This is a genomic window from Blastococcus sp. SYSU D01042, assembly GCF_054050515.1.
The window spans coordinates 113,648-168,673 of the sequence record NZ_JBJGZM010000008.1; the positions used below are offsets into that span (position 1 = coordinate 113,648).

Sequence of the window (55,026 nt, forward strand, 5' to 3'; positions counted from 1 at the left end):
CCGGCCCTGCCCGCGGAGTTCACGGCGGTAGCCGAAGGCGCCGGACGCGTTGCCGGCGATCAGGCCGAGGGAGTTGCTGATGGTGGCCGGCACCGGAGGGATGCCGACGGCGAGCAGGACGGGGAAGGACACCAGCGTCCCCGACCCGACGACGGCGTTGATCCCGCCGGCCGTCAGCCCCGCCGCGAGGACCGCGACCATCTCCCACCCGCTCATCCGCGCATCGCGGCGAGCCTTCCACGGGCGCTGTCATCCCGGCCGCCGACGGGGGAGTCGAACCGCTCACATCCGCCGAAGTGGCCACTTCGGTCATCGGGCGTCGGGTCGGGAGCTCAGTCGTTGCAGCGCGAGAGCAGCACGTACGAAGGTTCGCCCGCCACGCCGACGGCCCCGAGGTCGCCTCCGCCGGCCGCCGACGCGCTCACGAACGCCTGCTCCTCGTCCACCACCAGCCCCTCGGTCGTGAAGGCCCGCATGGCGTCGATCTGCTCCGCGTAGCCGCGCATGACCGGCAGGAGGTCGCCGGTCACCCGGAGCAGAGCGATCCAGCCGCCGGTGGCGCACTCGGAGGGGAGCGGGTCGAAGAGCAGTTCGCTCCCCTCCACGATGCGGAGGGGCGGCCTGTCCTCGTGGACGGCCAGGTCGGGAGCGATCTCGGCGTCCGTGAGCGGGGCGACGGGTCCGTCCTCGACGGGCGGGCGGGACGACGGCGTCCCCGAGTACCGGCCGCCGGAGATCTCCAGGTAGCCCGAGCCGTCCGGCTCGGCGAGACCGCGCAACCGCATCGACCGGTAGTCGGCGTCGTCCTGCTCGAACCAGGACGCGGAGCACTCGACCTCGAAGGGGGTGTCCTCACCCTGGAACGAGCTCCACTTGTCGGGGTTGTCGCTGCACCACTGGCCGTCCGCCCACCGTGCGATCACCGGGAAGCCGAGCTCCGCCGCCTGCTCGACGTAGCCCTCGAAGACCCTCTCCAGGTCGCTGTCGACCCGGAGGAGCACGTGCAGGCCGTCGTCGCCGAACGGGAACGCGTCGCCGAGCAGGGCTGACCCCGGTTCGATCTCGAACCCGGCGGCGAGCGGGCCGCTGGTGCGCACGACGTCGTCGGGCGCGCCCGTGCACGCCACGAGCGCCAGGACGCCGGCCGTGGCGGTGAGCAACCGCGACGCGCGATTCACTCGGCCGGCCGACGGGCCCGGCGGAGGGGGACCAGCACCGCGGCCGTGACGACGGCGGCGACCCCCAGCCACGGCAGCAGGACGCCGAGGACGACGAGGGCCGCGCTGCCTGCCGAGCCCAGGGCCCGCCAGCCGGTGCCGAGGGCGTCCACGAACCCGTCGGGGCCGCCGGGCGGTGCGACGACGCCCGTCCGCAGGTGGACGCCCAGGGTGGACAGCTCGACCTGGTCGGCCAGCAGCGCGCGCTGCGACTGCAGCGACTCGAGCTGCTCCTGCCGTCCGGAGAGCGCACCCTCCGCGGCCAGCAGCGCCTCCGTGCTCGGCGCCTCGTCCAGCAGCGTCTGCAGCCGGGCGACCGACGTCTGCAGGGCGGAGATCCGGGCGTCCAGGTCGACCGCCTGCCCGGTCACGTCCGAGCGGGACACCGACACGTCGGCCACCTCGCCCAGCTCCTCGAGGTCGGCGAGGACGCCGGTCAGCTCGGCCGCCGGGACGCGCACGGTCAGCTCTGCGGACGCGCCTTCCCCTTCGCCGTCCCCGGATGCCGCCCGCTCGGTCCGCTGCTCGACGCGGCCACCGGCGGCCTCCACCAGCTCGCTGATCCGCTGGGCGGTGTCCGCGGGGTCGTCCACGACGAGCGAGGCGTCGGCGGTCGTGACCACCTGGCGGTCGGCGTCGGCCGCCGGCGCGGCCTCATCGGCGACGGCGCCCGCGCTCCCGCCCGTGTCGGCGCCGCTCGACTCGGGACCCGAGGAGCCCGAGCAGCCCACCACGAGTCCCACCGCGAGGAGGGCGCACGCCGTGCCCAGGAGGCTCCGCATGGCCGGACCGTAGGGCTACCGGTACGCCCCCGACCAGCATCGATGCCCGATCGTGACGTGCACGGACGGATGGCGGGAAGGGGGAGGTCAGTCGCGGCGGCCGGCGTCGACGAGGCGGAGGACGGCGGCGCCCTCCTCGTCGGAGGCCTCCAGGTCCACCTCGACGTCGAAGCCCCAGTCGTGGTCCCCGGCGGGGTCGTCGACGATCTGCCGCACCCGCCAGACGCCGGGCTCCGACCGGTCCCAGATCAGCATCGCCGGGCCGCGGGCGTCGCCGCCGGTGCGCACCTCGTCGTGCTCGGCGAAGTACCCCCGCACGACGGTCTCCCAGCGCTCGGCGTCCCAGCCCGAGCCGGCGTCCAGCTCGCCCAGGTCGTACCAGCGGCGGCGGGCCCACAGCTCCACCCGGCGGAACAGCGCGTTGCGCACCATCGCGGTGAACGCCCGCTCGTTGCCGGTGAGCGGCCGCGGCCGGGCGGGGACGGCGACCTCGGCGACGGGGCCGTCGTCGTCGGGGTTGGTCAGCGACTCCCACTCGTCCAGCAGCGAGGAGTCCACCTGGCGCACCAGCTCGCCGAGCCACTCGACCAGGTCGGTCACCTCCTCGGTGCGCGCCGCCGCGGGCACGCCCGACCGCAGCGCCTTGAACGCGTCGGACAGGTAGCGCAGCACCGCGCCCTCGGAACGGGTCAGGCCGTAGGTGTTCACCAGCTCGCGGAAGGTGAACGCCCGCTCCCACATCTCCCGCACGATCGACTTCGGCGACAGGTGCGCGTCCGCGGCCCACGGGTTCGTGCGCACGTACACCTCGAACGCCGCGCCGAGCAGCTCCTCCAGCGGCTTCGGGTAGCTGACCTCCTCGAGCAGCTCGATCCGCTCGTCGTACTCGATGCCCTCGGCCTTCATCTGCGCCACGGCCTCGCCGCGCGCCTTGTTCAGCTGCGCGGCCAGGATCTGCCGCGGGTCGTCCAGCGTCGCCTCGATGACGCTGACCACGTCCAGCACGTAGGTGTCGGATCCCGGGTTCAGCAGGTCGATCGCGGCCAGCGCGAAGGTGGACAGCGGCTGGTTGAGCGCGAAGTCCGGCGGCAGGTCCAGGGTCAGGTCGTAGCGCCGGCCGTCGGCCTCGGGCTCCGGCAGCCGTTCCAGCACGCCGGCCTGCAGCAGCGAGCGGGCGATGCCGATCGCCTCGCGGATCAGCCGCAGCTGCTTCTTGCGCGGCTCGTGGTTGTCGGTGAGCAGCCGGCGCATCGCCGCGAACGGGTCGCCCGGCCGGTCGACGACGTCGAGCACCATCGCCGTCGACACGCGCATGTTGCTGGTCAGCGGCTCGGGCGCGGCCTCGATCAGCCGGTTCATCGTCGACTCGCTCCACGGCACCATGCCGTCGGGCACCTTCTTGCGGACCAGCTTGCGGCGCTTCTTCGGGTCGTCGGCGACCTTCGCGAACTGCTTGAGGTTCTCCACCTCGTGCTCCGGCGCCTGGACGACGACGGTGCCGGCGGTGTCGTAACCGGCCCGCCCCGCCCGCCCGGCGATCTGGTGGAACTCCCGCGCCGTGAGCAGCCGGGTGCGGGTGCCGTCGTACTTGGACAGCGCGGAGAACACGACGGTGCGGATCGGCACGTTGATGCCGACGCCGAGGGTGTCGGTGCCGCAGATGACCTTGAGCAGCCCGGCCTGCGCCAGCTGCTCGATCAGCCGCCGGTACTTGGGCAGCATCCCGGCGTGGTGCACGCCGATGCCGTGCCGCACCAGCCGCGACAGCGTCGTCCCGAAGGCGGAGGTGAAGCGGAAGCCGCCGATCATGTCGGCGATCGCGGCCTTCTCCTCCTTGGTCGACACGTTCACGCTCATCAGCGCCTGCGCGCGCTCCAGCGCCGAGGCCTGCGTGAAGTGGACGACGTAGACGGGCGCCTGCTTCGTGTCGAGCAGCTCCTGGATGGTCTCGTGCATCGGCGTCGTCGCGTAGTAGTGGTGCAGCGGCACCGGGCGCTCGGCGTTGGCGACCAGCGCGGTGGGCCGGCCGGTCCGGCGGGTGAGGTCCTCGCGCAGCGTCGTGACGTCGCCGAGGGTGGCGCTCATCAGCAGGAACTGCGCCTTCGGCAGTTCGAGCAGCGGCACCTGCCAGGCCCAGCCGCGGTCGGGGTCGCCGTAGAAGTGGAACTCGTCCATCACGATCAGCGCGTCGGCGAGCTGCTCCGATCCGGGGCCCTCGCGCAGCGCGATGTTGGCCAGCACCTCGGCGGTGCAGGCGATGATCGGCGCCCCGGGGTTCACCGAGGCGTCGCCGGTGAGCATCCCGACGTTCGCTGCGCCGAAGACCCCGCAGAGCGCGAAGAACTTCTCGCTGACCAGCGCCTTGATGGGGGCGGTGTAGTAGCTGCGCCGCCCGGCGGCCAGCGCCGCGTACTGCGCGCCGGTGGCGACCAGCGACTTGCCCGACCCCGTCGGCGTCGCCAGGACGACGTTCGCGCCGCTGACCAGCTCGATCAGCGCCTCCTCCTGCGCCGGGTAGAGCGTCGTCCCGCCCGACTCGGCCCAGGCGGCGAAGTCGGCGAACAGCTCGTCCGGGTCGGCGCCCTTCGCGCGCAGGGCGGTGAGGTCGTCGACGTCGTCGAGCAGGGGAGGGGCGGTGGTCGTGGTCATCAGACCCACCAGCGTGCCCGACGCCGGATCGCTTCCCCCGACCGGCGCGGTGGACGCGGTGGGCGACCGCCTCCGGTAACGATCCGGTAACGAGAAGGCCGGGGAGTGTGACGTGGACAGCAGGAGGGCAGAAGGTGAACAACAGGTGAACGGAAGGTGGCTGGACACATGCGAGACCGATTCTGCCCGGAGTGCCGGTGGACCGTCGTGGTCGACCCCGGCGGGCGTCGTCGCCTGGAGATGCGCTGGGTGCCGCTGAACGCGGCGACCGAGCACGCCCCGGTGGCCCGCGCCGCCTGAGACGCAGGTTCCGCGTGGCGATCCGCGGGTAGCGCGTCCGGGTCGGCCCCGGGTGAACAGACATGCCGGACCGGCCCGCGCAGCGCACCGGAGGAGAACCATGTCGTCGCCCCGTCCCGAGTCCCAGCCCGCCCAGCAGCAGACCCCGCCCGGCACGCTGGGGGAGATGGACCCGAAGCCGGACCACGGCGAGGAGAGCTACACCGGCTCCGGCCGGCTGGCCGGCAAGAAGGCCGTCATCACCGGCGCAGACAGCGGCATCGGCCGCGCGGTCGCCATCGCCTTCGCCCGCGAGGGCGCCGACGTCCTGATCTCGTACCTGAACGAGCACGAGGACGCCCAGGACACCGCCCGGTACGTCGAGCAGGCAGGCCAGAAGTGCGTGCTGGTGCCCGGCGACCTCGCCGACCGGGCGCACGCCAAGACGATCATCCCGAAGGCGGTCGAGGAGTTCGGCCGGGTCGACATCCTGGTCAACAACGCCGCCTACCAGATGAGCCACGACTCGCTCGACGAGATCAGCGACGAGGAGTGGGACCACACCGTCGCGCTCAACCTCTCGGCGATGTTCACCCTGTGCAAGGACGTGCTCCCGCACATGCCCTCGGGCGGCTCGATCATCAACTCCTCGTCGGTCAACTCCGACATGCCCAGCCCGAACCTCGCCGCCTACGCGATGACGAAGGCCGGCATCGCCAACTTCACCGCCTCCCTGGCCCAGATGCTCGCCGAGAAGGGCATCCGGGCCAACAGCGTCGCCCCGGGCCCCATCTGGACGCCGCTGATCCCGGCGACCATGCCGGAGGAGAAGGTGGAGAGCTTCGGTCAGCAGGTGCCGCTGGGCCGGCCGGGCCAGCCCGCCGAGCTCGCACCGGTGTACGTGCTGCTGGCCAGCGACGAGGCGTCCTACGTGTCCGGGGCCCGCGTCGCGGTCACCGGCGGCAAGCCCATCCTCTGACGTGGTCTTCATCTGGAGCAGCGGCTGGGGTCCGCGGCGCCGTCGTCCCCGGCGCGGGTACGGCGGCTACGGCCCGGGCTACGGGCGGGGTTACGGGCCACCGCCGGGCTACGGCTACGGCCCGGGGTACGGACGGCGCAACGACTCCTGCCTGCGCGACCTGCTCTTCCTCAACACCGGGTGCTGCCTGGCCAACGCCCTCGGCTGCGGGATGGACGGGTTGCTGCTGGCCCCGACCACGGCGCGGCGGGTCCGCTCGGCCGGGACGGGGGAGCGGGGCACCCGGCTCGCGGACCGGATGGTCGCCGCGGTGCGCGTGTACCAGCGGGAGATCAGCCCGAAGCGGCCGCCGTGCTGCTCGTTCGAGCCGACCTGCTCGGCCTACGCCGTCCAGGCGCTCGAGCGCCACGGCGCCCGGCGGGGCGGCTGGCTGACGCTGCGGCGCCTGGTGCGCTGCCGGCCCGGCGCGGCCGGCGGCCCGGATGCGGTGCCCGACGCGGCCTGAGGCCGGGCGGTGACCACCGGCCGGACGACGACCGGGCTCGCGACCTGGCGGGACCCCGCGTGGCGGGCCGACGTCCTGGGCTGGGCCGAGGAGCAGTTGGCCGCCGCCGGGCTCGAACCGGACGGCGAGCCCGAGCAGCCGCACGTGCGGGTCTGGTCCACCGCGTTCCGCTTCCCGCTGCGCGGCGGCGGTGCGGCGTGGCTCAAGGTGCCGGGCGCGGGGTCGGCGCACGAGCCGGCGCTGTCGGCGGCGGTGGGCCGCTGGGCGCCCGGGTCGGTGCTGGTCCCGCTGGCGGTCGACCCCGCCCGCCGGCTCCTGCTGCTCCCGGACGGCGGGGACCGGGTGCGGACGACGGAGAGCGACACCGCGGTCTGGGCCGCGCTGCTCACCGCCTACGCGGCGCTGCAGGTCGAGCTGGTCGGCCGCGTGGACGAGGTGCTCGCCCTCGGGGTGCCCGACCTGCGACCCGCGGCGCTGCCCGACCTGGTCGCCGACCTGCTGGACGACGACGCGCAGGACGTCGGGCAGCCGGACGGGCTGGACCCCGCCGTGCGCGACCGGGTCCGAGCGGACCTGCCCGCCTACGCCGCCGTGTGCCGGGAGCTGGCGGACGGCGTGCCCGCGACCGTCCAGCACGACGACCTGCACGACGGCAACGTCTTCGCCGCCGACGGCCGGTACCGGTTCTTCGACTGGGGCGACGCCTCGCTCGCCCATCCCTTCCTCAGCCTGCTCGTGGCGCTGCGCTCGGCCTCCGACGTGCTGGCCGTGCCCGCCGGGTCCCCGGCGCTGCGGCGGCTGCGCGACGCCTACCTCGAGCCATGGTCGGCGTACGGGAGCCGGCGCGAGCTCCGGGAGCAGTGCGACCTGGCGCTGCGCGTGGCACCGCTGGCCCGGGCGCTGAGCTGGCGGCGGATCCTCGACGGCGTCCACCCCGAGGAGCGCGGGGAGTGGCAGGCGGCCGTCGCGGGCTGGACGGCGGAGCACCTCGCCCCGGGGCCGCTGTCGGCTCCCGTGCCGTCGTGAGCATCGGCCAGACTGTGCGGGTGCCTGCCGTCGACGACGCCTCCGGTGACCTGCCGGTCACCTCGTCGGTGGTCGTGCCCGCGGCCGCGCTGTCGTGGCGGTTCTCCCGCTCCTCCGGCCCCGGCGGGCAGGGCGTGAACACCGCCGACTCCCGGGTCGAGCTGTCGGTCGCCCCGCTGGAGCTGCCCGGCCTCACCGACCCCCAGCGGGCGCGGCTGGCGCAGCGGCTGGCGGGCCGGCTCGTCGACGGCGTCCTCACCATCGCGGCGAGCGAGCACCGCCAGCAGCTGCGCAACCGGCAGGCCGCCCGCGAGCGGCTGGCCGCGGTGCTGCGGGCGGCGCTCGCCCCGCCGGCGCCGGCCCGGCGGCGGACCAGGCCGACCCGCGGCTCGCAGGAGCGGCGGATCGAGGCGAAGAAGCAGCGCGGTCAGCTCAAGAAGCAGCGCCGTACCTGGGACTGAGGTCCAGGGCGGGCGGGGTGCTCATGCCCCACTCGACCGCGGCGACGGCGACAACTCATCGGCGCGCCGCCGGAGGAACGCGCGCTCCCGCTCGTTGCCGGCCAGCGCCCGCGCCTCGGCGTAGGACCCGAGGGCCTCGTCGGTGCGGCCCAGCCGGCGCAGGAAGTCGGCGCGGACGGCCGGGAGCAGGTGGTGGCGCGGCAGGTCGAGGCCGTCGAGCAGGGCCAGCCCGGCCGCCGGCCCGGACACCTCGGCGACGGCGACGGCGCGGTGCAGCGCGACCACCGGGCTCGGCGTAAGGACCAGCAGCTGGTCGTAGAGCGCCACGACCTGCCGCCAGTCGGTGCCGGCCGCGCTCGGGGCGTCGCTGTGCACGGCGGCGATCGCGGCCTGCAGCTGGTAGGGGCCCGGGCGGTTGCGCCGCAGGCAGGCGCGGACCAGCTCGTGCCCCTCCGCGACCAGGGCGGCGTCCCAGCGGGTGCGGTCCTGGTCGGCGAGCAGCACCAGCTCGCCGTCGGCCGCCGTCCGGGCGGGGCGGCGCGCCTCGGTGAGCAGCATCAGCGCCAGCAAACCGGTGACCTCAGGCTCGTCGGGCATGAGCTGGTGCAGCAGCCGGCCCAACCGGATCGCCTCGGCGCACAGCTCCGCGCGCACCAGCTGCTGCCCGGACGTCGCCGAGTGCCCCTCGTGAAGATCAGGTAGACCACGGCGAGCACGGCCGGGAGCCGGTCGGGGAGCTCGGCCTCCGTCGGGACCCGGTAGGGGATGCGGGCGGCCCGGATCTTCCCCTTGGCCCGGACCAGCCGCTGGGCCATCGTCGCCTCAGGGACCAGGAAGGCGGCGGCGGCCTCGGCGGTGGTGAGGCCGCCGAGCAGGCGCAGGGTCAGGGCGACCTGCGCCGGCACCGCCAGCGCCGGGTGGCAGCAGGTGAACAGCAGCCGCAGCCGGTCGTCGGTCACCGGGCCCTCCTCGCGGGGCGGTGGGGGAGCGGACAGCAGCGCCGCCTCGACGTGGCGCGCGGTCCGCGTGCTCTCGCGCCGCAGCCGGTCGATGGCCCGGTTGCGGGCGGTCGTGACGATCCAGCCCTCCGGCCCCGGGGGGACGCCGTCGACCGGCCAGCGGGCGACGGCGGTGAGGAAGGCGTCCTGGACCGCCTCCTCGGCGGCGTCGATGTCGCCGAGGAGGCGGGTGAGGACGGCGACCGCCTTGCCGTGATGGGCACGGAAGACGCGGTTGATCGCGTCGGTGGTTGCCGGGTCCATCCGGGTCAGAAGGACTCCGCGACCGGGCGCACCTCGACCGGCAGCCCGCCCAGGACGCGCGCCAGCCGACCGGCCCAGCCGAGCGCCTCGTCGAGGTCGGCCACCTGGATCAGGTCGAAGCCGCCGACGAACTCGGTGCCCTCGGCGAAGGGGCCGTCGGTGGTGAGCAGGGCCTCGCCCTGCGCCCGGACGACCGTCGAGGCCTCCGGCTGGTGGAGAGCGGCGGAGAACACCCAGACCCCGGCGGCCTTCATGTCCGCGTTGAGGACGGCGAGCTCGCGCATGACGGGCTCGAGGTCTTCCGGCGGCGGAACCTCTCCGACGGGCTGGACGATGTTGAGCAGGTACTGGGGCATCGTGTTCCTCCTCGGGAGCAGCCGGCCGGTTGCCGGCTCGCACCCCCTGTACGAACCGATCCTGCCGGGATCGACACCTCGGCCGAACCTTTCTCAGCCCGCGAGCACCTCGCCGAGGATCCGTGCCCCGTCGGGGAAGCGGCCGGGGTCGGGCCCGGCGAAGCTCAGCCGCAGGTACGGCGCCGTCGGCTCGGCGGGGAACCACTCCGTGCCCGGCGCCAGGACGACGCCGGCGGCGGCGCAGTCCCGCACCACCCGCGGCAGGTCGGTGCCGTCGGGCAGCCGCGACCAGAGGTGCAGCCCGCCCGCCGGCACGTGCGCGACGTGCGCCTGCGGGGCGTGCTCGGCCAGGCTCGTGACCAGCAGGTCGCGCCGGGCGCGCAGCTGCTGGCGCAGGGCCCGCAGATGGCGGGCCCACCCCGGCTGCGTGACGACGTCGAGTGCTGCCGCCTGGAGCAGCCCGCTGACGTACATCGACTCGGCGGCCCGGTCGGCCAGCAGCCGGTCGCGGGCGGCACCGCGCGCGACCACCGCGGCCACCCGGATCGCGGGGGACACGCTCTTGGTGAGCGAGCGCAGGTGCACGACGTGCCCGGCGTCGTCCTGGGCGGCGAGCGGGCGCGGCTCGCTGGTGATGCCGAAGTCGTGCGCCCAGTCGTCCTCCAGCAGGAAGGCCCCGTGCGCCCGGACCACGTCGAGCACCTGCCGGCCGCGATCCGCCGACCACTGCGCGCCGGTCGGGTTGGCGTAGCTGGGCTGCGCGTAGAACAGCCGCGCGCGGGTCTCCTCGAACGCCCGGGCGACGTCGCCGGGGTCCGGACCCTCCGGACCCGACGGCACCGGGACCATCTGCACACCGGCGCGGACCGCGGCCTGGATCGCCCCCCAGTACGTCGGGGACTCCACCAGCACCGGCCGGCCGGCGCCGGCCAGCGCGCGGAAGGCGGCGCTCAGCCCGCTCTGGCTGCCCGGGATGACGATGACGTCCCGCGGCGTGGGCGCGGCGACGTCCGCGGGCGCCGCGGCCGCGAGCTCGGCGGCGAACCAGGCCTGCAGCTCCGGCAGGCCGGCGGCCGGCGGGCGCGACAGCGCCGCGTCGCCGCGCGCGGCGCGGGTGAGCGCCGCGCGGACGAGGCGCTCGGGCAGCAGCTCGCGGTCGGGGAAGCCGGAGTGGAAGGCGATCACGTCGTTGGGCGCGGTGCGGAGGGCGGCGGGGAGCTCCGGCGAGGGGACGGCGGGGCCCCGCAGGGCCGCTGTCTGCCACCCCTAGTCGGCCGGCCGGGCGGCGCGGACGGCGCGGACGAACGCGCCGACGCCGGGCCGGGTCTCGATCAGCCCCTGTCCCGCGAGGGTGCGCAGCGCCTTCTGCACGGTGACCGGGCCGGCCTGGTGCCGGGCTGCCAGCACCCTCGTGGAGGGGAGCTGGGCGCCGGGCGGGCTGGCGGCGATCCAGGCCCGGAGCTCGGAGGCGATGCGGCTCCCGCTATCGTCGACCATGACGACGCACGATAGCGCTACCCGTCCGCTCACCGTCCCGCTATCCGCGCCGGCTGCCGGCCTGGCATGGGGCCTGCTCGGGGTGCTGGCCTTCTCCTTCACGGTCCCCTTCACCCGGGTGGCGGTCGAGCGGATGGACCCGCTGTTCATCGGTGCCGGGCGGGCCGCCGTCGCCGCCGTCCTGGCCGCGCTGGCGCTGGCGCTCACCCGGCAGCGCCTGCCGCGCCGGGTCCAGTGGCGCCGCCTGGCCGTCGTCGCCGCGGGCGTGTGCGCCGGCTTCCCGCTGCTGACGTCGTTCGCGCTGACGACCACGCCGGCCAGCCACGGCGCCGTCGTCATCGCGCTGCTGCCCGCCGCCACCGCGGTGGTGGCGGTGCTCCGCACCGGTGAGCGGCCGCCGGTGGCGTTCTGGATCGCCTCCGCCGTCGGCGCGCTGGCCGCCGTGGGCTTCGCCTCGGCGCAGGCGGGGAGCTTCGGCCGGCTGCACTGGGCGGACCTGCTGCTCTTCGGCGCCGTCCTCGCGGCCGCGGCCGGCTACGCCGAGGGCGGGCTGCTGGCCCGGGAGCTGGGCGCCTGGCAGACGATCTCGTGGGCGCTCGTGCTCGCCGCGCCGGTCACCGGGACGCTGACCGTGCTGGCGCTGGCGCAGCACCCGGCTGACGGTGGCGCGCAGCACTGGGCCGCCTTCGGCTACCTCGCGGTCGTCAGCATGTTCCTGGGATTCTTCGCCTGGTACCGGGGCCTGGGCATCGGCCCCATGGCGCAGGTCAGCCAGATGCAGCTGGTGCAGCCCGTCCTGAGCATCGCCTGGGCGGGGTTGCTGCTGGGGGAGCAGGTGTCGGCGGGCACCGTCGTCGGCGGGCTGGCGGTGATCCTGTGCGCAGGCCTGGCCGTCCGGGTGCGGCAGGCCCCGTCCGGCTAAGGGCGGGCGATCGCCGTGCCGCTCACCTTCGCGAGTTCGGCGGCGACGACCGCCATGTTGGCGCGCCACACCTCCACCTCGGTCGGCGGGAGGATCTGCGCCCACATCGGCAGGCAGAACCCGAGCATCTGGCTGGCGCCGCGCGGGCGGCCGTAGAACCACATGTGGAAGTGCGAGCCGCCGTCGCCCCAGCGCGCGACGTGGACCCGGCCGATGCCACCGACGGCCTGGATCGCCCGGTCCAGCCGCACGGTCATCCGCCCGAGCTCGCCGGCCATCTCGTCGTCGAGGTCGTCCAAGTCGAGGTGCTCGCGGGTCTCGAGGAACACCTGAACCGGCACCCCCGACGGCCTGGCCGCGAGGACCCGCCAGCGCTCGTCCGCCCAGATGTACTCGGCATCGTCGGCCGCGCACGCGGGGCAGGGTGCCCCGCCCGGCTCGCCCGCACGGGGGCGGTCCGACGGGAACGGCGGCTTGGGCTGCCGCACCCGAAGGTCACCCTCGAACGGGAAGATCGACCAGTCCACGAAGTCCGGCAGCGGCAGCGAGGAGGTCTCAGGATCAGGGGACATCGCTGGATGATGCCGCATCCCGGCGCTGCGGCAGCGGCTGCCGCTCGACCACCCACACGGGCAGCTCGTCGTCGGAGGTCCGCAGCTCCTCGGTGACCTCGAAGCCGAAGCCGCGCAGGAAGCGGGCGTTCGCCCACGAGTACACCGCGGCGGCGGCGACCTGCTGCTCGGCGTCGCAGCTCACGATCACCGGTGCCAGCACGGCCGCCGCGAGGCCGCGGCGACGGGACGAGGGCCGTACCCCGAGGTGGGCCAGCCACCAGTGCGGGGCGGATGGCCGCGCCGCGGAGATCAGCGCGCCGGTCTCGGCCACGACCCGGGCGCGGGCACCGGCGATGTAGGGCAGCTCGCGCGCCAGCGCCTCGGCGACGTCGGCGGGCAGGGGAGCGTTGCCCGTGGGCGGCTCCCAGCTGGCGACGGCGTCCACGTCGTCGCTCACCCACGCGCTGCGGGTCGCGACGCCGCGGTGGCCGGCGTCGAGCTCGTGCAGCCGGGTCAGCCGCTGCATCCGGCCGTCGTCGGGCAGCGCCCAGCGGGTCCAGCGGGACTCGGCCAGCGCGATGGTCAGCGTCGCCGCGATGCGCGGCACGTCGCGGGTCTCGGCGAGCCGGACGTCGGGGCCCTCCTCGTCCGGGTCGTCGATGCGCCGGATGGTGGGGCCTGGGGTCATCCGGGCATCAGACCACGCCCCGGACGCGGCGACGGGGGCCGCCCCCGGGAGGGACGGCCCCCGTCGGGGTCCTCGGTCAGACGTCGAAGCCCACCCGGTCCACCTTGCGGTGGTAGCGGTCGCCGAGCTTGCCGCCCAGGATCGCGCCGACCAGCGTGACCACCAGGACGGCGACCAGGGCGATGATGCCGCCGGTCGTCGCGGTGCCCTCGTCGATCGGGATGCGCGGCAGGTCGAGCTGCTGCAGCACGTTGTACTCCGAGCCGAACACCAGCCCGGCCACGGCGAGCGCCAGCACGACGAGCAGGCCGATGACCCACACGGCGATGCCCTGCCGGGCGCCGTCGAAGCGGGCCATGCGACCGGCGACGTAGCCACCGGCCAGGTAGGCGAGGAACAGCACCACGAGCAGCACGATGCCGCCGGCGATGCCGATGGTGTCCGCCTGCTCCGCGGCCTCGTCGGCGGAGTCGAGCCCCTCGGTCAGGCCGATGGCGACGCCGCCGGCGCTGAGCAACGCCACCAGCAGGACGGCGAGACCGTTGGCGGACAGCCACCCGAAGAAGGCCGCTCCCCACTTGATGCCGCCGTAGCGGGACTGCTGCGCGTCCACGGCGTCGCGGGCTGCGCCCTTTGTGGCCGAGGCGCCCGGCGACCGGGCGCCGGCGGGATCGGGTGTGCTCATGGTGTGAGTGGCTCCAGGGGAGGGGGCTGGGGGACGAGCGGCGGCGGCGCGGACCGGGGTCCGCGCCGCCGCGGACGATCAGCTGCGACGGGTGGTGGTCTCGTCGTCGAGCTCGATCTGCTCCTTGCGGACCGTCTCGTTGACGGTCTCCTGCTCGGTCACCGTCTGGGTGTCCAGGCGCACGCGCTCGACCGGCACGGCCTCCTTGGCGACGACGGGGCGCTCGGCGTGGAGGGTGACCTCGTGCTCCTCCTCGGAGATGGCCGGCCCGTCCAGGGCGCTGCCGACGTTGGCGTCGGTGATCGGCTCGCGCTCGACCCGGATCTCCTCGTGCGAGACCGGCACGGTCTGCGTCACGTTCTCGCTGACGACGTACTTGCGCAGGCGGGCGCGACCGGCCTCGACGCGCTCGGTGCCGACGCGCAGGTGCTCCTCGGAGCGGGTCATGGCGTCGTCCGTGGTCGGACCCGAGGTGTCGTGGCCGACGGTGCCGTGGTCGTTCGTCCGGCCGGTCGTGGTCGTCGTCGTGTCGGCGAAGTCCGCGCCGGTGCCCGAGCCGATGCCGTAGTAGCGGTAGAGCTCGGCCTCCTCGGTCGGCGAGAGGTGGCCGTCGGTGTCGATCTGCGGCGCGTGCTTGACCTTGTCCTTGTCGTAGGGCAGGCGCAGGTCGCTGCCGGACAGGTCGGCCTCGGCCAGCGGCACGAAGGACTCCTTGGTACCGAACATGCCGGTGCGGACCGTGGCCCACTCGGGGCGGCCGGTCTCGTCGTCGAGGTACACCTCGCCGACGGTGCCGAGCTTGCCGTCCGCGCCGTGGGCGGTGCTGCCGATGACGCTGCTGAGCTGCTGTTCGGTGATCACGTGCGCTCCTCGCGGGTTCAGGGCTGGGATTGCCGATTGCGGTCGTGCCTCGGGGGTAGGTGCTCACCCGAGGGCCGCTTGCGAAGATGCCCGACCGTTTACGACGTAAACGAGCCGGTCGACGTTTAGCCGGTCAGTCGCGAGGATCGCCCCGCCGCGGCGTCCGGCCCTCCCGCAGCACCACCTCGAGGCGCTCGAGCAGGTTCTCCAGCGCCTCCTCGAACTCCGCCGCGGACTCGTCGAGCGACAGCAGCGACTCCAGTCGCACCACGGTCGGGTACTCGCTCAGGTCGACCTGCTCCTGGGCCTCGGGCACGCCCTCGGGCTTGTCCTCCGCGTTGACCGCCACGCCCTTCTGCGACACCTCGAGCAGCAGGTGACCGAGCAGGAAGCTCGAGTAGGCCCGGTAGGCCGAGACTGCGGCCTCCTGGGAGAAGCCGCTGTCCATCAGGGCGACGAGGAAGGACTCCACCCAGCGCAGGCTGCGCAGCGGCGGCCGCACCCAGGGCGCCGCCGGCGGGCGGGTCGCCACCAGCGGGAACACCTCCGGGTGGGCCAGGGCGATCCGGCGGACGCCGTGCGCCAGGCGCTGCAGGTAGTCCTGCCAGCCGTGCCCCGGCTCGAGGTGCACGTCGGGGTCGCCGTACAGCTCGTCGATGACCGTCTCGACGACGCCGTCGAGCAGGTTCTCCCGGCTGGGGACGTACCGGTACAGGGCCATCGCCTCGACACCCAGGTGCGCGCCCAGCCGGCGCATGGTCAGCGCTGCCAGCCCCTGGGTGTCGATGAACTCGACGGCCGCGCCCAGGATGCGCCGCCGGTCCAGGCCGCCGCGTCCCGAGCCGGGAGCGGCCGCGGGCAGCACGGCGGCCGCACCGCCGCGCCCCTCCGGGCTGTCCGGATCGGCGTCCTCGCGGGGCTGGTCCACGGTCGTCCTCCTCGGTTCGTCCACTCCCGACCCCCGGCGCCATCGTGCACCCCGTGCCGCTCACGGCGGCACCCGCGGTCGTGTGAGGTCCTGTGCACGCGACGTTGACGCGGTCGTGCGCCCGGGGTAACGACCGGCGGCGACGCTCGGTTCGTGCCCGCCGCCGTCGCCCCCGAGCCCGCCGTCCGCGGCGGTGTCCGGACGACGGCGACGCACTGCCCCTACTGCTCGCTCCAGTGCGGCATGGCGGTGACCGCCGGCGACCGCCCGGCGACGCTCGTGCCGCTGGACTTCCCCACCAACCGCGGCGGGCTGTGCTCGAAGGGCTGGTCGTCCACCGAGCTGCTCGACCACCCGGAGCGGCTGCTGCGGCCGCTGGTGCGCGCCGTCCCCGGCGACCGGAGCAGCCCGCTGGTGGAGGCCACCTGGGCCGACGCCCTCGACCTCGTCGTCGCGGCGGTCGAGCGCACCCAGCGCGTGCACGGCCGCGACGCCGTCGGGTGCTTCGGCGGCGGCTCGCTGACCAACGAGCAGGCCTACCAGTTCGGGAAGTTCGCCCGCGTCGCGCTGCGCACCAGCGCCATCGACTACAACGGCCGGTTCTGCATGAGCTCGGCCGCCGGCGCGGCCAACCGCGCGTTCGGCCTCGACCGCGGCCTGCCGTTCCCGCTGCAGGACATCGCCGAGGCCGACGTCGTGGTGCTGGTCGGGTCCAACCCGGCCGACACGATGCCGCCGGCGATGCAGTGGTTCGACGCCGGCCGCGAGCGGGGTGCGCTGCACGTCGTGGTCGACCCGCGGCGCACCGCGACCGCCCGGCACGCGGCGCTGCACCTGCAGCCGCTTCCGGGCACCGATCTGGCGCTGGCCAACGGGCTGCTGCACATCGCGGTCGCCGAGGGCCTGGTCGACGAGGAGTACGTCGCGGCGCGGACCACCGGCTTCGACGACGTGCGCGCCGGGGTCGCCGCCCACTGGCCGGACCGGGTGGAGCGGATCACCGGGGTGCCGGTCGCGCAGCAGCGGCGCACCGTCCGCGCGCTGGCCGGGGCCGAGCGCGCGATCGTCCTGACCGCCCGGGGCGCCGAGCAGCACCGCAGCGGCACCGACACCGCGCAGGCCTGGATCAACCTGGCGCTGGCCCTCGGGCTGCCCGGCCGGCCCGGCTCCGGCTGGGGCACCGTCACCGGCCAGGGCAACGGCCAGGGCGGGCGCGAGCACGGGCAGAAGGCCGACCAGCTGCCCGGCTACCGCTCGCTGGCCGACCCCGCGGCGCGCGCCCACGTCGCCGCCGTCTGGGGCGTCGACCCCGACGAGCTGCCGTCGCCCGGCCGAAGCGCCTTCGAGCTGCTGGACGCCCTCGGCACCGACGGCGGCGTCCGGACGCTGCTGGTGCTGGCGTCCAACGTCGCGGTGAGCGCCCCCGACGCCCGACGGGTGGTCAGCCGGCTGGGCGACCTGGACTTCCTCGCCGTCAGCGACTTCTTCATCAGCGAGACCGCCGAGCTGGCCGACGTCGTCCTGCCCAGCGCCATGTGGGCGGAGGAGGACGGCACCATGACCAACCTCGAGGGCCGCGTCATCCGCCGCCGGCGGGCGCTCGACCCGCCGGACGGCGTCCCGGACGACCTGCAGCTGCTCGCCAGCCTGGCCGCCCGGCTCGGCGCGAGCGGCTTCAGCGGCGACCCGGAGACGGTGTTCGAGGAGCTCCGGCGGGCCAGCGCCGGCGGGACGGCGGACTACTCGGGCATCAGCTACCGGCGGATCGACGCCGAGGACGGCGTCTTCTGGCCGTGCCCCGCGACGCCGGAGGAGGCGCCCGAGCACCCCGGGACCCCCCGGCTGTTCACCGAGCGGTTCGCCACCCCGGACGGGCGGGCGCGCTTCCTGCGGGTCGAGCACGTGGACGCCCACGAGCCGACGGACGACGCGTACCCCTTCGTGCTCACCACCGGCCGGGTGCTGGCGCAGTACCAGTCGGGCACCCAGACCCGCCGGACCCGCAGCCTGCAGCTCATCGCGCCGACGCCGCGCGCCGAGCTGCACCCGGACCTCGCGCGGCGGCTGGGCATCGCCCCCGACGACGTCGTGGAGCTGGCCACCCGCCGCGGCCGGGCCCGCTTCCACGCCACGGTCACCGACGCGATCCGGCCCGACGTCGTCTTCGCCCCCTTCCACTGGGGCGGCGGTTCCAGCGCCAACGCGCTCACCGACCCCGCGCTGGACCCGACCTCGCGGATGCCGGCCTTCAAGGTCTGCGCCGTCGCCGTCACCCGCGTCGGCGGCCCCGAGGAGCGCATCGGCGCCCCGGCGCCCGACGGTGAGCGACCCCGCCCGCACCAGCAGCTCGACGTCGCCCGACCCCGGCCCCCCGCCCGGAGCAGAAGGAGCACGACCGTGAAGAGCACGCCCCGTTTCCTGCAAGGCGTCTACCCGATCACCGGGGAGGGGCTGGCCAAGCCCGGCCCGGTGGACCCGGCTCTGCGGTACACCGTCCCGTGGGGGTGCTCGGCCCAGGCGCTGTACTTCCGCGGCGGCAACGCCACCGGCGAGCTGGTCTACGTCCTGCTGCTGCGCGACGGCCGGCCGGTGCGCTGGTTCCCGATCGGGGCGAAGGCCGACACCCACGTGCCGCTGCGGGTGGTCGAGGACCTGCCCGGCGGCTCGGTGGTCGAGCTGCACGCCGCGGCGCCCAAGGGCGTCACCGGCGAGCTCGTGGTCGACCTCGGGCTGGTGGAGGTCTGATGCGGGTCCTCGGCGGACGTCCCGCCGGCGTCACGACCCTGCACGTGGACGACGACCTGGACACCCGGAGCCGCCTGGTCGTCGTGGGCAACGGAATGGCCGGCGCCCGCTTCGTCGAGGAGGTGCTGGAGCGCGGCGGGGACGAGCAGTTCCGCATCACCGTCCTCGGCGACGAGCCGCACGGCAACTACAACCGGATCATGCTCTCGCCCGTGCTGGCCGGGGAGGCGCACGAGGACGAGATCGTGCTCAACAGCCTCGACTGGTACGCCGACAACGGCGTGACCCTGCGCGCCGGCGTCCGCGGTGAGCGGATCGACACCGCCGCCAAGCAGCTGCACACCGACGACGGCTCGGTCATCCCCTACGACCACCTGGTCCTGGCCACCGGCAGCTACTCGTTCATCCCGCCGATGACCGGCGTGCGCCGCGAGGACGGCTCGCTGCTGCCGGGGGTGCACGGCTTCCGCACCATCGACGAGACCCGGGCGATGCTCGAGGCCACCGGCCGCTGCCGGCGCGCGGTGGTCATGGGCGGCGGCCTGCTCGGCCTGGAGGCGGCCCGCGCGCTCCAGGGTCACGGGCTGCATGTCGAGCTCGTGCACGCGATGCCGTGGCTGATGAACGCCCAGCTCTCCCGCGAAGCGGGCGCCGTCCTCGAGAAGAGCGTCGAGTCCCTCGGCATCACCGTCCACCTCGACGTGCTGGCCACCGAGGTGCTGGGGGACGAGCACGTCGAGGGCGTCGTCCTCGAGGACGGCCGGCGCTTGGAGTGCGACCTGCTCGTCGTCGCCGCCGGGGTGCGCCCGCACACCGACGTCGCCGTCCGGTCGGGGCTGGAGGTCGAGCGGGCGGTCGTCGTCGACGACCAGCTGCGCACCGACGACCCCGACGTCTACGCCATCGGCGAGTGCGCGCAGCACCGCGGCTCGGTCTACGGCCTGGTCGCCCCGGCGTGGGAGCACGCGAAGGTGCTGGCCGACGTCCTCACCGGCACCGACCCCGGCGCCGAGTACACCGGCAGCCGCACCGCCACCAAGCTCAAGGTCGCCGGCGTCGACGTCGCCGTCATGGGGGTGAGCACCCCCGAGCGGGAGGACGACGAGTTCCTCGTCATCTCCGAGCCCAGGCGCGGGGTGCACCTGTCGGTGGTCATCCGCGACGACCGGCTGATCGGTGCCACCCTGCTCGGCGACACCCGCAAGGTCGCCTTCCTGACCCAGGCGTTCGACCGCGGCGCACCGCTCCCCGAGGAGCGGATCCGGCTGCTGGTCGACCTCTCCGACGGTGCCGCCGAGGTCGGCGTCGCGGAGATGCCGGCGGACTCGCAGGTGTGCAACTGCAACGGCGTCTCGAAGGGCGACATCTGCGGCGCCGTCGCCGACGGCTGCGGCAGCGTGGGCGCGGTGATGGACCGCACCCGCGCCGGCAAGGGCTGCGGCTCCTGCACGTCGCTGGTGAAGCAGGTCGTCGAGTGGGCCGCCGACGGCGAGGTGACCGAGGACCCCGCCGCCTCCTGGTACGTGCCGGGTGTCCCCCTGGCCAAACCGGAGCTGATGGCCGCCATCCGGGCGCAGGACCTGCGCAGCGTCTCGGCGGTGTTCGCCGCGCTGGCGCCCGGCGGCAAGGACGACGCCCGCTCCAAGATGGGCCTGACCTCGCTGCTCAAGCTGATCTGGGGTTCGGACTTCATGCCGCAGAAGGACGGCGAGTTCATCAACGACCGGGTGCACGCCAACATCCAGCGCGACGGCACGTTCTCCGTGGTCCCGCAGATGAAGGGCGGGGTGACCACGCCGGCCCAGCTGCGCCGCATCGCCGACGTCGCCGAGAAGTACGAGGTGCCGATGGTCAAGGTGACCGGCGGCCAGCGCATCGACCTGCTCGGCGTCCGCAAGGAGGACCTGCCGGCGATGTGGTCCGACCTCGGCATGCCCAGCGGGTACGCGTACGGCAAGAGCATGCGCACGGTGAAGACCTGCGTGGGCTCCGACTTCTGCCGGTTCGGCCTGGACGACTCGACCCGGCTCGGCATCGACCTGGAGACCCGCTTCCAGGGCATCGAGAGCCCGGCGAAGATCAAGATGGCCGTCGTCGGCTGCCCGCGGAACTGCGCGGAGGCCTACGTCAAGGACGTCGGCGTCGTCGCCGTCGGCAGCGGGCGGTGGGAGGTGTACGTCGGTGGTGCCGCGGGCGCGACCGTGCGCAAGGGCGACCTGCTCGCGACCGTCGGCTCGGCCGCGGAGGTGATGACGCTGACCGGACGGTTCCTGCAGCACTACCGCGAGAACGCCAACTGGCTCGAGCGCACCTACGACTTCGTGCCCCGGGTCGGGCTGGACGCCATCCGCGCGGTGCTGGACGACGAGGCCGCCTGCGCCGAGCTGGACGCCGGCATCCAGCGCTCGATCGACGCCTACACCGACCCGTGGGGCCAGGACGCCGCCGAGCCGGCGACGCCGGGCCAGTTCCGGCCCGCCCTGCCGCTGGTCGCGCTGCCGCAGGTGCCGGTCCGATGAGCCTCACCGAGGAGCGGCTCGCGGTCGAGCACGTGGTGGGCCCGCTCGACGACGTCCCGGTGGGGGAGGGGCGCGCCTTCGTCGCCGGCGGGGTGCAGGTGGCCGTGTTCCGGCTGCGCGACGGCTCCCTGCACGCCACGCAGGCGGCCTGCCCGCACGCCGGCGGCCCGTTGGCCGACGGGCAGACCGACGTCGACGTGCTGGTCTGCCCGCTGCACCTCTACGCCTACCGGTGGTCCGACGGCAGCTCGTCCGGCGGCGCCGGCCCGCTGCGGCTGTTCCCCGTGCGCGAGCGGGACGGCGACCTCGTCGTCACCGTCTGAGCCGCTTCTCCGCGGAAGAGCAGGACGCTTTTCTGCGGAGGAGCAGGACGCGGGGGTCAGGGGTGCATGCGGGCGCCCTTCACCACCTTGTCGACGGCGTTCTTCGGCCCGTGCAGCGCGAGCCCGACCAGGTCCAGGTCGGCCCCGGCCACCGCCCGCACCGCCGCCCGGTTCTCCGCGTCGCCGCCGGTGGCGAACAGGTCGGCGGTGAACACCGCCGTCGGGAGGTTCCGCTGCAGCGAGCGGGCACGGGCGCTCGCGAGCACCTCGGCGCCCCCGGTCATGACCAGCACCGGCTGCCGGATCATGGCCAGGTAGCCGGTGCCGTCTGCGTCCTCGTAGGGACGGCCGATCAGCTCGGGGATCGCGGCGGCCACCGCGCTCGACAGGAACGCCGTCACGTTGAGCGCCTGCCACGGCAGCAGCCCCTCGCGGAGCAGCACGACGATCTTGGTCGGCCACGGCGGGCCGGGTTCGGCGGTTGCGGGGACGGAGGTCGTCTGCGCGGTCGTCACGGAGGTCAGCGTGCGGCCGTCGCGACGCCGGCGTCTTGTACGTTCCTGACGTGACTGGCCCGGCCGAGGTGGTGGCCTGGCGCCCCGCGGTGCCGGGGCTGACCGAGGTGCTGCACGCCCGGTTCACCGACCACGCCTACCCGGCGCACACCCACGACGCCTGGACGCTGCTGCTCGTCGACTCCGGCGCCGTCCGGTACGACCTCGACCGGCATCCGCACGGCGCCTCGGCCGCGGCGGTCACGCTGCTGCCGCCGGGGGTGCCGCACGACGGGCGGTCGCAGTTCCCCGGCGGGTTCCGCAAGCGGGTGCTCTACCTGGAGCCCGGCACGCTGGGGACGGACCGGGTCGGCCCGGCCGTCGACTCCCCGGCGTTCGCCGACGACGTGCTGCGCGACCGGATCTCGCACCTGCACGCGGCGCTGCGCCCCCGCACCGAGGAGCTGGAGGCGCAGAGCCGGCTGGCGTTCGTGCTGGAGCGGCTGGGCCAGCACCTGGACCGGGCCGTCGCGCCCGCACCGGCCGTGCGCGACGCCCGGGTCGCGGACGGCCTGCGGGAGCTGCTGGACGCCCGGGTGGCCGACGGGGTCGACCTGGGCGAGGCCGCGGCCCGCTTCGGCGTGACGCCGACCCACCTGGTGCGCGCCTTCACGCGGCGGCACGGTCTGCCACCGCACCGCTACCTGACCGGCCGGCGGATCGACCGCGCCCGCCGGCTGCTGCTCGACGGCGTCCCCGCCGCCGAGGTGGCGCTCGCCGTCGGGTTCCACGACCAGCCGCACCTGACCCGGCACTTCCGCCGCATGCTGGCGACGACGCCGGTGGCCTACGCCCGGTCGGGCTGAGCGCTCGCCGGGCGGGCGCGGACGTGCATCCGCTCGCCCTGCGGCCCGAACAGCACCAGCCCCTCGGCCGGCTCCGGGAACGGGTTGGAGAAGGTGTGCGGCACCCGGGTGTCGAACTCGACCACCTCGCCGGCACCCAGCACGAAGTCGCGCGCGCCGAGCAGCAGCCGGATGCGGCCGGACAGCACGTAGAGCCATTCGTAGCCCTCGTGGGTCTTCTGGTCGGTCTCCTGCACCCGGAAACGGGCCGGCAGGATCATCTTGTGCGCCTGCAGCCCGCCGGCCTGGCGGGTCAGCGGCACCATCGTCATGCCGTCCTCGCGCTGGATGGGCCGCCCGTGCACCCGCGGGTCCGCCGGTGCCGGGGTGTCCACGAGGTCGTCGATGGCCACGCCGTAGGTCCGGGCCAGCGGCAGGAGCAGCTCGAGGGTGGGCCGGCGCCCGCCGGACTCCAGCCGGGACAGCGTGCTCACCGAGATGCCGGTCGTCCCGGCGACGTCGGTCAGGGTGGCCCCGCGCTCGGTCCGCAGCGCGCGCAGCCGGGGGCCCACGTCCTTCAGGACGTCGTCGTCGCTCATGGCGACCAGTTTGCCATCCCGGCAAAGGTGGTTGCCGCCTCGGCCAGATCGGGCCGACAGTGGTCGGCATGGACGAGCGATACGACGTGGTGGTCATCGGCGGCGGCGCGGCGGGGCTGAGCGGAGCGCTCACCCTGGCCCGCGCCCGCCGCAGCGTGCTGGTGGTGGACGCCGGGGAGCCCCGCAACGCACCGGCGGGGCACGTGCACAACTACCTCGGCCGGGAGGGCACCCCGCCCGCCGAGCTGTACGCCCTCGGCCGGGCCGAGGTGGAGGGCTACGGGGCGACGGTGCGCCCCGGCCGGGTGACCGGGCTGGCCCGGGAGGAGGGCGGCTTCCGCCTCGACCTGGAGGGCGGCGCCGCCGTGCACGGCCGGCGGGTGCTGCTGGCCGGCGGGCTGGCCGACGACCTCCCGGACCTGCCCGGCGTGGTCGAGCGGTGGGGGAGCACCGTGCTGCACTGCCCCTACTGCCACGGGTGGGAGACCCGCGACCGCGCGGTGGGCATCGTGAGCACCGGCCCGATGGGCGTGCACGCGGCGACGCTGTGGCGGCAGTGGACCGACGACGTGGTGCTCTTCGTGCACACCGGTGCGGAGCCGACCGAGCAGGAGCTCGAGCGGCTGGCCGCCCGCGGGGTCCGCGTCGTGCGCACCGAGGTGCGCGGCCTGGAGGGCGCTGCCGACGTGCGGCTGGCCGACGGCGAGCTGGTGGCGCGCGACGCGGTCGTGGTGACGACGCGGATGGTGGCCAACGCCGAGCTGCTGGTCGGGCTCGGCGTGACGCCGGTGCCGATGGAGGTGAACGGCGCCGTCGTCGGCAGCTACCTGCCCGCCGACCCGACCGGCCGCACCGAGGCCCCCGGCGTCTGGGTGGCCGGCAACGCCGGCGACCTCAGCGCCCAGGTGATCGTGGCCGCGGCCCAGGGGCTCAAGGCCGGAGCGATGATCAACATGGACCTGGTCGAGGAGGACACCGCCCGCGCGGTGTCCGCTGCGCGGGGCGTGGCGGCGTGAGCGTGCACGAGCACGGCGCCGCCCGGCAGCCCGCCGTCACCCGGGACGCCTACGACGAGCTGTACCGCTCCGCGCCCGCCGTGTGGACCGGCCGGCCGAACCACCAGCTGGTCGTCGAGGCGACCGGCCTGGCACCCGGCACGGCCCTCGACGCCGGTGCCGGCGAGGGCGGCGACGCCCTCTGGCTGGCCGCCCGCGGCTGGCAGGTCACCGCCGTCGACTTCTCCCCGGTCGCCCTGGGCCGGGGGGCGGCGAAGGCGGCCGAGCTGCTGCTCGGCGACCGGATCGCGTGGCGGCACGAGGACCTCGAGGAGTGGACGCCGCCGGAGGGAGCCTTCGACCTGGTGACCGCGCACTACCTGCACGCGACCTTCGCCGACCGCCAGGGGCTCTTCCGGCGGCTGGCCGCCGCGGTCGCCCCGGGCGGGACGCTGCTCGTGGTCGGTCACCAGCACGGCGAGCGGTGGGGGCACGGGCACGCGCACGCCCACGAGGCGGGCGCGCTCTACAGCGCCGAGGACGTCGCCGCGGTGCTCGACCCGGCCGGGTGGGCCGACGTCGTCACCGGGACGCGCGACCGCGACCCCGGCGCGGCCGAGCGCACCGGGAACCCCGTCCCGGACACCGTCCTGGTGGCCCGGCGGAGGTCAGGAGCGCGGTAGGCCCAGCGCGGCGAGGGCCCCGGTGACGGCGTCCTCGTGCAGCAGGTCCAGCGCCAGCAGCCGGTGCAGCAGCACGCCGCGCCGGGTGAGCCGCAGGTCGGCCGCGCGCAGCCGCGGCAGCGTCGCGCCCGTCCGGGGCGCGGCGGCCGGCGGGTCGAGCAGGCCGGCGCGCTGCAGGTCGGCGACGTCCTCGCGGGCGGCCCACTCCGACCAACCCGTCGGCTCGTCGGGCAGCGGGGCCATGGGCAGGGGCGTGCGGTCGCGGCGGCCCACGGCCGCCAGCAGCCCGAGCTGCCGCCAGCCGAGCCCGTCGGTCAGCCGGAGGGCCCGGCCGGCGACCTCGGCGTCCAGCTCGGGGGAGCAGGCGACCTCGGCGAGCAGGTAGCCGAGGTGGCGGACCCGTCGCTCGTCGGCCGACCGCCGGGCCGCCGCGACCACCGCCTCGGCGACGTCCTCCGCCGCCGGCCGGCCGCCGGGGCGGGCGGAGAACCAGCCGTCGTCCCGGGCGGGGCGGCCGGCGCGGTGCTGGGTGGCCGCGTACTCGACGGCGAAGGCGAGCACCGCGCCGGCGCGGACCCGCTCGCGGGGCACCGGCAGCGCGGCGGCCCCGGTGGCCACGGTGCGCAGGCTCGCGGCGAAGCGCTCGTGCACCTGCACCACGGCGGCCGAGGGCTCGAAGACCACGGTGGCGGCCGCCCGGCTCATGGAGCCGGCCACCGGGGCGCCCTGCTCGATCAGCGTGCGGCCGGGCAGCTCGGCGGTCTCCTCGGAGGCGGTCACCGGGTGATCATCTCCGTCCGGGCACCGGTCGCGCACGCCCGGCGGTCGCCGCCTCACCACAGCGGGGCAGCGCCGGTGAGCGGAACGGAACACGAGATCACGCCGACGGCGACGCCGGCGAAACGAACGGCGGCCACCGTTCCCGCATGGCCGCACCGACCCGCGCGACGCCCGCGCCGTCCACCGCCCCGACACCCACCCCGTCCCGGCGCGGGAGGTGGATCGACGACTGGCGGCCGGAGGAGCCGGGGTTCTGGGAGACGACGGGCAAGCGGGTCGCCCGCCGCAACCTGTTCTTCTCCGTCTTCAGCGAGCACATCGGCTTCTCGATCTGGAGCCTGTGGTCGGTGCTGGTGCTCTTCCTGCCCGAGCCGGTGTTCGGGATCGACCCGGCCGGCAAGTTCCTGCTCACCACCCTGCCGACGGCGCTGGGCGCGGCCGTCCGGCTGCCCTACACCTTCGCCGTCGCCCGGTTCGGCGGGCGGAACTGGACGATCGTCAGCGCCGCGCTGCTGCTGGTGCCCACCATCGCCACCGCGGTCGTGCTGGAGCCCGGTGTCTCCTTCGGCACGCTGCTGTTCGTCTCCTGCCTGGCCGGCGTGGGCGGCGGCAACTTCGCGAGCTCCATGGCGAACATCAACGCCTTCTACCCCGACCGGCTCAAGGGCTGGGCGCTCGGCCTCAACGCCGGCGGCGGCAATCTCGGCGTCCCCGTCGTGCAGCTGCTCGGCCTGCTGGTGCTGGCCACCGCCGGTGCCGAGCACCCCCGGCTGATCCTGGTCGTCTACATCCCGCTGATCGTCGCCGCCGCCGTCGGCGCGGCGCTGGTCATGGACAACCTGACGACGGCGCGCAACCAGCCGCGGGCGATGCGCGAGGCGACCCGCGAGCCGCACACCTGGATCATGTCCTTCCTCTACATCGGCACCTTCGGCTCGTTCATCGGGTTCGGCTTCGCCTTCGGGCAGGTGCTGCAGAACCAGTTCACCGGCTCCTTCGCCACCCCGCTGGCCGCCGCGTCGCTCACCTGGCTGGGGCCGCTGCTCGGGTCGCTGATCCGGCCGGTCGGGGGCGTGCTGGCCGACCGCTTCGGCGGGGCGCGGATCACGTGCTGGAACTTCGTCGCGATGGCCGGCGGCGCCCTGGTGGTGTGGAGCGCCAGCCAGGTGGGCTCGCTGCCGCTGTTCGTCGTCGGCTGCTGTTCGTGCTCAGCGGCCTGGGCAACGGGTCGACGTACAAGATGATCCCGGCGATCTTCCGGTCGCAGGCGCTCCAGCGGGTCGCCGAGGGCGGGGACGCCGACGCCGCCGACCGGCACGCGCTGCGGATGTCCGGGGCGCTGATCGGCATCGCCGGGGCGGTGGGCGCGTTCGGCGGGGTGCTGGTCAACCTCGCGTTCCGGCAGTCGTTCATGACCACCGGCACCGGGGACTCCGCCTACCTGGTGTTCATCGGGTTCTACGTCGTCTGCGTCGCCGTGACCTGGGCCGTCTACCTGCGCCCGGGAGCCGCCCACCGGGTGTGACGTGGTGCCACGATGCGCGGCATGGCGATCGAGGTCCGCCCGGCGAGCGCGTTCGACGACGTCGCGACGATGGTCGGCCCGAAGCGGCCGGACGCCAACGTCTGCTGGTGCCTGAGCTACCGGCTCCCGTCGCGGGAGAACGCCTCGCTGGTGGGCCCGGCACGCGGCGAGCGGGTGCGGCAACTCCTCGCCGAGGACCCGCCGCCGGGCGTGCTCGCCTACGACGGCGACGAGGTGGTCGGCTGGGCGGCGATCCACCCGCGGGCGGACACCAACTTCGCCCGCAACCGGAGGATCCCGCACGTCGACGACCTCGACGTCTGGGCGCTGTGGTGCATCCGGGTGCGGCCCGGGCACCGCGGCACCGGCATCAGCCACTCCCTGGTCCGGGGCGCCGTGGAGTTCGCCCGTGGCCACGGCGCGCCGGCGGTCGAGGGCTATCCGGTCGACAACGAGGGCCGGACGGTCGACCTGACCTCGGCCTACGTCGGCACCCGCGCGCTGTTCGAGCGGGCCGGGTTCACCAAGGCCGCCGACACGCAGTCGGTGACCGGCGGCTTCCCGCGCGTGCTCATGCGGCTGGACCTGCGGTGACCCCGGTTCAGACGGCGAGCCGGTAGCCGCGCTTCACCACGGTGGCGACCAGCGGCGCCCCCAGCGCCGCCCGCAGGCGCGCCACCGCCATCTCGACGGCGTGCTCGTCCCCGCCACCGGGCAGGGACCCGACCAGCTCGCTGCGCGGGACCACCGCGCCCGGCTGGCGCGCGAGCGCCCGCAGCACACCGATCGGACCGGGCGCGAGCTCCACCACCCGACCGTCGACGACGGCGGCGTCCCCGCGCACCTGCAGCGCGTGCCCGCCCACGGCCAGCACCGGGTCGCGCTCGGGCAGCCGGGCGACGACCTCGCGAGCCAGCGCGCCCAGCCGGGCCCGCTCGGGCTGCCGCGTCGGGATCCCCGCCGCCTCCAGCGGTCCGGCGGTGACCACCCCGACCGCCACGGCCAGCACCCGGTCGCGCAGCGCCGCGACCAGCTCCTCGCGGAGGCCCAGCTCGTCGGCGACCGCGAGCAGGCTGGCCGCGGCCGGGGCGCTGGTGAAGGTCACCGCGTCCACCGCACCGGCCACCACCGACCCCACCAGCCGGCGCACCGGGCCGACGTCCTCGGGCAGCACCCAGCGGTAGACCGGGACGGTCAGCACCTCGGCGCCGGTCGCGCGCAGCCCGGCGACCAGGTCGGGCAGCGGGTCCCCGTGCAGCTGGACGGCGATCCGGCGACCCCCGAGCGGACCCTCGGCGCCCGACAGCAGGTGGGCCAGGACCTCGGCCGAGGACTCCGACTCCGGTGACCAGGCGTCCACCAGCCCGCCGCCGCGGATGGCGCCCCGGGCCTTGGGCCCGCGGGCCAGGACCCGGGCCGGCCGCAGGTGCTCGACCAGCGGGAGGTCCCAGGCGTCGGCGGCCTCCAGCCAGCCGCGGAAGCCCACCCCGGTGGTCGCGACGACGAGGTCGACCGGGTGCTCGAGCACCCGCCGGGTGGCCGCCACCAGCTCCGTGTCGTCGGACAGCGGCACGATCCGGATCGCCGGCGCGTAGACGACGCGGGCCCCGCGCCGGTCCAGCAGCGCGCCCAGCTCCTCCTTGCGGCGGGCCGCGGTCACCGCCACCGTGTAGCCGGCCAGCGGGAGCTCGGCCGGCGCCGCCGGTCCCTGGTCGAGCTCGGTCACATCTGCCCCTCGGTCACGCGTCCCCCTCGGCCCGGTGCCCGCCCATGGTGCGGTCCCGGCGTTACGGGGATGTGTACGGCACGACCCCCGGAGGTGCTCCGGTGACGAGGCTCACGGCCGCTTCCAGCGGGCCAGCAGCACCGAGGCGTCGTCCTGCAGCAGCCCGCCCTGGTGCTCGAGGACGGCGGAGGTGAGCCGGCGGACCGTCTCGGCGGCCGGCTGCCCGCCGGCGATCGCGCGCCGCAGGAACTCCGCGAGCCGGGGCTCGCCGAACCAGGCCCCCGCGGCGTCGCGTGCCTCGACGATGCCGTCGGTGTAGAGCGCGAGCCAGTCGCCCGGTTCCAGCACCTCCTCCGCGACGGTGAGGCCGGAGGTGTCCAGGCCGAAGGGCACGCGGCGCCCGCCGCCGAGCTCCTTGACCAGCCGGCCGTCGCGGAGCAGCAGGGGGGCGGGGTGCCCGGCGTTGACGTAGCGCAGCCGCCCGGACCCGGTGTCCAGCTCGGCGATCACGCCGGTGACGAACGCGCTGCCGGGGAAGGTCCCGGACACCACGTCGTCGACGGTGCGGGCCTGGTCGAAGACGCTCCGGCCGTCGCGGCGGGCGCTCCGGTACGCGGCGAGGGTGGCCGCGGCCATGAGCGCCGCCTGGATGCCGTGCCCCACGGCGTCGAAGACCGCGAGGGAGACGGTCCGCTCGGACAGCGCGTAGTCGAAGGCGTCACCGCCGACGTCGTAGCTGGGCTCCAGCCGGCCGGCGAGCTCGAACGTGTCCGTCGCGGCCGTGAGCGGGGGGAGCTGCTGCCAGACGAGCTCGGCCGACGGCTTCATCTCACGGGTGCGGCGCGGGCGCTCGAGGTCGTCCCCGTAGGCCTCCATGGAGACGAGGAGGTGCCCGAGGAGCGAGGCGAGCAGCCAGCACTGCTCGCGCAGCGCGGGGTCGTGCAGGAACTCGCGGGAACCCACGCGCACCTCGAGCACACCCAGCCGGTCGGCACCGTCGAGCAGGGGCACCCAGAGGCGGGGCCGGTCGTCCCGGTCGGAGACGACCATCTGGACGGCACGGAACGCCCGGCCGGCCATCGTGCTCTCGACGCCCTGCCGGCGGCGGCCGGGAGCGCCCGGAGGGCCCAGCCGGACCAGGCAGCGCTGCTCGTGGTCGATGCGGTGCACCGTCACGTCGACGTCCAGCAGGCGGCCGGCCTCGGTGGCCAGCGCCGGCAGCCGCTCGGGCGGCACGGCGCCGGCCGCCTCCAGGAGCGTGACCAGGGCGGCCGGTGTCCCGGTGGTCGACGGCCGCTGCCGGACGGGAGCGAGGTAGGGCACCCGGTGACGGGTGAAGAGCTCGTCGAGGCGCTCGTTGACCGCGTGCGCCAGCAGGTCGTGCTGGTTCGCGGGCAGGCCCGCCAGGCCGTGCAGGTAGCCGTCGACGTCGGTGAGGTCGGCGGTACCGCCCAGGGCGAAGTAGCGCATCCACAGCTGCTCGAGCGTGAGCTCGGCGCGCCCGTAACCCGCTGCCAGGGCCGATCGCTGCACCTCTTCGGTCACGAGTGCCGCCGGCGGCCGGCGGCAGCGAGCACCTTCCGCGCGGCGTCGGCGAGGGGGACCCCCTGCTCCAGGCTGCGGGCGACCAGCATGCGCTGGGCCGCCTCCTCGTCCATCCCGTGCCGGCCGATGAGCACGCCCTTGGCCACGTTGATGAGGTCCCGGTCGCCCACCGCCCGGCGCATCCCGTCGCTGAGCCGCTCCGCGCGCTCGTGGGAGCGCACGTTCGCGACGAGCAGCGCGGCCTGGGCCGAGAACAGCGTGAGCAGCTGCCGGCTGCGGTCGTCGAAGGCGCCCGGGTGGTCGGCGTAGACCTTGATGGCACCGAGCGCGTGGTCCCCCGCGACCAGGGGCGCGCTCAGGGCCGACCCCAGCTCCAGCGGCGCGACGGCCTCGGCCCAGCGCGGCCAGCGGCGGTCGCGCCGGACGTCCTCGACCACGACCAGCTCGCGCTGCTCGGTCGCCGCCAGGCACGGGCCCTCGTCGAGCTCGTACTGCAGGCCGTCGGCCTCGCGCACCCGGTCGTCGGTCGAGCCGGCGGACGTGCGTCTGCGGGCCTCGATGATCGAGACGCCCGCCCCGCAGGAGCCGGGCACCGTCTCGTGGGCCAGCGCGCTGAGGACGCTCAGCGAGGTATCGACGGTCTCCTCGGTGAGCAGGAGGCCGGACATGCGTGCGAAGACCCCGGCCAGCTCGTCGGCCAGCGGGAGATCGGTTCGTGCGGCTCGGCTCATGGCGGCGAGACGCCCTCCTGGTCCGGATCGCGCCGTGCCGGGTGCTCGACCGGCGCGGTCCTGGGAGAGCGGTGCGCAGAACCACCCCGCGCCAAACCTGCGGCGCTCCCGGATCAGCGCCGCTCCGGGAGCGGGACGTAGCCGTCGCCGGCCCCACCGGCGGTGCCGTCGACCAGCAGGTCCGCCCGGCGGCGGGTGCCCTCGCGGGCGAACTCGACCGCCTCGGTGGCCAGCCAGCGGTGCCAGTGCGGCGCCATCGCGTCCCCGTCCCGGGCGAGGCCGCGAGCGACCCGCAGCTCGTCGGGCGCCTCCACCCAGACGCGCAGCGTCGTCCACGGGTCCAGCCGGCGGGGCGAGCTGCCGCACCCCTCGACGACCAGCACCGGCGCCGCGCGGACCGGCACAGGTTCGGGGGCGAAGCGGCCGGCTCCCCAGTCGTAGCGGTGGTACCCGCCCGCCCGGCCCGCGGCGAGCGGACCCAGGACCCCGGCCTCCAGGCGGGCGACCGCGCCGGTCAGCGTCCAGCCGGCGTAGAGGTCGTCCATGTGGACCAGCTCGGCGTCGCCCGCCAGTGCCGCGACCAGCCGGCCGGCGAACGTGGTCTTGCCCGAGCCGGCCGGGCCGTCGACGCAGACCAGCCGCGTGCGGCCCAGCAGCGGGCCGGCGCCGAGTAGGTCCGCGGCCAGCCCGGTGAAGGTCAGCGGGCGGCCAGGGTCCACGTCGGCACCGGTCCGCCGCTGCCGACGACCAGGCCGCGGCTGGCCAGCAGCCGCAGGTGGGCGTCGGTCTCGGTGACGGCGAAGATCCGCATCCGCCGCTCGTACTGCTCCCACGGCCGGGACCAGGTGAGGTGGGCGGCCAGCTGCCAGGGCGTCGAACGCGGGTGCGTCGCGATCGCGGCGAGCAGCTCCTCGAGGCGGTGCTCGTGGTGGGCGGTCAGCGAGTCGACCCGGTCGGCCAGCCCGCGGAAGCGCCACTCGTGCGCGGGCAGCACCTCGGCCGGGTCGAGGTCGCGGACGGCGGCGAGGGAGTCCAGGTAGTCGCGGAGCGGGTCCCCGGCACGGACGTTGGTCGAGATGTTCGGGCTGATGCGGGGGAGGACGTGGTCGCCGGAGAAGAGCAGGCGGGCGTCCTCCTCGGCGAAGCAGAGGTGGCCGGGGGTGTGCCCCGGGGTGTGCACGGCCCGCAGCCGCCAGCCGGGGAAGTCGGCGTGCTCGCCGTCCTCGATCAGCCGGTCCGGCACCGCCATCGTCGTCCAGGCGCCGAAGTTGTCGGCGGGGCCGACGTCGGAGACCGCCTCGGCCCGGTCCGCGCCCAGGCCGACGAGGAACTCCACCTCGGTGTCGACGGCGTGCTGCGCGCCCGAGGTGGTCAGACCCTGGACGGCGGTGGCGTCGGCGGGGTGCATGGCGATCCACGCGCCGCTGGCCTCGCGGACCCGGCCGGCCAGCCCCAGGTGGTCGAAGTGCAGGTGGGTGACCAGCGCGCCGCGGACGTCGGAGACGTCGCCGCCGACCGCGGCCAGGCCGGCGGTCAGCGCCGCCCACGCCTCGTCGCTGCCCCAGCCGGTGTCGATCAGCCCGAGCCCGCCGCCGTCGAGGGCGAAGGCGTAGATGCTGTTGTAGCGCAGCGGGTTGTGCGGGATCGGCACGGGGATCGACCACAGGTCGGCCCGCAGCTGCTCGACCGGGGGCAGCGCCCGGGCCTGCCAGGCGGCGTGCTGGGCGGTGCCGGTGATCTCCACGACCGGCACTCTGCCAGCCGTCCCCGCGGCGGCGGCTGTCACCATGGGGGCATGTCCGGGCCCACCGCCGCACCCGCCGCCGTCTCGGCCGTGCCCCGCCGCCTGCGGCTGCTGCTGGCCGTCGTGGCCGGTGTCGTGCTGGCGGTCGCGGCGGTCGTCGTGGTGACGCTGCCGTCGACGACGAACTCCGTCGTGGACTACGGCGTCGCCGACCAGGTCGCGCTCGGCGGGGTCGGGGTCCTGCTGGCCGCGGGGGTGCTGCTCCTGGGCCGCTCCCGCGTGGACGCCGACGCCTCGGGGGTGCGGGTGCGCAACCTGTTCGTCCGGCACGAGCTGCCCTGGCAGTCGGTGAAGGCGGTCCGCTTCGACCGGACGTCGGCCTGGGGCGCCCTCGCGCTGGAGAACGGGGACGAGATCTCGCTGCTGGGCCTGCAGGTGTTCGACGGCGAGCACGCGGCTCGGGCGATCGAGGGCCTGCGGGCCCTGCACGCCGCGGCCCGCGCGGAGGACCCGGCGCCCCCGCCGCGGCCGCCGCTGCTGTACGACGACTGAGGGGGAATGACGGCAGCGTCCCCGACGCTGTAGGGTGGGCGTGCCTCCCCCCGCTACATGAGGCGCGCGAACCAACCAGCGGCCCCGCCCCGGGCCGCTGATCCAAGAGGAGCCCGCTCCCACCTGATGCCGTCGAGGCACTCAGGTCCCGGATCGCGAGAACCGGTTCCGACCGGTTGTCGCGCCCCGCACGTGTCCCCGTGACGCGTGCGGTGTCCGGAGAGTGGGCCCCGTGAGCCGATGCTCACGGGGCCTTCCTGCTCTCCGGCTCCCGGGACGGGTGAGCTCCTCACAGGCAAGAGCAGAGGAGAGGCCATCACCGAGCCCCGCATCAACGACCGCATCCGCGTCCCCGAGGTCCGTCTCGTCGGACCCGAGGGCGAGCAGGTCGGCGTCGTGTCGATCGGCGAAGCGCTGCGCCTGGCCCAGGACTCGGAGCTCGATCTCGTCGAGGTCGCTCCCATGGCCCGGCCGCCGGTCGCCAAGCTGATGGACTACGGGAAGTTCAAGTACGAGTCCGCCCAGAAGGCCCGCGAGGCCCGGCGGAACCAGGCGCTCACCGTCATCAAGGAGATGCGGCTGCGCCTCAAGATCGACCCGCACGACTACGAGACCAAGAAGGGCCACGTCGAGCGCTTCCTCAAGGGCGGCGACAAGGTCAAGATCACCGTGATGTTCCGCGGCCGCGAGCAGTCGCGACCGGAGATGGGCTACCGGCTGCTCCAGCGGCTGGCCGCCGACGTCGCCGACCTCGGCGTCGTCGAGTCCAACCCGAAGCAGGACGGCCGGAACATGGTCATGGTGATCGCCCCGCACCGGAACCAGGCAGCCACCGACGCCGCGCGCCGCTCGGCGAAGGCGGAGAAGGCCTCGGCGTCCGGGACGGCGAACGACGAGCAGGCCGCGCAGGCCTGATCGGTCGCCCCGATCGACCCGCACGACCGAAGACGGCCGGTGCCGTGCGGCAGCTGCGTGCTGCCGCCGGCACCGACATCCAGACGAACAGGACGAGGGACATGCCGAAGCAGAAGACCCACAAGGGCACGGCCAAGCGCGTGCGCGTGACCGGCTCCGGGAAGCTGGTGCGCGAGCACACGAACAACCAGCACAAGTTCGAGGTCAAGTCCTCGAGCCGCAAGCGTCGCGTGAGCGGCATCGGCGTCCTGTCCCCGGCCGACGCGCCGCGGATGAAGAAGCTGCTGGGCCTCTGAGCGCCCCTTTCCACTGACCTTTAGAAAGACAGGAGCACTCACGTGGCACGCGTGAAGCGGGCGGTCAACGCCCAGAAGAAGCGCCGTACGGTCCTCGAGCAGGCCAGCGGCTACCGCGGTCAGCGGTCGCGGCTGTACCGCAAGGCCAAGGAGCAGATCCTCCACTCGGCCACCTACAACTACCGCGACCGGAAGGTCCGCAAGGGCGACTTCCGCAAGCTGTGGATCACCCGGATCAACGCCGCCGCGCGTCAGAACGACATGACCTACAACCGGTTCATGCAGGGTCTGAAGCTCGCCGGCATCGAGCTGGACCGCCGCGTCCTGGCCGAGCTGGCCGTCAACGAGCCGGCCGCCTTCGCCGCGCTCGTCGAGTCCTCCCGGGCCGCGCTCGCCGCGAACCCCGAGGCGACCGGCGCCCAGGCCGCCTGATCGACCAGCAGCACCGCCCGACGCCGTCGGTGTCCGGCCCTCCGGGGCCGGGTGCCGGCGGCGTCGGCGTCTGCGCGAGGAGGGGACGGGGATGGGCGAGCTGCTGACCGAGCGCTCGGCGCGCGTCGTCGCGGCGCGCAAGCTGACCCGCCGGACGGGCCGGAACGACGCCGGGCTCTTCCTCGCCGAGGGCCGGCAGGCGGTGGTCGAGGCGCTGGCGGATCCCGACCGCGTCCGCGAGGTGTTCGCGACCGAGGCCGCCGCGCAGGCGCACCGCGACCTGCTCGCCGGCTCCCCGGTGCCGGTACGGCTGCTCACCGACAAGGCCGCCGCCGGGCTGTCCGAGACGGTCACCCCGCAGGGGCTGCTCGCCGTCTGCGCGCTGCGCGACGTCCCGGCCGGCGAGGTCCTGGCCGCACCGCCCGCCCTCGCCGTCGCGCTGGCCGAGCTGGCCGACCCGGGCAACGCCGGCACCGTGCTGCGGACGGCGGATGCCTGCGGTGCCGGTGCCGTCGTCTTCGGCGCGGGCTCGGCCGATCCGTACGGCGGCAAGGCCGTCCGGTCCAGCGCCGGCAGCCTCTTCCACCTGGACGTCGTCCGCGGTGCGCCGCTGGAGGAGTTCCTGCCCGCCTGGCGGTCGGCGGGCGGCACCGTGCTCGCGGCCGACGGCGGGGGAGAGCTCGGCCTCGACGTCGCGGCGGCGGACGGGCGGCTCGCCGGCCCGGTGCTGTGGCTGTTCGGCAACGAGGCGCGGGGCGTGCCCGCCGAGCTGGCAGCGCTGGCCGACGCGCGGGTGCGGATCCCGATGCGCGGCCGGGCGGAGAGCCTCAACCTCTCCGCCGCCGCCGCGATCTGCCTCTACGCCACCCAGCTGGCCCAGGGCTAGATGAGCTGGGCGCGCTTCCAGAGCCGCTCGGACGGCCCGCCGATCAGGCCGACGCCGCGCAGGAAGTCCACCAGCCCGGCGGAGGCCTCGCGGAGCTTGGCCGCGTAGTGCTCGTTCTCCCGGGCGGCCGCCTTCGCCGTCTCCGGGTCGAGCCCCACGCTGGCGTACACCTCGGGCTGGACGAGGTTCTCCGCGACGATGGCGGCCACCGCTGCCACGATGGTGCGGTGCTTGCGCAGCTGCCAGGCCGAGAGCTCCGGCGTCCGGCGGGCGACCTCCTCGCGCGCGAAGCGCATGTGCCGTGCCTCCTCGACGACGTGGATCTGGCTGGTCGCCCGGGTGAGGGGCTGGACGCGCTCGTCCTTCATGAGGTCGCGCTGGAAGATGTCGAGGATCTCCTCGGCCACGAGGATCGCCGCGTAGGCGGCCGGGCCGTCGCCCTTGGCCGCGAACGCCTTGCCGAGCCGCTGGATCCTCTTCGGCGGCTGGTAGGACGGCGCACCGAAGGTCTGCGCGGTGCGGGCGAACATCACCGAGTGCCGGCACTCGTCAGCGATCTCGGTCAGCGCCCACTGCACGTGCGGCTGGGCCGGGTCGTCGCCGTAGATGTCGCGCAGGACGAGCTGCATGAGCAGACACTCGAACCAGATGCCGACGCCGGAGATGGAGCAGTACTCGTGGACCGTGAGCGTGACCCGCTGCTCCTCGGTGAGCCCGTCCCACAACGGCGTGCCGAACAGGCTGGACCACTCGGGCGACAGGCCGTAGAGGTGCTCGGGGATCGGCGCCTCCCAGTCGATGTCGACGACCGGGTCGTAGGACTTCTTGGCGGCCGAGCCGAGCAGGCGCGCGGACAGCGCCTGCCGGTCGACGGGCGCCTTGCGCGTGGCGGCGTCGTGGCCGGCGGTGCCGGAAGGCAGGGTGGCGGTCATCAGCGGTCTCCCTCGGGCGTCGAGCGGGGCTGTCCCTGAAAGGTAGCTGTTACTGTGGAACACATGCAACCCGCGCTGCACCCGGCGCCGGCCGCGCAGGAGCCGGGAGCTGGTGAGGCCGCGCCCGACGGTCGACGGTCCCGGTGGACCGAGCACCGCCGTGCCCGGCGCGAGGACCTGGTCAGCGCCGCGGTCGAGGCCGTGCGCGTGGCCGGACCCGAGTTCGCGGTGGACGACGTCGCCCGCAGCGCCGGCGTGTCCAAGACCGTCATCTACCGGTACTTCAGCGACAAGGACGAGCTGGTCGACGCCGTCCTCGGCCGCATCTCCGAGGCCATCCTGCTGCCGCGGCTGATGGGCGAGCTGGCCGCCGAGCGCCCGGACGACCGGGCGCAGCTGCGTGCGGTGATCGCCGCGTTCGTCTCGCTCATCGAGGACGAGCCCGCGCTCTACCGGTTCGCCTACGCGCACGCGGGCCGGTCCGGCCGCGCCGACCTGGTCGCCGCGACCGAGCGGGAGATCGCCGAGGCCCTGGGCGTGCTCATGGGGGAGCGGCTGAAGGCCGCGGGCCGCTCGCCCGAGCCGGCCCTCACCTGGGCCTACGGCGTCGTCGGCATGGTGCAGCTGGCCGCGCACTGGTGGTCGGCGGCCCGCACGGTCCCGGCCACCCAGCTGGTGGACCAGCTCACCGAGCTGGCCCACGGCGGGCTCGGCGCGCTCCTGCCCCCGACCCGCTGACCCCATCCCGACGAGAGGGAGCCGATGAGCGAGCACGAGGAGCCCGAGGGCTACGACGGCGAGGTCACCGTCACGGCCGACGGCCGGCCCGCCCGCAAGGTCCGCGCCGTGCTCGGCGCCCGGTTCGACCCGCTCGCCGGCTCGGTGGTGTGGTCGGGGCGCCTGGCGCTGGCGCTGCCGCCACGCACCCGCGTGCAGGTCACGACGCCGCACGGCACCGGGACCGCGGAGGCCACCGAGTCCGACCCGTGGGGCAACACCCGGATCACCGGGGTGGACCGCCCGCCCTTCCCGGTCGAGCTGCTCGACGGCGCCGCGGGGGCCTGAGCCGGCTCAGTGCCGGACGCCGGCCTCCCCGGCAGCCGCGAGCGCGAGCAGGCCGGTGACGTCGCCGGCGTCGGTCGGGCACAGCGCGGTGCCGACGCGGACGCCGAGCACGACCTGCTCGCCGGCCACCACGAACGGCGCGCCCACCGCGTCGGCCAGCGCGCCGGCGATCCGGGCGGTCTCCCGCGTGGCGACGGCCGGCGCGAGCCCCGGCACGGCGACGGCGAACCGCTGCGGGCGCAGCCGGCCCACGAGGTCGCCGTGCCGAAGCCGGCCCCGCACCCGCTGGGCGGCCGCGCGCAGGACGTCGTCGGCGGCCGGCCGCCCGAAGCGCTCGGAGACCGCGTCCAGCCCCGTCAGCTCGACGCCCAGCACGCCCAGGGCGGCGTCCCCGCTGCGCGCGGTCCAGACGGCCACCTCCAGGAGGGCCTCGGTGCGGGTCCGGCCGGGCAGGCCGGTCACCGGGTCGGTGCCGCGGAGCTGCTCCAGCCGGGCCAGGACCTCCGGCTCCGGACCGCGCGGGCGGGGGATGGTGGACACGTGGTCTCCCTGCGGATCGGGACGGGTCAGCGCTGCGGGACGAGCGCGCGCGTGGCCGTCTTCCGCGCGTACATGTCCATGTCGGCGCTGTGCAGCAGGGCGCCGAACTCCTCGCCGTCGGCCGGGTAGACGGCCACGCCGACGCTGGCGCCGACCGTGACCTCCCGCCCGGCCACGGCAGCCGGCACGCCGACGGCCGCGGACAGCTCGTCGGCGACCCGGCGGGCCTCCAGGGCGGCGGTGCCGGGGGCAAGCCCGGTGAGCGCGACGAGGAACTCGTCCCCGCCCAGCCGCGACAGCAGGTCGCCACGGCGCAGCCGGCTGCGCAGGGTCCGGGCGATGACCTGGAGCAGCTCGTCGCCGGCGGCGTGCCCGAAGTCGTCGTTGACGGCCTTGAAGCCGTCCAGGTCGACGAAGAGCAGGGCCACGGTGTCCGAGCCGCTGCGCGCGTTCCACAGCGCCGTCTCCACCTGCTCCTCCAGGCGCCGGCGGTTGGGCAGCCCGGTGAGGGGGTCGGTGTAGGCGAGCTCCTCGATGCGGCTCAGGAAGGCGCGGTTGCGGTCGCGCTCCTGCAGGAGGGCGCGCTCGGCGGCCACCCGCGCGGTGACGTCGTGCTGCACGCCGATGTACTGGACGACGGTCCCGTCGGCGTCGCGGACCGGCGCCAGGTGGATCTCGTTCCACCACGGCTCCCGGTCCGGGCCCCGGACGTTGAGCACGGTCTCCCGGCACTCCTCGCCCCGGTCGATCGCCGCCCGGATCCGGGCCACGGCCGCCGGATCGGTGTCCGGGGACTGCAGGAACCGGCAGTTGCGGCCGATCACCTCGTCGCGGGAGAGGCCGGTGAGGGCTTCGAACGCGTCGTTGACGTAGATCAGCGGCTGGTCGGGCAGTCGCATGTCGGCGATGGTGACGCCGCTGGTCGTGGCCGCCAGCGCGCTGCGCAGGAGCGCGTCGCCGTCCGGGCCGACCTGCGGCCGCCCGGACGCGACGGCGACCGGCTGCGCCGTGCGCTCCGCGACGACGGGCAGTGCGGCCTCCGTGCGCGGGACGACCCGGGTGAGCAGCGCGTGCGCCGCCCGGATGACCGTCGCGCGGTCGTATGTGAGCGCGTACTCGAAGGTGCGCTCCAGGTCCGGGCCGTCGTCGCCGAGGTCGCGGGCCAGCAGCGCGGCGCTGAAGTGCGGGCTGAGGATGACGACGTCCCACTCGCCGCGTACGGGGTCGGCCGGGTCGAGCGCGGCACCGCGGACGCCGGGCAGCGGCTCCACCGGGAGGTCCTCGCCCAGGGCGCAGACGAAGCCGGTGCGCTCCACGAGGTCGCGGTAGCGCTGGATGGTCGAGGGCGTGAAGTGCCGGGCCTCCTGGAACGTGGCGGCGACGACGCAGGTCTCGCCCAGCCGCATGGCCTCGCGCTCCAGCTGCTTGGACAGCTCGATGAGCAGCGACTTGACCGAGCGGCGCAGCGGCGCGCCGGCCGGCAGGCAGCTGAACGGTGAGATGTCGCCCTGCGCGACCTCGGGGACGCCCAGCAGGGCCAGCTCGCCGGTGGGCAGGCCGGGGACCGCTCCGGGGCCGGGGCGGCCGAACAGCCACCCCTGGCCCAGCGTCGCGCCCAGCGCCCGCGCCATGGCCAGGTGCTGCTCGGTCTCGATGCCCTCGGCGAGCACCACCGCACCGGTCCGCTCGGCGTGCGCGTTGACCGCGTTCATGATCTCCGCGACCGCGGGCCCGGGGCGGTCCTGGACCAGCCGCAGGTCCAGCTTGATGACGTCGGGGGCCAGCAGCGGCAGGAAGGCCAGCGACATGGAGTCGGCGCCCACGTCGTCGACCGCGACGCCCCAGCCCAGGCTGCGGACGCGCTCGACGGTGCGCAGCAGCTCGGCCGGACGGGCGGCCAGCGCCCGCTCGGTGATCTCCAGGACGATCCGCAGGTCGCGCGGGGCGGCGTCGGCGATGGCCAGCAGGTCGTCCAGCGGTGCGCTGTCGAGCACCTCCGGCTCCACGTTGACGAAGACGGTCAGCGGGCCCAGCAGGCCCTGCTCCACCGCGCCGCGGAAGGCGGCCGTGCGGCACAGCTGGTCCAGCTCGGCCAGCCGGCCGGCCGAGCGGGCCGCCGCGAACAGCAGGTCGGGGCGCTCCAGCGGCCCCTCCGGCCCGCGGGCGAGCGCCTCGTAGGCCACGACGCGGCCGGTGTCGAGCTCGACGATGGGCTGGAAGACGCTGCGCACGGCGCCGGGAGCCAGCGCTGCCTCGAGCGCGCTCGCGGTGTGCTCCGGGGAGAGGTCCACGTGCTCCCATCGGCCGGCCGGGCGCGCCGGGTGAGCCCGGAGGCGGCGTCTGCTCCGATGGGGGGAGATCAGGCGGGCAGCGTGATGAGCACGATCGCGGCGGCGGCCGACAGCAGGCCGGCCACCTGGGCCCCGACCAGCCGCTCGCGCAGCACGACCTGGGCGAGCACCACCGTGCTCACCGGGTACAGCGAGGCCAGCACGCCGGTGACGGCCAGCGGGCCGTCGGCCTGGGTGGCGAGCAGGAACAGCGCGTTGGCCGCATGTCACCGACCCCGGAGACGGCGACCAGCGGCAGCGCCGGGCGGCTCACGCCGACGGGCTGCCGGAGGGCGAGGGCGACGACCACGACCAGGGTGACCGAGGCGACCCGGGCGGCCACCAGCGGTGTGAGCCCCGCGTCCGCCGACGTCCGGTCCAGCGCCACGAAGAAGAGCCCGAACATCGTGCCGGCGAGCAGCGCGGGGCCAGCGCCGCCGGCCGCGCCGCGCGCAGCGCCGCCAGGCCGCCCTCGGCCGATACCAGGACGACCGCCACCAGGGCCAGGGCGATGCCGGCCGCCGCCCAGGGGCCGATGGTCTCGCCGCCGAGCAGCCCGACCAGCACCGGGACGGCCGCCGCCGTGACCGCGGTGACCGGGGCGACGACGCTCATCACGCCGCCGGCGAGCGTGCGGAAGAAGACGACCAGGCCGACCGAGCCCGCGAGCCCCGCCGCCGCACCCCAGGCGAGGTCGGCCGAGGACACCGGGCCGCCGAGCCAGGGCAGCAGTGCGAGCAGGGCGGCCAGCCCGATGAGCTGCGAGGCGGCGACCACCGCGTAGACCGAGGCCCGCCGGCTGGCCAGCCCGCCCAGGAAGTCCGACGCGCCGTAGACGACGGCCGAGGACAGGGCCAGCACCACCGCCACGTCGACCTCCGGGTCCCAGCCCCGCACCGTGCGGGGCCGGCTGCCGTTCTAGCAGCCGGCCCCGACAGCGCGGACCGGGAACCCAGGCGCGGCCCGGGGCCGGCTCCGGGCAGAATGGCCTCCCGTGTCTGGCGCCAACGATCCCTACGACCCCAAGCAGGTCGCGGCCCTCTCCCCGGAGGCCCTCGACGCCGCCGTCGACGCGGCCCGGACGGCGTTCGCCGAGGCGGCCGACCTCGACGGGCTGGCCGCCGTGCGCCCCGCCCACCTGGGCGACCGCGCGCCGGTGCTGCTGGCTCGACGCGAGCTCGGCGCCCTGCCGCCGGCCGCCCGCTCCGACGCCGGCAAGCGGGTCAACGCCGCCCGGGTCGCGGTCACCGACGCCTACGCCGCCCGGCTGGCCGAGCTGGAGGCCGAGCGCGACGCCCGCGTGCTCGCCGAGGAACGGGTCGACGTCACGCTGCCGTGGGACCGCACGCCCCGCGGTGCCCGGCACCCGCTCACCACCGTCATGGAGCGGATCAGCGACACCTTCGTCGGCATGGGCTACGAGGTCGCCGACGGCCCCGAGCTCGAGGCCGAGTGGCTGAACTTCGACGCGCTCAACATCGGCCGCGACCACCCGGCCCGCACGATGATGGACACCTTCTTCGTCGCACCGGAGGACTCGGGCCTGGTGCTGCGCACGCACACCAGCCCGGTGCAGGCCCGGACCATGCTCTCCCGCACGCCGCCCATCTACGTCGTGGCGCCGGGACGGGTGTACCGGACCGACGAGCTCGACGCGACGCACACCCCGGTGTTCCACCAGGTCGAGGGCCTGGCGATCGACCGCGGCCTGACCATGGCCCACCTGCGCGGCACGCTGGACCACCTGGCGCGGTCGCTGTTCGGCGCCGAGGCGATCACCCGCTGGCGGCCGTCGTACTTCCCGTTCACCGAGCCCTCGGCGGAGTTCGACGTGTGGTTCCCCGAGCACCGCGACGGCCCGCGCTGGGTCGAGTGGGGCGGCTGCGGGATGGTCAACCCGCGGGTGCTGGTCGCCTGCGGCATCGACCCCGACGAGTTCTCGGGCTTCGCCTTCGGGATGGGCATCGAGCGCGCCCTCCAGTTCCGCTCCGGCGTCGGCGACATGCGCGACATCGTCGAGGGCGACGTCCGGTTCACCACGGCCTTCGGGGTAGAGCAGTGACCAACCGTCACAGGCAAGGGGAAGCACAGTGAGAGTCCCCATCGGCTGGCTGGCCGAGTACGTCGACGTCCCCGCCGGGACCTCCGTCGAGGACCTCGACACCGCCTTCGTGCGGCTGGGCCTCGAGGTCGAGGAGATCCACCGCCCCGAGCAGGTCACCGGCCCGCTCGTCGTCGGCCGCGTCCAGGAGATCGAGGAGCTGACCGGCTTCAAGAAGCCGATCCGGTTCTGCTCGGTGGACGTCGGGGAGGCGGAGCCGCGCGGCATCGTCTGCGGCGCCCGCAACTTCGCCGTCGGCGACACCGTCGTCGTCGCGCTGCCCGGCGCGGTGCTGCCCGGCGGCTTCGCGATCGCCTCGCGGAAGACCTACGACCGCATCTCCGACGGGATGATCTGCTCGGTCAAGGAGCTCGGCCTCGGGGAGGACCACGCCGGCATCCTCGTGCTGGGCGGCGAGGGCGCCGACGTCCCGCCGCCGGGCACGCCGGCGGGCCCGGTCACCGGGCTGGACGACGTCGTCATCGAGCTGGCGGTCACCCCCGACCGCGGCTACTGCCTCTCCATGCGCGGCATCGCCCGGGAGATGGGCACCGGCCTGGCCGCGCCGTGGCGCGACCCGGGTGCGGCGACGCCGCCGGCCTGGTCCGGCGCGCCCGCCTGGCAGGTCGCCGTCGACGCACCCGAGCGCTGCGACCGGTTCTCCATGCTCGCGATGGAGGGGCTGGACCCCGCCGCGCCGAGCCCGTGGTGGCTGCGCCGCCGGCTGGCCCAGGCCGGGATCCGCAGCATCTCGCTGGCCGTCGACGTCACCAACTACGTGATGGTCGAGCTCGGCCAGCCGATGCACGCCTTCGACCGCGACAAGGTGTCCGGGCCGATCACCGTCCGGCTGGCCCGCGAGGGCGAGCGGCTGACCACCCTGGACGGCACGACGCGCACCCTGGTCGCCGGTGACGACCTGCTCATCACCGACGACACCGGGCCGATCGGCCTGGCCGCCGTCATGGGCGGTGCCACCACCGAGATCGGCGACGGCACCACCGCGGTGCTGCTCGAGGCCGCGCACTGGGAGCCGACCGGCGTCGCGCGCACCGCGCGCCGGCACCGGCTGCCCAGCGAGGCGGCCAAGCGCTTCGAGCGCGGGGTCGACCCGGAGATGACGGTCGTCGCGCTGGCCCGCGCCGCCGACCTGCTGTGCGAGTACGGCGGCGCCACCGTCGTCGGCGGGGTGGTCGACGTCGACACGCGCACCGCCCGGCCGCAGATCCCGCTGGACGCCGCCCGGCCCGCCCGCACCGCCGGGGTCGCGTACTCGCCGATGCAGGTCGTCGAGCTGCTGACCGCGGTCGGGTGCTCCGTCGACGGCGACGGCAGCGACCTGCTGGTCACCCCGCCGTCGTGGCGACCCGACCTGACCGACCCGGCCGACCTCGTCGAGGAGGTCGTCCGGCTGGCCGGCTACGACGACATCCCGTCGGTGCTGCCGACCGCACCGCCCGGCCGCGGGCTGACCGACGTGCAGCGCCGCCGCCGGGCCATCGGGCGGGCCCTCGCCGAGACCGGCTACGTCGAGGCGCCGTCCTACCCGTTCGTCGGGACGCCGGCCCTGGACGCGCTCGGCCTGCCCGACGACGACGAGCGCCGCGCGGTCGTTCTCGTGCGCAACCCGCTGTCCGAGGAGGAGCCGGCGCTGCGGACGACGCTGCTGCCGGGCCTGCTCGCCTCGCTCGCGCGGAACCTCTCCCGGGGGCAGCGCGACCTCGCCCTGTTCGAGCACGGCTCGGTCTTCCCGGGCGGGGAGCGCACCAGCGCCCCGCTGCCCGGCGTGGAGGCGCGCCCCGACGACGAGACGCTCGCCGCGCTGCTCGGCGCCGTGCCGCGGCAACCGTGGCACGTGGCGGTGGCGCTGACCGGGCACCGCGAGCCGCGGGGCTGGTGGGGCGCGGGACGGCCAGCGGTCTGGGCCGACGCGGTCGAGGCCGCACGCCGGGTCGCCGCCGCGTCCGGGGTCGAGCTCACCGTCCGGGCGGGGGAGCGGGCGCCGTGGCACCCGGGCCGGTGCGCGGAGCTGCTCGTGGGCACGCCGGACGTCGGGTTCCGTGTCGTCGGGTATGCAGGCGAGCTGCACCCGCGGGTGTGCGCCGCGCTGGAGCTGCCGGCCCGCACCTCGGTGATGGAGCTCGACGTCGACGCGCTGCCCGCCGCCCCCGTCGCCCTCGGCCCGTCGATCTCCGCCTTCCCGCCGGTGCTGCAGGACCTCGCGCTCGTGGTGCGGGACGACGTCCCGTCCGCCGCGGTGGCCGAGGCGCTGCGCGAGGGCGCGGGGGAGCTGCTCGAGCAGCTCCGGCTCTTCGACGTCTACACCGGCGCCCCCGTGCCGGCCGGGTCCCGGTCGCTGGCGTTCGCGCTGACGCTGCGCGCGCCGGACCGGACGCTGACCGGTGAGGAGGCGGCCGCGGTGCGCGACGCCGCCGTCGCGCTGGCCGCCGAGCGCACGGGGGCGACCCTCCGTGCGTGAGCTGTCGGGCGTCGCCCTGGTCACCGGGGCGTCGTCCGGCATCGGCCGGCACCTGGTCGAGGGCCTGGCCGCGCGCGGCATGGCCGTCGCCGGGCTCGCCCGCACCGGGGACCGGCTGCGGACGGCGATGGACGAGGTCGGCGCCGCCACCGGGGGGCGCACGCTCGCCGTCGCCGCCGACGTCACCGACCGCGCATCGGTCGAGGAGGCGGTCGGCGTCGTGCGCGAGGAGCTCGGTCCGATCGACCTGCTCGTCAACAACGCCGGGCTCGTCGACGAGTTCGAGGTGCCGGTCTGGGAGGCCGATCCCGACCAGTGGTGGGACGTCGTCTCCAGCCACGTGCGGGGCGCGCTGCTGACCGTGCGCACCGTCGTGCCGTGGATGGTGCTGCGCAACCGCGGGCGGATCGTCGACCTGGCCAGCGGCATGGGCACCCGCGCGAACCCCGACTACTCGGCCTACTCGGTCGCCAAGTCGGGGCTCATGCGGCTGACCGAGTCCCTGGCCGCGGCGCTCGAGGGCTCCGATGTCCGCGCATTCGACGTCGCGCCGGGCGTCGTCGACACGCCGATGACCCGCTCCATGCACATGTGGCAGGGCTTCGAGGACTGGACACCGCCGGAGCGGGTGGTCGAGCTGGTCGCCGCGATCGCCGCCGGCGAGCTCGACCAGTGGTCGGGGCGGTTCATCCGCGCCGGCAAGGACGCGCTCGACGTGCTGCGCGCGACGACACCCGAGGGCGACGCCCGCCGGCTGCGGCTGCGCCCCTACGGCGAGGACGACCCGCTGGCCTGACCGCTGGTGGTCAGCCGACCGTGGCCAGGGCGAGGGGGGCGATGTCCACGCTCACCGGGACACCGGCCGCCAGCGCGACCAGCTCGCCGTCCAGCTGCAGCGGCATCGGCGCCAACGGGGTGAAGCCGTAGTGCGTCGCGCTGGGCTGCTGGCCCAGGCCCCGGGTGGCGGCCCGGACCGCCGTCGCCAGGATGCGGAGCTTGCCGGTCTGCCGCTGGGTGATCACCTCGAACCGGCCGTCGTCCGGCGCGCCCGTGTCGCTGAGCCGCGCGTGCTTGGCCATCTCGGCGATGTTGGCGAACACGAGGCTGTCGATCCGGCGCCGGTGTCCGTCCTCGAGCCGGATGGGGAAGGGCCGGAAGCGCGCGAAACCGCGGACCACCGACACGATCTCCCGCCACGACCCCTTGCCGCCCTCCTCCAGGTCGACGGCGACGACCGGCGTGAGCCCGACCCCGATGTAGGAGTGCGCGTATCGGACCTCGGCGTCCGCGCCCGTCCCGACGGTCAGCCGGAGCAGGTCGATGCGCCGGACCTCGCCGGCCACGATGGCGTCGGCCAGGTGCCGCTGCCGGGTGACCCGCCGGTGGTCGTTGGCGTTGCCGGCCGCGCGGACGGCGCAGACGGCCTTCTCGTTGCCGGCGTCCACCACCCCGTTGACCACCTCGTTGTAGCCGCCGTCGCCGCTGACCGAGACGACGAGGGGGCGCCCGGACGCGGCCGCCTCCCGCGCGAGGTCGCGGGCGTGCCCGGCGTGCTGGGTGGGTGCGAGCTCGAGGGGCACCCCGGGGAGCCGGCGGGCGAGCTCGTCGCGCAGGTCCTGCGCCGACGAGGGGGCGTCGCCGGTGCTCTGCGGGTTGAAGACGATGACGATCCGGTCGAACGCGGTCACGGCCGGAGCACTGCCCAGCGGGACCTACGCCCAGTCACTGCGGGCTCCGGTGCGAACTGTCGGAAGGCCCCGGCATCCTGCCGGTCGTGCGTGGAGCAGCGGGGAGTGCGCGGGCAGGCCCGCGGACGGGGCGGGTCGTCGCCGTCCTGTGCCTGATCCAGTTCGTCGACGTCCTCGGGGTCACCGTGGTCGTCACCGCGCTGCCGCCGATGCTCTCGGACGTCGGAGGGACCGGAGCGGACGGCACCCTGGTCGCCACCGGCTACGCCATGTTCTTCGGCGGGCTGCTCATGTTCGGTGCCCGCCTCGGCGACCGGCTCGGCCACCGCCGCACCATCCTGGGCGCGCTGGCACTGTTCGCCGTGGGGTCGCTGCTCGCGGCGGTGGCCGGATCGGTGGCCGTGCTCACCGCCGCGCGGTGCGTGCAGGGTGCCGCGGCGGCCGCGGCCGTCCCCTCGGCGCTGCGCCTCCTGACGTCGCTGACCGACGACGACCGTGCCCGGGCGCGCGCCGTGGCCGCGTGGAGCGCCGCCGGCGCCGCGGCGGGCGCCGCCGGGTTCGTCGTGGGCGGCGCCGTGTCCGCGCTGACCACGTGGCGGGTGATCTTCTGGGGGCTGCTGGCCGGCGCCGCGGTCCTGGCCGTGGTGCTCGCGGTCGTGGTGCCGCCCGAGCCCCGGTCGTCGACGCGCACGCCGCTCAACGGCCTGGGGTCGGCGCTGCTCACCGCGGCGGTGATGCTCCTCGTGGTCGGGACGACGCTGCTCGGCGAGGAGGAACCCCGCGTGCAGGGCGCGCTCCTCGTCGCGGGCGGCGTCGTGGCCGCTGCCGGCTTCGTGGGGGCGGACCGGAGGTCGGCCGCGCCGCTGTTGCCCGGCCCGCTCGTGCGGGGACCGCAGGTGCTCCGCGGCACCACAGGGTCCTTCGTGAACACCGCCACGACCAGCGGCGTGGCCACCCTGATCACCCTGTACCTGCAGTCGACGCTGGGGCGGACGCCGCTGGAGGCCGCCGCGACGCTGCTCCCGCTGAGCGTCGCCGTCGTCGCCGGGTCCGCGGTCGCCGCCCGGCTGATCGTGCACCGGCCCCGCGAGCGGGTCACCGCGGCCGGGCTCGCGCTCATCGCCGCCGGTACCGCGCTGCCCCTGCTGTCGCCGGCCACCGCCGTCCTGGTGGGGGTCGGGATGGCTGTCGCCGGACTCGGGCTGGGGCTGGCGGCAGTGGCGACGACGTCGCTCGGTACCGACGTGCCGGAGTCGCAGCGCGCGACGTCGTCGGGTGTCATCAACACCAGCGCCCAGCTGGGGACCGCGATCGGGACCGCGCTGGTGCTGCTCACCGCCGCGGCCACCACGGGGCTCCCCGGACCGGGGGAGGAGGCCCCGGTGGTCCCGTGGGCGGCGTCCGCGGCGCTCGCGCTGCTGGCCGCCGTGCTCTTCGCCCGGCTTCCGCTCGGGAAACCCACGTGAGCATTCATGCATGACCGTGTATGGTCATTCATCGTGAACACAGGGCAGACGTGGACGGTCGGGGTCACCGGCGCCACCGGGTACGCCGGGGGAGAGGTGTGCCGCCTGCTGGCCGCGCACCCCCACCTCCGGCTGGCCGGGGTGCACGCCAACTCGAGCGCCGGCCGACGCCTGGGCGAGCTGCAGCCGCACCTGCTGCCCTACGCCGACATGGCCGTCCAGCCCAGCGACCCCGCGAGCCTGGCCGGGTACGACGTGGTCGTCCTGGCGCTGCCGCACGGCGAGTCGGCGGCGATCGCCGCCCAGTTGCCGGCGGACACCGTCGTGATCGACTGCGGCGCCGACCACCGGCTGACCGACCCGGCGGCGTGGTCGCGGTGGTACGGCAGCGACCACGCCGGCTCCTGGCCGTACGGGCTGCCCGAGCTGCCCGGCCAGCGCGAGCAGCTGGCCGGTGCGCGGCGGATCGCCGTCCCCGGGTGCTACCCGACCTCGGTCACCCTCGCGCTGGCCCCGGCCCTGGCGGCGGGCCTCGTGGAACCCGACGTCGTCGTCGTGGCCGCCAGCGGGACCAGCGGTGCGGGCAAGTCGGCCAAGCCGCACCTGCTCGGCAGCGAGGTCATGGGTGCGGTCAGCGCCTACGGCGTCGGCGGAGTGCACCGGCACACCCCCGAGATGGTGCAGAACCTGTCGCAGGCGGCCGGTGCACCGGTCGGCGTGAGCTTCACGCCGACGCTGGTGCCCATGAGCCGCGGCATCCTCGCCACCTGCTCGGCGAAGCTGACCCCCGGCACCGGTGCCGACGCCGCCCGCGCCGCCTACGAGAAGGCCTACGCCGACGAGCCGTTCGTGCAGCTGCTGCCCGAGGGGCAGTGGCCGACCACGGCCCAGGTGCTGGGCGCCAACACCGTCGCGCTGCAGATCGCCGTCGACCCCGACGCCGGACGCCTGGTCGTCGTCGCCGCCGTCGACAACCTCACCAAGGGCACCGGGGGAGCCGCGCTGCAGTGCGCCAACCTCGCCCTGGGCCTCCCCGAGACCGCCGGTCTCCCGCTCGTAGGAGTCGCACCGTGAGCGTCACCGCCCCGAAGGGCTTCAGCGCCGCGGGCGTCGCGGCCGGGCTGAAGTCCAGCGGCGACCCCGACGTCGCGCTGGTGCTCAACACCGGCCCCGACGACGTCGCCGCCGCCGTCTTCACCACCAACCGCTTCCCGGCCGCTCCGGTCGTCTGGAGCCGCCAGGTGCTCGCCGGTCAGCGCTGCCGGGCCGTCGTCCTCAACTCCGGGGGCGCCAACGCCTGCACGGGCCCCGAGGGCTTCGCCGACACGCACACCACCGCCGAGCACGTCGCCGAGGAACTGGGCCTGGGCGCGATCGACGTCGCCGTCGCGAGCACCGGGCTGATCGGCGTGCGGCTGCCCATGGAGAAGCTGACCGCCGGGGTCACCGCGGCGGCGCAGGCGCTCTCCGAGGACGGCGGCGCCGACGCGGCGCGGGCCATCATGACCACCGACAGCGTGCCCAAGACGACCGTCCAGCAGGGTGCGGGCTGGAGCATCGGCGGCATGGCCAAGGGCGCGGGGATGCTCGCGCCCAGCCTGGCCACGATGCTCGTCGTGCTCACCACCGACGCGGTGGTGCCGGCCGAGGTCCTGCAGCCGGCCCTCGAGCAGGCCACGAGGCTCAGCGTGGAGCGGGTCGACTCCGACGGCTGCCTGTCGACCAACGACACGGTCGTCGTGCTGGCCAACGGCGCGAGCGGGGTCAGCCCGAGCGCCGAGGAGTTCACCGCGGCGCTGGTCGCGGCGGCCACCGACCTGGCGATGCAGCTGCTCGCCGACGCCGAGGGCTCGACCAAGGACATCGCGATCACGGTCCGCGGCGCCGCCACCGTCGAGGACGCCCTGACCGCGGGCCGCGCCTGCGCGCGCAACAACCTGCTCAAGACGGCGCTGTTCGGCAACGACCCGAACTGGGGCCGGGTGCTCGCCGCCATCGGCACCACCGACGCCGCGTTCGAGGCCGACCAGGTCGACGTGACCATCAACGGCGTCACGGTCTGCCGGGGCGGCGCCATCGGCGACCCGCGCGAGGGCGTCGACCTCACCGGCCGGGAGATCACCATCGACGTCGACCTCCGGGCGGGCACCGAGGAGGCGACGATCTGGACCAACGACCTGTCGATCGCCTACGTGCACGAGAACTCGGCGTACTCGACGTGAGCGCCGACGACGCCCAGGACCCCACCCCGCCGGACGTGGCGGTCGACCAGGCGGTCCCGCCGCGGCGCATCGGCACCCACCGGGTGATGCGCACCCACGACCCCGAGGGCGACGCGCGCCGCATCGCCGTCCTCACCGGGGCGCTGCCGTGGCTCAAGGAGTTCCACGGCAACGTCGTGGTGATCAAGTACGGCGGCCACGCGATGGTCGACGACGAGTGCCGCCGCGCCTTCGCCGACGACATGGTGTTCCTGCGGACCTGCGGCATCCTGCCGGTCGTCGTGCACGGCGGCGGCCCGCAGATCACCGAGATGCTGGGCCGGCTGGGCATCGAGAGCGAGTTCCGGGGCGGCCTGCGGGTCACCACGGAGCAGACGATCGGGGTCGTCCGGATGGTGCTCACCGGGCAGGTCACGCCCGAGGTCGTCGGGCTGATCAACCAGCACGGGCCCCTGGCCGTCGGCCTGTCGGGCGAGGACGGCGGGCTGTTCACCGCCGAGCGCACCCAGGCGGTCGTGGACGGCGAGCCGGTCGACATCGGCCTGGTCGGTGACGTCGTCGAGGTCGACCCCGCCCCGGTCCGCGCGCTGCTCGAGGCCGGGCACATCCCGGTCATCGCGACCGTCGCCCCCGACCGGGACGGCGTCGTGCACAACGTCAACGCCGACACCGCCGCCGCGGCCGTCGCCGTCGCGCTCGACGCCGTCAAGCTCGTCGTGCTCACCGACGTCGAGGGCCTCTACTCCGACTGGCCCGACCGCGACTCGCTCGTGCAGCAGATCGACGTCGCCGAGCTGGCCGAGATCCTGCCCGACCTGGACGCCGGTATGGCGCCGAAGATGGCCGCCTGCCTGCGGGCGGTCCAGGGCGGGGTGAAGCGGGCGACCGTCGTCGACGGCCGCACACCGCACGCCCTGCTGCTGGAGATGTTCACCACCGAGGGCACCGGGACGATGGTGGTCCCGGCCCTGCCCGCACCGACCGATGCACCGACGACCCAGGAGGAGGGCACAGCACCATGACGCGCACGGAGGAGCTGGCCCGCCGCTGGTCAGCGGTGATGATGGGCAACTACGGGACGCCGCCGGTCGCGCTGGACTCCGGCTCCGGCGCTGTCGTCCGCGACGTCGACGGCCGCGAGTACACCGACCTGCTCGGCGGGATCGCCACGACGATCCTCGGTCACGCCCACCCCCGGGTGGTCGAGGCGATCGGCACCCAGGCCGCCAAGCTCGGGCACGTCTCCAACCTCGCCATGCACGAGCCCGGCGTGGCCCTGGCCGAGCGGCTGCTGGAGCTCACCGGCCGGCCCGGCCGGGTGTTCTTCTGCAACTCCGGCGCGGAGGCCAACGAGGCCGCCTTCAAGCTCAGCCGGTTGACCGGCCGCCCGCAGGTCGTGGCGGCGGCGGGCGCGTTCCACGGGCGGACGATGGGCGCCCTCGCGCTCACCGGCCAGCCGTCCAAGGCCGCCGCGTTCCTGCCGCTGCCCGGCGGTGTCGCGCACGTGCCCTACGGCGACACCGGCGCGCTGACGGCCGCCGTCGGAGAGCGGACCGCCATGGTGCTGCTCGAGCCGATGCTCGGCGAGGGCGGCGTGCTGCCCGCGCCGCCCGGCTACCTGGCCGCCGGGGCGGCCGCGGCAGCGGACGCCGGAGCGCTGTTCGCCCTGGACGAGGTGCAGACCGGCATGGGCCGCACCGGGCACTGGTTCGCCCACCAGGCCGACGGGCTCCGGCCCGACGTGATCACGCTGGCCAAGGCGCTGGGCGGCGGGCTGCCGATCGGCGCGATGCTCGCCTTCGGCGACGCGGCCGAGCTGATGACCGCCGGGTCGCACGGCTCCACCTTCGGCGGCAACCCGATCGCCGCGGCGGCCGCGCTCGCGGTGCTCGACACGATCCGCGACGAGGGCCTGCTGGAGCGCGCCAAGGAGATCGAGCACCGGTTCACGGCCGGCATCGAGGGCCTGGGCCACGCCGGCATCGGCGGCGTCCGGGGGAGGGGTGCGCTGCTCGGCGTCGTCCTCACCGCCGACGTCGCCGCACGGCTCGAGGCGCAGCTGCGCGCCGCCGGCTTCCTCACCAACGCCGTCGCGCCGGGCGTGCTGCGGCTCGCCCCACCGCTGGTGCTCACCGACGCGCAGGTCGACGCCTTCGTCGCCGCGCTGCCCGCTGCCCTGGACGCCGCCCTGGAGACCGGTTCGTGACCCGCCACTTCCTCCGGGACGACGACCTGACCCCGGCCGAGCAGGCCGAGGTCCTGGCGCTGGCCGCCTCGCTCAAGGCGACGCGGCACACCGCGGAGGCACCGGTGCCGCTGCGCGCGGCCAACGGCGTGCCGCGGGGCGTGGCCGTCCTGTTCGACAAGCCCTCGACCCGCACCCGCGTCTCGTTCTCCGTCGGCGTGGCCGAGCTCGGCGGCTACCCGCTGGTCATCGACGCGGCCACCAGCCAGCTCGGCCGCGGCGAGCCGATCGCCGACACCGCCCGCGTGCTGGACCGGCAGGTCGCCGCGATCGTCTGGCGCACCTTCGGCCAGGAGCGGATCGAGGAGATGGCCGCGGCCAGCCGGGTGCCGGTGGTCAACGCGCTCACCGACGAGTTCCACCCCTGCCAGATCCTGGCCGACCTGCAGACGGTCGTGGAGCGCAAGGGCTCCCTCGCCGGCCGCTCGCTGAGCTACCTCGGCGACGGCGCCAACAACATGGCGCACTCCTACCTGCTGGGCGGCGCGACCGCCGGGATGCACGTGCGCATCGGCTCACCCGAGGACTTCCAGCCGGACCCGGAGATCCTCAAGCGCGCGGCGGAGATCGCTGCCGGGACCGGCGGCTCGGTGGCCTGGACCGCCGACGCCGCGGCCGCGGCCGACGGTGCCGACGTCCTGGTCACCGACACCTGGGTGTCGATGGGGCAGGAGGGGGAGCACGACGCCCGCACCGCGCCGTTCCTGCCCTACGCGGTGGACGACGCCGCGCTCGCCCGGGCCGCCGACGACGCCGTCGTCCTGCACTGCCTGCCCGCCTACCGCGGCAAGGAGATCGCGGCCGGGGTCATCGACGGCCCGCAGAGCGCGGTGTGGGACGAGGCGGAGAACCGCCTGCACGCCCAGAAGGCCGTGCTCGTCTGGCTGCTGGAGCGCTCGTGACGACGCGGCGGCGACGATGACGTCGGCCCCCGGCCGCAGCGCGCGCCAGGCCCGCATCCGGCAGCTCATCGAGGCCGAGGCGGTGACCTCGCAGACCCACCTGGCCGCGCTGCTGGCCGGCTCCGGCATCGAGGTCACCCAGGCGACGCTCTCCCGGGACCTCGAGGAGCTGGGGGCGGTCAAGATGCGGGGCTCCGACGGCGCCCCGGCGTCCTACGTGCTGCCGCCCGAGAACGCGCCGCTGCGGCCGGCGCAGACCGCTCCCGCCCGGCTGACCCGGCTCCTGGCCGATCTGCTGACCGGCGCCGAGGGCAGCGCCAACCTGGCCGTGCTGCGGACGCCGCCCGGGGCTGCCCAGTTCCTCGCCTCGGCGCTGGACAAGGTCGGCCTCCCCGACGTCCTGGGCACCATCGCCGGGGACGACACTCTGCTGGTCGTGTCCCGCGCGCCCGACGGCGGGCCGGCGCTGGCCGACCGGTTGCGCGCGCTCGCCGAGCGCACGCCGGCCGTGTACCCCGAACTGCAGGACGACCTGGAAGAGGACGCCGGCACGTGAGCACCACGTCACCTGGATCGCAGACCCGGCTCTGGGGGGGCCGCTTCGGCGGTGGCCCGTCGCCGGCGATGGCGGCGCTGTCCAAGTCGACCCACTTCGACTGGGCGCTGGCGCCCTTCGACCTGGCCGGCTCGCGTGCCCACGCCCGGGTCCTGCACCGCGCCGGCCTGCTCGCCGACGCGGAGCTCGAGCAGATGCTCGGTGCCCTGCGCGAGCTCTCCGACGAGGTCGCGGCCGGCACCTTCACGGCGATCGAGTCCGACGAGGACGTGCACGAGGCGCTCGAGCGCGGGCTCACGGAGAAGCTGGGCGCCCTGGGCGGCAAGCTGCGCGCCGGCCGCAGCCGCAACGACCAGATCGCCACCGACCTGCGGCTCTACCTGCGCCACCACGTCCGCGCGCTGGCCGGCGAGCTGTCCTCCCTGGAGTACGCCATCGTCGGGCTGGCCGAGCGGTACGCCGACGTCGCCGCCCCGGGCATGACCCACCTGCAGCACGCCCAGCCGGTGCTCAT

General features: G+C 75.3%; 60 protein-coding genes and 1 pseudogene (2 of these 61 only partly in view). 33 read left to right on the forward strand and 28 right to left on the reverse strand.

The window, feature by feature from the left end; translation table 11 throughout:
* The 4 genes from ACI79H_RS15420 to ACI79H_RS15435 all read right to left on the reverse strand — a co-directional run.
* Window positions 1–216, reverse strand: the beginning of a protein-coding gene (locus ACI79H_RS15420) for a sulfite exporter TauE/SafE family protein (protein ID WP_456555285.1). 564 nt of this gene lie to the left of the window's left edge; 216 of the gene's 780 nt are visible here — the first part of the coding sequence; it begins with the start codon at window positions 214–216; its stop codon lies off the left edge, out of view.
* 116 nt (window positions 217–332) lie between these two features.
* Window positions 333–1,160, reverse strand: a complete 828-nt coding sequence (locus ACI79H_RS15425) for a hypothetical protein (RefSeq protein WP_456555286.1) — start codon at window positions 1,158–1,160, stop codon at window positions 333–335.
* A 14-nt stretch (window positions 1,161–1,174) separates the two neighbouring features.
* Entirely contained in the window at window positions 1,175–1,999 is an 825-nt protein-coding gene (locus ACI79H_RS15430) for a DUF4349 domain-containing protein (protein WP_456555287.1), read from the reverse strand.
* Window positions 2,000–2,086: 87 nt separating this feature from the next.
* Window positions 2,087–4,648 carry a DEAD/DEAH box helicase gene (locus ACI79H_RS15435; RefSeq protein WP_456555288.1) on the reverse strand — a complete coding sequence of 854 codons (2,562 nt, stop codon included), beginning with the start codon at window positions 4,646–4,648 and terminating at the stop codon, window positions 2,087–2,089.
* Window positions 4,649–4,816: 168 nt separating this feature from the next.
* Between ACI79H_RS15435 and ACI79H_RS15440 the strand changes: the two genes are divergently transcribed.
* From ACI79H_RS15440 to arfB, 5 genes are all read left to right on the forward strand, one after another.
* The gene (locus tag ACI79H_RS15440; protein WP_456555289.1) at window positions 4,817–4,948 is read left to right on the forward strand and encodes a hypothetical protein; all 132 of its coding nucleotides are present in this window, start codon (window positions 4,817–4,819) and stop codon (window positions 4,946–4,948) included.
* A 100-nt stretch (window positions 4,949–5,048) separates the two neighbouring features.
* Window positions 5,049–5,906, forward strand: a complete 858-nt coding sequence (locus ACI79H_RS15445; protein ID WP_456555290.1) for a glucose 1-dehydrogenase — start codon at window positions 5,049–5,051, stop codon at window positions 5,904–5,906.
* Window position 5,907: 1 nt separating this feature from the next.
* A complete protein-coding gene (gene yidD / locus ACI79H_RS15450) occupies window positions 5,908–6,411 on the forward strand; it encodes a membrane protein insertion efficiency factor YidD (protein WP_456555291.1) in 504 nt (167 codons plus the stop codon).
* 9 nt (window positions 6,412–6,420) lie between these two features.
* Window positions 6,421–7,437, forward strand: a complete 1,017-nt coding sequence (locus ACI79H_RS15455; RefSeq protein ID WP_456555292.1) for a hypothetical protein — start codon at window positions 6,421–6,423, stop codon at window positions 7,435–7,437.
* Between the two features lie 20 nt (window positions 7,438–7,457).
* Window positions 7,458–7,898: an alternative ribosome rescue aminoacyl-tRNA hydrolase ArfB gene (gene arfB, locus ACI79H_RS15460; RefSeq protein WP_456555293.1), complete on the forward strand. Its 441-nt coding sequence runs from the start codon at window positions 7,458–7,460 to the stop codon at window positions 7,896–7,898.
* A 21-nt stretch (window positions 7,899–7,919) separates the two neighbouring features.
* On the opposite strand, the gene ACI79H_RS15465 is transcribed toward arfB, so the two are convergent.
* The 5 genes from ACI79H_RS15465 to ACI79H_RS15485 all read right to left on the reverse strand — a co-directional run bounded on the left by ACI79H_RS15465 (window position 7,920) and on the right by ACI79H_RS15485 (window position 11,013).
* Complete coding sequence (locus ACI79H_RS15465; RefSeq protein ID WP_456555294.1) at window positions 7,920–8,552, reverse strand: RNA polymerase sigma factor; 633 nt, start codon at window positions 8,550–8,552, stop codon at window positions 7,920–7,922.
* Window positions 8,456–9,160: an RNA polymerase sigma factor gene (locus ACI79H_RS15470; RefSeq protein ID WP_456555295.1), complete on the reverse strand. Its 705-nt coding sequence runs from the start codon at window positions 9,158–9,160 to the stop codon at window positions 8,456–8,458. Before ACI79H_RS15470 ends, ACI79H_RS15465 begins: the two co-directional genes overlap by 97 nt.
* A 5-nt stretch (window positions 9,161–9,165) precedes the next feature.
* A complete protein-coding gene (locus ACI79H_RS15475; RefSeq protein WP_456555296.1) occupies window positions 9,166–9,516 on the reverse strand; it encodes a YciI family protein in 351 nt (116 codons plus the stop codon).
* A 93-nt stretch (window positions 9,517–9,609) separates the two neighbouring features.
* Window positions 9,610–10,701, reverse strand: a complete 1,092-nt coding sequence (locus ACI79H_RS15480) for an aminotransferase-like domain-containing protein (protein WP_456555297.1) — start codon at window positions 10,699–10,701, stop codon at window positions 9,610–9,612.
* 81 nt (window positions 10,702–10,782) lie between these two features.
* A complete protein-coding gene (locus ACI79H_RS15485; RefSeq protein ID WP_456555298.1) occupies window positions 10,783–11,013 on the reverse strand; it encodes a winged helix-turn-helix domain-containing protein in 231 nt (76 codons plus the stop codon).
* On the opposite strand from ACI79H_RS15485, the gene ACI79H_RS15490 reads away from it, so the two are divergent.
* Entirely contained in the window at window positions 11,012–11,935 is a 924-nt protein-coding gene (locus tag ACI79H_RS15490) for a DMT family transporter (RefSeq protein WP_456555299.1), read from the forward strand. The genes ACI79H_RS15485 and ACI79H_RS15490 overlap by 2 nt on opposite strands.
* Here the strand turns inward: ACI79H_RS15490 and ACI79H_RS15495 are convergent.
* From ACI79H_RS15495 to ACI79H_RS15515, 5 genes are all read right to left on the reverse strand, one after another.
* Window positions 11,932–12,507 carry a hypothetical protein gene (locus ACI79H_RS15495; RefSeq protein ID WP_456555300.1) on the reverse strand — a complete coding sequence of 192 codons (576 nt, stop codon included), beginning with the start codon at window positions 12,505–12,507 and terminating at the stop codon, window positions 11,932–11,934. The genes ACI79H_RS15490 and ACI79H_RS15495 overlap by 4 nt on opposite strands.
* Window positions 12,497–13,177, reverse strand: coding sequence for an N-acetyltransferase (locus ACI79H_RS15500; RefSeq protein ID WP_456555301.1), 681 nt, complete (start codon window positions 13,175–13,177; stop codon window positions 12,497–12,499). Before ACI79H_RS15500 ends, ACI79H_RS15495 begins: the two co-directional genes overlap by 11 nt.
* Window positions 13,178–13,253: 76 nt before the next feature.
* The gene (locus ACI79H_RS15505) at window positions 13,254–13,862 is read right to left on the reverse strand and encodes a hypothetical protein (RefSeq protein ID WP_456555302.1); all 609 of its coding nucleotides are present in this window, start codon (window positions 13,860–13,862) and stop codon (window positions 13,254–13,256) included.
* Between the two features lie 78 nt (window positions 13,863–13,940).
* Window positions 13,941–14,723, reverse strand: coding sequence for a DUF2382 domain-containing protein (locus tag ACI79H_RS15510; RefSeq protein ID WP_456555303.1), 783 nt, complete (start codon window positions 14,721–14,723; stop codon window positions 13,941–13,943).
* Window positions 14,724–14,856: 133 nt separating this feature from the next.
* Complete coding sequence (locus tag ACI79H_RS15515; protein ID WP_456555304.1) at window positions 14,857–15,651, reverse strand: TetR/AcrR family transcriptional regulator C-terminal domain-containing protein; 795 nt, start codon at window positions 15,649–15,651, stop codon at window positions 14,857–14,859.
* 153 nt (window positions 15,652–15,804) lie between these two features.
* Here ACI79H_RS15515 and ACI79H_RS15520 point away from each other — a divergent pair, with 153 nt between their 5' ends.
* The 3 genes from ACI79H_RS15520 to ACI79H_RS15530 are packed head-to-tail and all read left to right on the forward strand — an operon-like array spanning window position 15,805 to window position 21,238.
* Window positions 15,805–18,396, forward strand: coding sequence for a molybdopterin oxidoreductase family protein (locus tag ACI79H_RS15520; RefSeq protein WP_456555305.1), 2,592 nt, complete (start codon window positions 15,805–15,807; stop codon window positions 18,394–18,396).
* Window positions 18,396–20,915, forward strand: coding sequence for a nitrite reductase large subunit NirB (gene nirB / locus ACI79H_RS15525; RefSeq protein WP_456555306.1), 2,520 nt, complete (start codon window positions 18,396–18,398; stop codon window positions 20,913–20,915). The genes ACI79H_RS15520 and nirB overlap by 1 nt, the downstream gene beginning before the upstream one ends.
* Complete coding sequence (locus ACI79H_RS15530; RefSeq protein WP_456555307.1) at window positions 20,912–21,238, forward strand: Rieske (2Fe-2S) protein; 327 nt, start codon at window positions 20,912–20,914, stop codon at window positions 21,236–21,238. Before nirB ends, ACI79H_RS15530 begins: the two co-directional genes overlap by 4 nt.
* A gap of 56 nt (window positions 21,239–21,294) precedes the next feature.
* Here the strand turns inward: ACI79H_RS15530 and ACI79H_RS15535 are convergent, their stop codons facing one another.
* A complete protein-coding gene (locus tag ACI79H_RS15535) occupies window positions 21,295–21,753 on the reverse strand; it encodes a DUF2000 family protein (RefSeq protein WP_456555308.1) in 459 nt (152 codons plus the stop codon).
* A 50-nt stretch (window positions 21,754–21,803) separates the two neighbouring features.
* Here ACI79H_RS15535 and ACI79H_RS15540 point away from each other — a divergent pair, with 50 nt between their 5' ends.
* Complete coding sequence (locus tag ACI79H_RS15540) at window positions 21,804–22,598, forward strand: AraC family transcriptional regulator (RefSeq protein WP_456555309.1); 795 nt, start codon at window positions 21,804–21,806, stop codon at window positions 22,596–22,598.
* Here ACI79H_RS15540 and ACI79H_RS15545 read toward each other — a convergent pair.
* Window positions 22,580–23,176: a helix-turn-helix domain-containing protein gene (locus ACI79H_RS15545; RefSeq protein WP_456555310.1), complete on the reverse strand. Its 597-nt coding sequence runs from the start codon at window positions 23,174–23,176 to the stop codon at window positions 22,580–22,582. The genes ACI79H_RS15540 and ACI79H_RS15545 overlap by 19 nt on opposite strands.
* A gap of 68 nt (window positions 23,177–23,244) precedes the next feature.
* Here ACI79H_RS15545 and ACI79H_RS15550 point away from each other — a divergent pair, with 68 nt between their 5' ends.
* Both ACI79H_RS15550 and ACI79H_RS15555 read left to right on the forward strand, forming a co-directional pair.
* On the forward strand, window positions 23,245–24,192 hold the full coding sequence (locus ACI79H_RS15550; RefSeq protein ID WP_456555311.1) for an NAD(P)/FAD-dependent oxidoreductase: 948 nt from the start codon (window positions 23,245–23,247) through the stop codon (window positions 24,190–24,192).
* Window positions 24,189–24,854 (forward strand): class I SAM-dependent methyltransferase, encoded by a 666-nt coding sequence (locus tag ACI79H_RS15555; protein WP_456555312.1) that lies wholly within the window; start codon window positions 24,189–24,191, stop codon window positions 24,852–24,854. The genes ACI79H_RS15550 and ACI79H_RS15555 overlap by 4 nt, the downstream gene beginning before the upstream one ends.
* On the opposite strand, the gene ACI79H_RS15560 is transcribed toward ACI79H_RS15555, so the two are convergent.
* Window positions 24,840–25,634, reverse strand: a complete 795-nt coding sequence (locus ACI79H_RS15560; RefSeq protein ID WP_456555313.1) for a hypothetical protein — start codon at window positions 25,632–25,634, stop codon at window positions 24,840–24,842. The genes ACI79H_RS15555 and ACI79H_RS15560 overlap by 15 nt on opposite strands.
* Before the next feature lie 146 nt (window positions 25,635–25,780).
* Here ACI79H_RS15560 and ACI79H_RS15565 point away from each other — a divergent pair, with 146 nt between their 5' ends.
* Genes ACI79H_RS15565 through ACI79H_RS15575 form a run of 3 tightly spaced genes read left to right on the forward strand, consistent with a single transcriptional unit; the run spans window position 25,781 to window position 27,753 of the window.
* Complete coding sequence (locus ACI79H_RS15565) at window positions 25,781–26,878, forward strand: MFS transporter (RefSeq protein WP_456555314.1); 1,098 nt, start codon at window positions 25,781–25,783, stop codon at window positions 26,876–26,878.
* Entirely contained in the window at window positions 26,839–27,159 is a 321-nt protein-coding gene (locus ACI79H_RS15570; protein WP_456555315.1) for a hypothetical protein, read from the forward strand. Before ACI79H_RS15565 ends, ACI79H_RS15570 begins: the two co-directional genes overlap by 40 nt.
* Before the next feature lie 21 nt (window positions 27,160–27,180).
* Window positions 27,181–27,753 (forward strand): GNAT family N-acetyltransferase, encoded by a 573-nt coding sequence (locus ACI79H_RS15575; protein WP_456555316.1) that lies wholly within the window; start codon window positions 27,181–27,183, stop codon window positions 27,751–27,753.
* A gap of 7 nt (window positions 27,754–27,760) precedes the next feature.
* Here ACI79H_RS15575 and ACI79H_RS15580 read toward each other — a convergent pair whose 3' ends face one another.
* The 5 genes from ACI79H_RS15580 to ACI79H_RS15600 form a co-directional block, all read right to left on the reverse strand.
* On the reverse strand, window positions 27,761–28,885 hold the full coding sequence (locus ACI79H_RS15580; RefSeq protein ID WP_456555317.1) for a uroporphyrinogen-III synthase: 1,125 nt from the start codon (window positions 28,883–28,885) through the stop codon (window positions 27,761–27,763).
* 111 nt (window positions 28,886–28,996) lie between these two features.
* On the reverse strand, window positions 28,997–30,430 hold the full coding sequence (locus ACI79H_RS15585) for a PP2C family protein-serine/threonine phosphatase (RefSeq protein WP_456555318.1): 1,434 nt from the start codon (window positions 30,428–30,430) through the stop codon (window positions 28,997–28,999).
* The gene (locus tag ACI79H_RS15590) at window positions 30,427–31,161 is read right to left on the reverse strand and encodes a GAF domain-containing protein (protein WP_456555319.1); all 735 of its coding nucleotides are present in this window, start codon (window positions 31,159–31,161) and stop codon (window positions 30,427–30,429) included. The genes ACI79H_RS15585 and ACI79H_RS15590 overlap by 4 nt, the downstream gene beginning before the upstream one ends.
* Before the next feature lie 113 nt (window positions 31,162–31,274).
* Complete coding sequence (locus ACI79H_RS15595; RefSeq protein WP_456555320.1) at window positions 31,275–31,880, reverse strand: uridine kinase family protein; 606 nt, start codon at window positions 31,878–31,880, stop codon at window positions 31,275–31,277.
* A complete protein-coding gene (locus ACI79H_RS15600; protein WP_456555321.1) occupies window positions 31,859–32,905 on the reverse strand; it encodes an MBL fold metallo-hydrolase in 1,047 nt (348 codons plus the stop codon). The genes ACI79H_RS15595 and ACI79H_RS15600 overlap by 22 nt, the downstream gene beginning before the upstream one ends.
* Window positions 32,906–32,956: 51 nt before the next feature.
* On the opposite strand from ACI79H_RS15600, the gene ACI79H_RS15605 reads away from it, so the two are divergent.
* The 5 genes from ACI79H_RS15605 to ACI79H_RS15625 all read left to right on the forward strand — a co-directional run bounded on the left by ACI79H_RS15605 (window position 32,957) and on the right by ACI79H_RS15625 (window position 35,986).
* On the forward strand, window positions 32,957–33,457 hold the full coding sequence (locus tag ACI79H_RS15605; protein WP_456555322.1) for a PH domain-containing protein: 501 nt from the start codon (window positions 32,957–32,959) through the stop codon (window positions 33,455–33,457).
* A 240-nt stretch (window positions 33,458–33,697) separates the two neighbouring features.
* Window positions 33,698–34,372: a translation initiation factor IF-3 gene (gene infC, locus ACI79H_RS15610; protein ID WP_456555323.1), complete on the forward strand. Its 675-nt coding sequence runs from the start codon at window positions 33,698–33,700 to the stop codon at window positions 34,370–34,372.
* A gap of 101 nt (window positions 34,373–34,473) precedes the next feature.
* On the forward strand, window positions 34,474–34,668 hold the full coding sequence (gene rpmI, locus ACI79H_RS15615; protein WP_040336545.1) for a 50S ribosomal protein L35: 195 nt from the start codon (window positions 34,474–34,476) through the stop codon (window positions 34,666–34,668).
* A 42-nt stretch (window positions 34,669–34,710) separates the two neighbouring features.
* The gene (gene rplT / locus ACI79H_RS15620) at window positions 34,711–35,100 is read left to right on the forward strand and encodes a 50S ribosomal protein L20 (protein ID WP_456555324.1); all 390 of its coding nucleotides are present in this window, start codon (window positions 34,711–34,713) and stop codon (window positions 35,098–35,100) included.
* 91 nt (window positions 35,101–35,191) lie between these two features.
* On the forward strand, window positions 35,192–35,986 hold the full coding sequence (locus tag ACI79H_RS15625; protein WP_456555325.1) for a TrmH family RNA methyltransferase: 795 nt from the start codon (window positions 35,192–35,194) through the stop codon (window positions 35,984–35,986).
* On the opposite strand, the gene ACI79H_RS15630 is transcribed toward ACI79H_RS15625, so the two are convergent.
* A complete protein-coding gene (locus tag ACI79H_RS15630; RefSeq protein ID WP_456555326.1) occupies window positions 35,983–36,918 on the reverse strand; it encodes an AurF N-oxygenase family protein in 936 nt (311 codons plus the stop codon). The two genes, ACI79H_RS15625 and ACI79H_RS15630, sit on opposite strands and share 4 nt — an antisense overlap.
* A gap of 63 nt (window positions 36,919–36,981) precedes the next feature.
* Between ACI79H_RS15630 and ACI79H_RS15635 the strand changes: the two genes are divergently transcribed.
* Complete coding sequence (locus tag ACI79H_RS15635; RefSeq protein ID WP_456555327.1) at window positions 36,982–37,656, forward strand: TetR/AcrR family transcriptional regulator; 675 nt, start codon at window positions 36,982–36,984, stop codon at window positions 37,654–37,656.
* Window positions 37,657–37,680: 24 nt separating this feature from the next.
* On the forward strand, window positions 37,681–37,983 hold the full coding sequence (locus ACI79H_RS15640) for a DUF4873 domain-containing protein (protein WP_456555328.1): 303 nt from the start codon (window positions 37,681–37,683) through the stop codon (window positions 37,981–37,983).
* 6 nt (window positions 37,984–37,989) lie between these two features.
* On the opposite strand, the gene ACI79H_RS15645 is transcribed toward ACI79H_RS15640, so the two are convergent.
* The 4 genes from ACI79H_RS15645 to ACI79H_RS15660 form a co-directional block, all read right to left on the reverse strand.
* Complete coding sequence (locus ACI79H_RS15645) at window positions 37,990–38,523, reverse strand: GGDEF domain-containing protein (protein ID WP_456555329.1); 534 nt, start codon at window positions 38,521–38,523, stop codon at window positions 37,990–37,992.
* A gap of 26 nt (window positions 38,524–38,549) precedes the next feature.
* Window positions 38,550–40,814 (reverse strand): diguanylate cyclase domain-containing protein, encoded by a 2,265-nt coding sequence (locus ACI79H_RS15650; RefSeq protein ID WP_456555330.1) that lies wholly within the window; start codon window positions 40,812–40,814, stop codon window positions 38,550–38,552.
* A gap of 68 nt (window positions 40,815–40,882) precedes the next feature.
* Window positions 40,883–41,017 (reverse strand): hypothetical protein, encoded by a 135-nt coding sequence (locus ACI79H_RS15655; protein ID WP_456555331.1) that lies wholly within the window; start codon window positions 41,015–41,017, stop codon window positions 40,883–40,885.
* A gap of 106 nt (window positions 41,018–41,123) precedes the next feature.
* Window positions 41,124–41,723 carry an EamA family transporter gene (locus ACI79H_RS15660; RefSeq protein ID WP_456555332.1) on the reverse strand — a complete coding sequence of 200 codons (600 nt, stop codon included), beginning with the start codon at window positions 41,721–41,723 and terminating at the stop codon, window positions 41,124–41,126.
* 124 nt (window positions 41,724–41,847) lie between these two features.
* On the opposite strand from ACI79H_RS15660, the gene pheS reads away from it, so the two are divergent.
* The 3 genes from pheS to ACI79H_RS15675 are packed head-to-tail and all read left to right on the forward strand — an operon-like array spanning window position 41,848 to window position 46,229.
* Window positions 41,848–42,915: a phenylalanine--tRNA ligase subunit alpha gene (pheS, locus tag ACI79H_RS15665; protein ID WP_456555333.1), complete on the forward strand. Its 1,068-nt coding sequence runs from the start codon at window positions 41,848–41,850 to the stop codon at window positions 42,913–42,915.
* Between the two features lie 28 nt (window positions 42,916–42,943).
* On the forward strand, window positions 42,944–45,433 hold the full coding sequence (pheT, locus tag ACI79H_RS15670; RefSeq protein WP_456555334.1) for a phenylalanine--tRNA ligase subunit beta: 2,490 nt from the start codon (window positions 42,944–42,946) through the stop codon (window positions 45,431–45,433).
* A complete protein-coding gene (locus tag ACI79H_RS15675; RefSeq protein WP_456555335.1) occupies window positions 45,426–46,229 on the forward strand; it encodes an SDR family NAD(P)-dependent oxidoreductase in 804 nt (267 codons plus the stop codon). The genes pheT and ACI79H_RS15675 overlap by 8 nt, the downstream gene beginning before the upstream one ends.
* A gap of 10 nt (window positions 46,230–46,239) precedes the next feature.
* Here the strand turns inward: ACI79H_RS15675 and ACI79H_RS15680 are convergent, their stop codons facing one another.
* Window positions 46,240–47,121, reverse strand: coding sequence for a diacylglycerol/lipid kinase family protein (locus ACI79H_RS15680; protein ID WP_456555336.1), 882 nt, complete (start codon window positions 47,119–47,121; stop codon window positions 46,240–46,242).
* A gap of 86 nt (window positions 47,122–47,207) precedes the next feature.
* Here ACI79H_RS15680 and ACI79H_RS15685 point away from each other — a divergent pair, with 86 nt between their 5' ends.
* The 8 genes and pseudogenes from ACI79H_RS15685 to argH all read left to right on the forward strand — a co-directional run.
* Window positions 47,208–48,587, forward strand: coding sequence for an MFS transporter (locus tag ACI79H_RS15685; protein ID WP_456555337.1), 1,380 nt, complete (start codon window positions 47,208–47,210; stop codon window positions 48,585–48,587).
* 33 nt (window positions 48,588–48,620) lie between these two features.
* Window positions 48,621–49,661, forward strand: a complete 1,041-nt coding sequence (gene argC, locus ACI79H_RS15690) for an N-acetyl-gamma-glutamyl-phosphate reductase (protein WP_456555338.1) — start codon at window positions 48,621–48,623, stop codon at window positions 49,659–49,661.
* Window positions 49,658–50,809: a bifunctional glutamate N-acetyltransferase/amino-acid acetyltransferase ArgJ gene (gene argJ, locus ACI79H_RS15695; protein WP_456555339.1), complete on the forward strand. Its 1,152-nt coding sequence runs from the start codon at window positions 49,658–49,660 to the stop codon at window positions 50,807–50,809. Before argC ends, argJ begins: the two co-directional genes overlap by 4 nt.
* Complete coding sequence (gene argB / locus ACI79H_RS15700) at window positions 50,806–51,831, forward strand: acetylglutamate kinase (protein WP_456555340.1); 1,026 nt, start codon at window positions 50,806–50,808, stop codon at window positions 51,829–51,831. Before argJ ends, argB begins: the two co-directional genes overlap by 4 nt.
* A complete protein-coding gene (locus tag ACI79H_RS15705) occupies window positions 51,828–53,015 on the forward strand; it encodes an acetylornithine transaminase (RefSeq protein WP_456555341.1) in 1,188 nt (395 codons plus the stop codon). Before argB ends, ACI79H_RS15705 begins: the two co-directional genes overlap by 4 nt.
* Window positions 53,012–53,956, forward strand: a complete 945-nt coding sequence (argF, locus tag ACI79H_RS15710) for an ornithine carbamoyltransferase (protein WP_456555342.1) — start codon at window positions 53,012–53,014, stop codon at window positions 53,954–53,956. The genes ACI79H_RS15705 and argF overlap by 4 nt, the downstream gene beginning before the upstream one ends.
* 13 nt (window positions 53,957–53,969) lie before the next feature.
* Window positions 53,970–54,512, forward strand: a pseudogene (locus ACI79H_RS15715) (arginine repressor); the annotation flags it as partial.
* A protein-coding gene (gene argH, locus ACI79H_RS15720) for an argininosuccinate lyase (RefSeq protein WP_456555343.1) crosses the window boundary here: on the forward strand, window positions 54,509–55,026 show its beginning. 925 nt of this gene lie beyond the right edge of the window; the window shows 518 of its 1,443 coding nt (coding positions 1–518); it begins with the start codon at window positions 54,509–54,511; its stop codon lies beyond the right edge, outside the window. The pseudogene ACI79H_RS15715 and the gene argH, both read left to right, overlap by 4 nt.

Coding starts and splice junctions, on each gene's coding strand:
- ACI79H_RS15625 (WP_456555325.1), top strand. CDS start 35,192: ATGGGCGAGCTGCTGACCGAGCGCTCGGCGCGCGTCGTCGCGGCGCGC.
- ACI79H_RS15590 (WP_456555319.1), bottom strand. CDS start 31,161: ATGAGCCGAGCCGCACGAACCGATCTCCCGCTGGCCGACGAGCTGGCC.
- infC (WP_456555323.1), top strand. CDS start 33,698: ATGCTCACGGGGCCTTCCTGCTCTCCGGCTCCCGGGACGGGTGAGCTC.
- ACI79H_RS15495 (WP_456555300.1), bottom strand. CDS start 12,507: ATGTCCCCTGATCCTGAGACCTCCTCGCTGCCGCTGCCGGACTTCGTG.
- rpmI (WP_040336545.1), top strand. CDS start 34,474: ATGCCGAAGCAGAAGACCCACAAGGGCACGGCCAAGCGCGTGCGCGTG.
- ACI79H_RS15640 (WP_456555328.1), top strand. CDS start 37,681: ATGAGCGAGCACGAGGAGCCCGAGGGCTACGACGGCGAGGTCACCGTC.
- ACI79H_RS15435 (WP_456555288.1), bottom strand. CDS start 4,648: ATGACCACGACCACCGCCCCTCCCCTGCTCGACGACGTCGACGACCTC.
- ACI79H_RS15545 (WP_456555310.1), bottom strand. CDS start 23,176: ATGAGCGACGACGACGTCCTGAAGGACGTGGGCCCCCGGCTGCGCGCG.
- ACI79H_RS15630 (WP_456555326.1), bottom strand. CDS start 36,918: ATGACCGCCACCCTGCCTTCCGGCACCGCCGGCCACGACGCCGCCACG.
- ACI79H_RS15500 (WP_456555301.1), bottom strand. CDS start 13,177: ATGACCCCAGGCCCCACCATCCGGCGCATCGACGACCCGGACGAGGAG.
- ACI79H_RS15490 (WP_456555299.1), top strand. CDS start 11,012: ATGACGACGCACGATAGCGCTACCCGTCCGCTCACCGTCCCGCTATCC.
- ACI79H_RS15705 (WP_456555341.1), top strand. CDS start 51,828: ATGACGCGCACGGAGGAGCTGGCCCGCCGCTGGTCAGCGGTGATGATG.
- ACI79H_RS15505 (WP_456555302.1), bottom strand. CDS start 13,862: ATGAGCACACCCGATCCCGCCGGCGCCCGGTCGCCGGGCGCCTCGGCC.
- ACI79H_RS15605 (WP_456555322.1), top strand. CDS start 32,957: ATGTCCGGGCCCACCGCCGCACCCGCCGCCGTCTCGGCCGTGCCCCGC.
- ACI79H_RS15445 (WP_456555290.1), top strand. CDS start 5,049: ATGTCGTCGCCCCGTCCCGAGTCCCAGCCCGCCCAGCAGCAGACCCCG.
- ACI79H_RS15635 (WP_456555327.1), top strand. CDS start 36,982: ATGCAACCCGCGCTGCACCCGGCGCCGGCCGCGCAGGAGCCGGGAGCT.
- nirB (WP_456555306.1), top strand. CDS start 18,396: ATGCGGGTCCTCGGCGGACGTCCCGCCGGCGTCACGACCCTGCACGTG.
- ACI79H_RS15530 (WP_456555307.1), top strand. CDS start 20,912: ATGAGCCTCACCGAGGAGCGGCTCGCGGTCGAGCACGTGGTGGGCCCG.
- ACI79H_RS15430 (WP_456555287.1), bottom strand. CDS start 1,999: ATGCGGAGCCTCCTGGGCACGGCGTGCGCCCTCCTCGCGGTGGGACTC.
- ACI79H_RS15440 (WP_456555289.1), top strand. CDS start 4,817: ATGCGAGACCGATTCTGCCCGGAGTGCCGGTGGACCGTCGTGGTCGAC.
- ACI79H_RS15475 (WP_456555296.1), bottom strand. CDS start 9,516: ATGCCCCAGTACCTGCTCAACATCGTCCAGCCCGTCGGAGAGGTTCCG.
- ACI79H_RS15485 (WP_456555298.1), bottom strand. CDS start 11,013: ATGGTCGACGATAGCGGGAGCCGCATCGCCTCCGAGCTCCGGGCCTGG.
- ACI79H_RS15565 (WP_456555314.1), top strand. CDS start 25,781: ATGGCCGCACCGACCCGCGCGACGCCCGCGCCGTCCACCGCCCCGACA.
- ACI79H_RS15470 (WP_456555295.1), bottom strand. CDS start 9,160: ATGGACCCGGCAACCACCGACGCGATCAACCGCGTCTTCCGTGCCCAT.
- ACI79H_RS15575 (WP_456555316.1), top strand. CDS start 27,181: ATGGCGATCGAGGTCCGCCCGGCGAGCGCGTTCGACGACGTCGCGACG.
- ACI79H_RS15550 (WP_456555311.1), top strand. CDS start 23,245: ATGGACGAGCGATACGACGTGGTGGTCATCGGCGGCGGCGCGGCGGGG.